Consider the following 56,632-nt stretch of genomic DNA (forward strand, 5'->3'; position numbering starts at 1 on the left):
GCGTAAAGGCTGTGCACGGACATGCCCAGGCGCTGGGCGACCTCGGCGACAGGTTTGCCTTTTTCGGTCACTTGCTTGACCGCTTCGATCTTGAATTCTTCGGGGTAACGCTGACGACTCATGGCACCTCCTATTTGGGCCTCATTATGAGGCTCGGAGGTGTCTAGGAAGCCAGGGGCGATTCAGAGCACTACAAACTGACGTGCGGATACGCAGCGAACCAGTGGCCTTGGTCGCTGCGTGGTTGCATGGAGGAGAGGACTTAGTTCAAAGGATAGACAGCGGATAACTCACAATCACCCGGTGTTCATCGAACTCATTGCTGCTGAAGTTCCGGCGCAAGGTGGAACTGCGCCACCTGACGGTCAGGTCTCGCAAGTTGCCGCTCTGGAGGGTATAGGCCAGTTCGCTTTCGCGGCCCCATTCCTTGCCATCGCGCACGTTGCCAATGTGCACATTGTCGCCGCTGATGTAGCGGGTCATGAACTGTAGCCCCGGTAGGCCATCGACTACGAAGTTGTGGTCGTAGCGCACCTGCCAGGAGCGTTCGTGGGCGTTGTCGTAGCTGGAGTTATAGCTGTCGTTGGCCAGGCTGGTGCCGGCCGTGCCGTTGACCCGCATCCAGCCGGTATCGCCGCTCACTCGCTGCAGGCCGAGGTACAGGGTATGGCCACCGGTACGCGCCGAGAGCAGCAGCGAGGTGGTGCGGTTGTCCATCTTGCCTGACAGTGAGCGGCCGCTGTCCTCGCCGACGAAATAGCCGAGGTTGGCACCCAGCGTCCAGTTGCCGATGGCCTGGCTGTGGATCAGATTGTAGTACTGCTGGCGGTAGATGTCTTGCAGGTCCGTATGCCAGGCTGCGAGCTGGGTGGCCTTATCGTTGAACAGGTACTCGGCGCCCAGGATATCCAGGCGGTCCGATGTGGCGCTGGGTCGGCCGGACATGAACAGGTCGTCCATGCTGGCGTCGTTGCGCGGGCTATTGCCGCGAAAGCGTGCGCCGTAAAGCGTGAGGTTGTCGATTTCACGCGAGGTGAGCTGGGCGCCCTGGAAGGTCTGGGGCAGCGAGCGGCCGTCGTCTGAGCGCAGCACCGGCAGCATCGGCGACCACTCGCCAATCTTCAGCTCGGTGGCCGAAACGCGTGCCTTCAGTGCAACGCCGAGGCGGCCGAAGTCATCCGCCGGGCGGCCGTCATCGTGCACCGGCAGCAACTGGGTACCGGCAGTGCCGCGACCGCCGTCGAGCTTTACCGAATACAGCCCCAGCACATCCACGCCAAAGCCGACCACGCCCTGGGTAAAGCCGGAGCGGGCGTCGAGGATGAAGCTTTGCGTCCATTCTTCGGCCATGCCTTGGGTGTGGGCCGGGTCGACGAAATTACGGTTGATGTAGAAGTTGCGCAGGGTCAGGCCGACGTTGGCATCTTCGCTAAAGCCTTCGGCCAGGGCGCTGCCGGCACTGAGCAACAGGCAGGCGCCAGCCGCCATCATGCGGCAAGGGGGGCAAAGGATATTCATTGTTGTTGTTCCTTTATTGCAGGCGAATGAAACCACGCAGCCCCTGTGGCTGCGTGGTGGAGCAGGAGAAGGTCAGGTCAGACGAACAAAGCGACGATGGCCGGCACGCTGAGCACGGCCGTGTAGTAGCCCATGAACTGCACGCCGATGTTGAAGCCGATAAAGCGGTACAGGAAGCCACCCAGCAGACCGACCGTGAGTATCACCAGCAGTCCCAGCAAGCCGCCTTCCCACAGGCCGATCACCAAAATCAGGCCGACGAAGGTGGCGATCACCGCCTCGTGGCTGATGCGCCGCGAAACAAACGAGGCGGCGCGGTGGGCGAAATTCATCGAGAATGGGTAAGCGATAAGAATGGCGATCACCACTGCGAGCATGCCGAAAGCAAGGAACTCGCCGGCGCTGAGCAGGTTGTGCAGATTGTTCACCTGGCCGCTGGCGGCATCCACGGTAAAGCGTGGCGGGGCGTTGAACAGCGGCGCGGCCGGGCCGGCAGCCACGGGGCTGAGCGGCAGGCCGAAGGCGATCAGCGGGATCAATGCCTCGGCAATGTAGGTGGACTCGGTGACCCCGTTGCGCACGCTGATCACCGAGGTAAGGCGATGATAGGCGTGCTTGATGCGCGAACCGACTACTTCACCGAGGATCACCGTCATTGCCACCGGGCTGAATACGAAGGTGGCGCTCGACACGGTAGCGGTGGCCAGGGTCCAGCCGGCCTGGCGGCGGTCCAGCACCTTCAGCGGGTTGGGGAACCAGCCGCCCCAGCTCTTGACGTCTGGCGACAGGGCAAAGGTGCGCGGCACACTGCGCTTTATCCGAGCCCGCTCTGCCGGGGCGAGCATGGCGAACAGGGCGGCGATCAGCGGGCCGATAGCGATGCCCAGGAAGTAGCTGACACTGAGCTTGACGCCGTGTTGGGTGGTCAGGGTCTGCAAAGCAATGATCACCAGCACGAACGGCAGCAGCGCCAGCACCGAGGCCCAGCGGCCGGCCGAGAAGTAGGCAATGATGGTGGCGGCTGCGAGGAATACCCAAGGCGCGGCCTGCTTGATCGCATCGCCGAACGGCGCCAGCAGTACGGCGAACAGAACCGCCAGCGGTAGGGCCACCAGGGCGGCGATGACCGCGCCGGAGATCATCTTGCGCAGGGCAATATGCGGCACGCCAAGGTTGCGCAGGAAGTTGGCCTCGCGCATCAGTGGCGTGGCCATGGTGTCGCCGGGGATGCCGAGCAACGCTGTGGGCACCGCATGGGTCATGTGCTTGGCCACCGCGCCGGCAAGGAAGAAGGTGAACACCCCGGCAGCGGGCACACCCAGCAGCACCACCAGCAAGGTCAGCGGTGCCAGCGTGGTGGTTTCGTCGCTGCCGGAAATCAGGCCGATGGCCGAGAACACCACAGCGCCGATTACCCCCATCAGTACGGCGATCAGTACCTGGTCGAACAAGGCGTCCATCAGGCGGTCCCTCGCTTCAGGGTTGCAGTGCTTGAGCAGGCCACGGCTGGGCTGGCAGGTTCGGCTTCGGCGAACAAGCGCTCCAGGCCCAGTTCGCGCAGCTCGTTGCGCACTTCTTGCGGCAGATCGCTGAGCTGGCCGATACCGCCGTATTCATCTCGCAGTTCTTCAATCACCTGCTGGCGCCAGGCCGGGTCGGCGACGTGTTCGACCACATGGCGCTTGGGTTTGAACAAGCAGGCACTGACCCCGCCACCCAACAGCGAGCCGAGAATGCCCAGCAGCATGGCGTAGGCACGGGCCATCTGGCTGGACTGGACCCAGCCGGTCAGCAGGTGCTCGGCGAGAAAGAACGTGCCCAGGCTGCAGGCGGCGCCGATGGCGATGGCGGCGATCAGGTGGCGGCTGTCCACGGTGTCGCCCCACACTTCATAGAGGTTGTCGTAAGCCTGGTTCACCTCCGGTGCGCGGGGGTGCAGGCGGCATTCAAGGGTCATTGGCATTCTCCTGCCTTTGCGGGCACGTTGTTATTATTCGGGTGCTACAAGTACTACAGGTGTTGTTCGCCGGCGCTCCTTGCCGCCATTGCAAGGCCGGCGCGGGAGCGGTTGGCGATGCCCAGTTCGGCACTGATACGCACGCCAACCCGGGCCACCGCCTGCAGGTCGACACCTGTGCTGTAGCCCAGGCCGTGTAATAGGTACAGCAGCTCTTCGGTGGCCACGTTGCCGCTAGCACCGGGCGAGTAGGGGCAGCCGCCAAGGCCGGCAACCGAGCTGTCGAAGGTGCGTACACCTTGCGCTAGTGCGGCGTGGACATTGGCGATGGCCATGCCCCAGGTATCGTGAAAGTGGCCGGCCAGCGCGGTCACCGGCACTTGCCGGGCGCAGTGTTCGATCAGTTGCGCGGTCGCGTCCGGTCTGCCGGCGCCGATGGTGTCACCCAGACTGATTTCGTAGCAGCCCAGTTCATACAAGCGGCGTGCGACCGCCGCCACGACCTCTGGCGCCACCGCGCCACTGAATGGGCAACCGAGCACGCAGGATACATAACCGCGCACGCGGACAGAGGCTTGTTTGGCGGCTTGCAATACCGGGGCGAAGCGCTCGAAGCTTTCATCGATGGAGCAATTGATGTTATTGCGCGAAAACGCCTCGGAGGCGGCCGCGAACACCGCCACCTCGCGGCAGCCGGCCCGCTGCGCGGCCTGGAAGCCTTGCAGGTTGGGGACCAGGGCTGTGTAGTTGACCTCGTCGTCGGCGGGCAACTGGCGCAACACCTCGTCGCTGCCGGCCATTTGTGGCACCCAGCGCGGCGACACGAAGGCACCGGCCTCGATATGCTGCAGGCCGCTGGCCGCCAGCGCGTCGATCAGCGCCACGCGCGTGGCCACCGACAACCGCTGGCGCTCGTTCTGCAGGCCGTCGCGCGGGCCGACTTCAAACACTTTTACCGCTTGCGCCGGAGCCATGGTCATTGGCCGCGCTTTTGTTTCAGCAGCGCAACGGCACGGTCGGCACGGACATCGTGATTTTCTACCAGTTGCCGGACAACCCAATCCACTTCATCACCGCGGGCACCCGCCAACACCGCGATATTGCGCGCGTGCAGGGCCATGTGCCCGCGCTGGATACCTTCTGTGGCCAGGGCGCGCATGGCCCCAAGGTTCTGCGCCAAGCCTACGGCCACGGCAATCTCCGCCAGCTGCTGGGCGGTGCTGACTTGCAGGATGCGCAGCGACAGTTGTGCCAATGGGTGAGTCTTGGTCGCACCACCGACCAGACCGACCGGCATCGGCATTTCCAGGGTGCCGACCAGGTGGCCGTTGCTGTCCTTTTCCCAAGTGGTCAGCGAACCGTAGCGGCCGCTGCGGCAGGCAAACGCGTGGGCGCCGGCTTCCACAGCACGCCAGTCGTTGCCCGTAGCGACGATCAGCGGGTCGATGCCGTTCATGATGCCCTTGTTGTGGGTGGCCGCGCGATACGGGTCGATGGCCGCGAGGGCGTAGGCGTCGAGGATGCCTTCGATTACCGCCTCGCCACTGAAATCGTCGGTCTTCAGCTGCTGCGGGGTGATTCGCACCTGGGCCCGGGCCAGGCGCAGGTCGGCCAGGTTGGACAGAATACGCAGGCGTACCTGGCCACCGGTAATAGCCTCCATCAACGGCGCCACGGCTTCGGCCATGGTGTTGACGGTGTTGGCGCCCATGGCGTCGCACACATCGACGATCAGGTGCGCGACCAGCATCGGGCCGCGTGGCGATTCGGCGAAGGTGTGCACTTCGAGGTCGCGGCAGCCGCCGCCCAGGCTGTTGAGCAACTGGTCCTTGCGGTTGGCCAGCTCGATGATTTCGCCCTTGCGGCGTAGCAGGCTCAGGCGCGCATTGAGCGGGTCGTGGACGCCGACAATCTGTACCTGGGCACGCATCAGCGGGGCGCTGCTGGAGGTAACGAAGCCGCCATTGGCGCGGGCCAGCTTGGCCATGTACGAGGCTGCAGCGACAATCGAGGGCTCTTCGACCACCAGCGGCACCAGCACATCACAGCCGTTGACTTGGAAATTGCTGGCCACGGCATAGGGCAGCTCGAAGGTGCCGATGACATTTTCGATCATGCCGTTGGCGATGTCTATCGGCAGGGCACCGGCGTTGGCCAGCAGGTTGACGTCGTCGGGGTTCAGACCGAGCAACTGGCCAATGTGGTCCAGACGTGCGGCGGGGGATAGGTTACGGAAGGCGGGCAGGCGGGAATCGAGGCTCATGAAGGCTCCGTTGGTGTCATTGTTATTGGGCGGCGCCTTGAGCGCGGCGCTGGCGTGGTGCTTAATGTGCAACCACTGTGCCCTTTGTTGAAGGTACAGTTTTGCCCAACAGTACCCAGTCTGTACCCAATGCAGCCAAGGAACCCGCCGATGACCCGTGTCACCCTTGCCCAACAGGTTGCCGATGCGGTCGAGCAGCAGATCCGCAGCGGCGTGCTCAAGGTTGGCGACCGCCTGCCATCGCTACGTGAATACGTGCGCTTGCACGGGCATTCGAAGAACACGGTGATCACCGCCTACGAGATCCTTGCATCCAAGGGGCTGGTGGAGGCGCGCCACGGCCAGGGCTTTTTCGTTGAGGCACAGGCACAGGCTGCCGAAGTGGATGAAACGCGGCCCTATACCCGGGCCATGGACACCATCTGGATGATGCGTCAGCAGTTTGTTCGCGAGCCCGGGTTGGCGCCGCTGGGCGAGGGCTTTGCGCCAGTGGCCTGGCTGCAGGACATGCGCCTCGACAAATTTACCCGGCAGGCGATGCGCAGCGGCGCCGGCAACCTGTTCCGCTATGGCAACCGGCTGGGTAACCCGGGGCTGCGCCAGAGCCTGGTGCGCAAGCTGGCCAGCTACGCCATCAATGCCACGCCCCGGCAGATTGTGACTACCCACGGCTCCAACCATGCGCTGGACCTGATCATCCGCCGCTTCGTGGTGCCGGGAGATGCAGTGTTGGTGGAAAACCCGGGTTACTACCCGCTGTTCGGTAAGTTGCAGTTACATGGCGCACGGTTGCTTAGCGTGCCGCGCCTGGCGGACGGCCCGGACATGGACGTATTGGAAGCTATGCTGCGTGTCGAACGGCCCAAGCTGTTCTTCATCCAGTCGGTGTGTCACAACCCCACCGGCTCGGATATCTCCCCGGCCAAGGCCCACCGTCTGCTGCAACTGGCCGAGCGGAACAACCTGCTGCTGGTCGAGGACGATGCGCTGGCCGACTTCAAGCCCAGCTCGGCGCTGAAGGTGGCGGCGCTCGACCAGCTGCGCCGCTCGCTATACATCGGCAGCTTCTCCAAGTCGGTGTCGGCGGCCTTGCGCGTGGGCTATATCGCCGGCAGCAAGGAGGCCATCGACGAGCTGGCTGACCTGCAGATGATGCTGCACACCAGTTGCTCTGAACTGTGCGAGCGCACGGCGGATGTGATCCTCAGCGAAGGGCACTTCCTGCGCCACCTGATGCGCCTGCAGGACCGGGTGCGGGAGGCCACCGCAGGCGGGTTGCGGGTGCTGGATGAGCTCGGCGCCGAGGTGTTCTGCCGGCCGGAACAGAGCTTGTACTTGTGGGCGCGTTTTCCGGGTATCGATGATACCGCCGTGTTGACCCGTGAAGTGCAGGGCAGGGGCGTGATGCTGGCGCCGGGGGCGATTTTCCAGACCAACCAGAAAGCCGTGACCGCGTGGACCCGGTTGAATGTGGCCTATCTTCAGGAGGCGGTATTCATTCAGTGTTTGCGAGAGACGATAAGCGTCCGGGTAGGAGATTAGCGTCGCAGGAGCTTTGTCCGTGCTGGGGAAGTCCTACCGTGGCCAATCCGCTTGTTTACCGTCAAGAATGAGTTCAGTGTCAAGGCTATCCCTAATTCAGGGATACACTTCGAATGAATGCCGCTGCTCAGCATCTGGCTGGCGACCGCGTGCCGGCAGGTTTTGGTCCGCGCTGGTGCACGCCTGCTTTTTCCAGGTGCGTGATCCACCATCCGTGTCGCAGCTCGTCCGATGCGCGCTACGGCTCGTTTGTGGCGGTGTTGTGGAAGACGAACCGCACGTGCTGTTCGCGCACGGTCCGATTGTCTCGATCGATAACCTCGATCAGTTCCGCCGGCAGATTCATGGTGAACTGCACTTGCGCCTATAGAGCACGCAGAGCTGGGGCAAGCAGCTTGACCTTGCGTGTCGAGCGCCGGGTCTTGGTCGCCTTGTACTGGCCAGCCACCGTGGCCGCGGGATCTCGACGGTATCAGCGGACAGGTTTACATCCTCCCAGGCCAACAGACAAAGCGTGCCGCACAGGTAATGCTCGGTTAAGCAGGGTGTGACGTGTGATCGCGGTGCGAAGCCGAGCCGCTCCGGTTAGGATGTCGTCCTCTGTTTACCGAGACACGGACCTACCCTATGAATACGCCTGTTTTCCGCCTCGCCACGCCTTCGGATGTGGACCGCTGCTATCACATCGAAACCACTGCCTACGAAGGTGACGAAGCGGCCACGCGGGAGAAGATTGCCACGCGCATCGCCCAGTACCCGGAGGGCTTTCTGGTGTTAGAGCAGGATGGCCAGGTGGTGGGTTTCATCAACAGTGGCTGTGCTTACGAAGTGGTGATGTCCGATGAGGCGTTCAAGGAGCTGGTTGGGCACGATGCCCTGGCGCCAAACGTGGTGATCATGTCGGTGGTGGTCGATCCGGCGTTTCAGGGGCGCGGTTACGCCGGGCAACTGATGACGCGCTTCATCGAGCAGATGCGCGAACGCGGCAAGAAGACCATTCACCTGATGTGCAAGGACCAGCATGTAGGGTTGTACGAAAAGATGGGATACCAGTACGTGAAACCTTCCAGTTCCGATCACGGTGGCATGGCCTGGCATGAAATGGTCATGAGCCTCTGAGCGGCTGCCAGGACTGATTCTTCTGAAGCCAGGGAGCGGCATATGAAATACGTGGTGATCGAAAGCCATCGCAGTGAATACCCTCGACCCATCCGCTTCGCCCGAGGGACGTTGTTGCAGATCGGGCAACGTTACGAGGGTGAGGAAGACTGGCAGGACTGGTACCTGTGCAGTTGTGAGGGGCACGAGCCAGGCTGGGTGCCGGGGCAGTTGATCGAGTGCCTGGGTGTCGGCCAGGGGCGGGCACTGGAGTCGTATTCGGCCCATGAGCTGGACGTCGATCCTGGGCACGAGGTGGTGGGGCTGCGGCGCTTGAACGGCTGGCTCTGGTGTCGGCGACAGCGCAACGGTGAACTGGGGTGGTTGCCGCAGGAGAAGTTGCGACGGCTGGACTGAAAGGCCCATCTGATATGCTTTTTTTACGGCAACCTGAATCTGTAACCGTATCAGCCAAGGCCTGACAATGCCCCTCAAGCCCAGCCGTACGAAGCGGTATGCGCCGGGCAAGCGCAGCTGCACCGCATCCCTGGCGGGCAGCTCTGCCGTTCAGTCCCCACTTTGTCGAGGTTCCAATGGGCAAGCTTGCGTTGTTCCTGGGTGGTTTCCTGATGCTGACGATCCTGATCGGCTTGCTGGGTACCATCCCACCGGGCTAATTATCCCGTCCAACTTCCCCGAGCCCGTCTACCTGTGAGACGGGCTCGATGCGTTTTACCTCCTGCCACGCCGCTCATCGACTGTCTGTCGGCTTCTTCTTGATATTTATTCTCACTTGATAACCGCTCGTGTAATCTCCCGCGGCCGTTTTCGGCCCCCGAGCGCGGGGCGTCTGGAGTTTTTGGGCTTGACGGCAGCCCACCTGCCTCGGAGTCGTACATGGAAAGCAAGAAGGGCACTGCAGCGATGCTGGAGTGGCGGGAGAGGTTCGTCGGCACCGGTATCGCCAGCGAACGGGATTACGAGCAGGCACTGGTCTGTGCCGAGCAACTCGAGCGTGCCGGGGCGATCAACGTTGGCGAGTGGATCGAATTGGTCAGGCTAGCGAATGCTGCACTATTGCGTGTGCGATAAGTCGTTAACTGGGCTCGGAATTCTGTCCACAAAAAACGTGGGTAGGTCTGTGGATAAAACGCTACAAGCCAGTAACGAAGCGGCCTTTGTTAAATTGAGCAGAATTTGTACAGTGCTGTCTGGGGGTCAGGGACGCGCGCGTCGTAGCGCCTGCAGCAGTTCACGTACCCGAGCCGGTTGTTCGCCAGGCGGGTAGAGCGCATGCATCTGCGGATCCTGGCCGCTGCTGGAGGTCAGGTGATACGCCGGGCATACCCGCAGCAAGCGCCCGGCCTGCACTTGCGGCTCGCCCAGCCAGTCGGCGAGACGGGCGATGCCGGCACCGGCCAGCGCGCTCTGGTACACCGCAGTGCCTGCAGACAGGCGCAGGCGCGGACGTGGTCGCAGGCTGGTGATCTGGCCGTCGCGGTAGAAATGCCAAGCCTTGAGTATGCGGGGAGCGGTGTGCAGGATCAGTGCATGGCCGCCCAACTCCTCGGGTTCCAGTGGCAAGCCGTGTTGCTGCAGGTACGCCGGGCTAGCGTACAGGTGGCGGCGGTAGTTCCACAGTGGATAGCCGATCAGTTCGCTCGACTGGGGAAAGGCACCGCGCACCACGAAATCGAACTTGCCTTGCACCGGGTCGAGGGCCTGATCGCCGAACTGCACGTCCAGGGTGACCTGGGGGTGACGTTGGGAGAATTCGGCGAGCACCGCCGGCAGTACCTTCTGGGCCAGCAGCTCGGGCACTGCGAAGCGGATCCAGCCCTGTGCCGAACCGCTCAGCGCCGCCAGCTCATCGGCCGCATCACGTTGCACCTCCAGCAAGCGCTGTGCGTGGGGCAGCAAGTGCTCACCGGCTTCGGTCAAGGTCACGGCGTTGGCACTGCGATTGAGCAGGCGGGTGCCAGCGTTGTCCTCGAGCGCCTGCACTGCGCGGGTTACGGCGCTGGGTGAGCGCCCCAGGGCGCGGGCGGCGGCAACGAAGCTGCGCTTGTGGGCGACGCTGACGAAAGCCTGTATTTCGCGCAGCATATCCAATGCCATGGCGGGTTCCTCATTGCGGTTTGTGCAATATGGCATTTCAACACAGGTGCGGCCGTTTGATTAGGCTTTGGGCACGCTTTCCCTGCCTGGAACTTCTCAAATGACGGATATCGTCCTGTTGTCCCTGTTCGCGTTCGCTGCCGGATTGATCGATGCTGCGGTCGGCGGTGGCGGGCTGATTCAGATTCCTGCGCTGTTCAATGTGCTGCCCGGTGCTCAACCGGCGGCGCTGTTGGGCACCAACAAGTTCGCGTCGGTGTGCGGCACGGCCTTCGCCGCGCGCTCGTTCATTCGCAAGGTCAGACTCGACTGGGGGCTGATCGTGCCGGCGATGGCCAGTGCCTTTGTCATGTCGTTCGCAGGGGCCGCGACCGTGTCGTTGGTGCCTCCCAGCGTGATGCGCCCGGCGGTGCTGGTGCTGATCGTGTTGATGGCGATCTACACCTTCTGCAAGAAAGATTTCGGGGCCTTGCACACGCCGACGCGAATCGGCCGCAAGGAGCAGTGCCTGGCGGTACTGATCGGCGGTGCCATTGGTTTCTATGACGGTCTGTTCGGCCCTGGAACGGGCAGCTTCCTGATCTTCCTGTTCATCCGCTTTTTCGCCCTGGATTTTCTCCACGCCTCGGCGTCGGCCAAGCTGGTGAACATCGCCACCAATCTGGCCGCACTGGTGTTCTTCATTCCCTCGGGTAACGTGCTGTGGGCCATTGCATTGCCGATGGCGGTGTTCAACATCCTGGGGGCTCTGACGGGCACCTGGTTGGCGGTACGCAAAGGGGCAGGGTTCGTGCGGGGCCTGTTCCTGGTACTGCTGTGCGTGCTGATCGCCAAGCTTTCCTGGGACCTGATCGGCTGACTCAGACCACCTGGCGCTGGGCCTGCTCGACACGATTGCGGCCATGGGCCTTGGCGCGATACAGCGCCTGGTCGGCATCGGCGAGCAAGGCATCAAGGTCGGCTGTCGGCTGGCTGTCGTTGCAGCCACTGACACCGATGCTCACGGTGATCCGCAGCTGCGTCTCACCCTGCACCATCTGCAGGTCCTGCACGGCGCGGCGCAGACGCTCGGCAGTGAACGCAGCCTGTTCGGGCGCGAGCCCCGGAACGACGATGACGAATTCCTCGCCACCCAGGCGAGCGAACAGTTCGCCGTCGTGCAATTGTTCCTGCAACGCACTGGCACATTGGCGCAGGACGTGGTCGCCGACCGCGTGGCCATGGCGGTCATTGATCGCCTTGAAGTAATCGATATCGAGCATCATCAAGGTCAGCGGCAGCGCCTGGGCATGCTGCTGCCGGCCTTCCAGCAGGGCGTTGGCCTGGCGGGTGAAGGCGCTGCGGGTCAGGGCGCCGGTCAGGTGATCGATGGTCGCCTGGTGCGCCAGGCGCGACAGCAGGGCGCGGTTGGCATTGCTGACACAGGCCACTACCAGCGGCCCGAGCACCAGCATGGCGATGCCCAGGCGAGCCGACATCAGTGCCGTGACGCCCGGCTCACTCTGCGGCACGCTGAAATGCATCAGGTTCTGGGCCACGGCAACGATGAGGGTGCTGCCTGCTGTCAGCGTCAGCAGCGAGAGCAGAAAAGGGGAATAGCTCAGGGCGCACCACAGCAGCGCAGAAATGGGGAAGGCGATTGCGCCAGGGCCGCCGAAAACGATACTGAGCACCAGCGAAGCCAGCAGCACCAGCAAGGGTGCCAGTCGCACAGGCTGTCCTCCGCTGCGCAGTAGTGCCGGTAGCGACGGCGCGGTGAGCATGATTGGCAACACGAGTACGCTGGTGGAGAACTGTTCGCTGAACCAGGCCAGCCAGGTGGTGCGCAATGACTGATCGAACCAGGGGGCGGCCATGACGCATGCGAGGCTTGCAGCCACCACGGCCCCTGCGGCACAGGCAGCGAATACGCGGAGCACGCCATGGGGTGTACGCAGTCGCCGATGGGGGCGGGGCAAGTGCGCCAGCAGACGCCAGAGGGTGACGATCGCACCGACGTTGCACAGGTTGAACCACAGGGCGGGGCGCCACTCGCTGCCACAGATCAGGTCGGCACTGACCATCGCCAGGTACATCAGGGCGATGCCCAGGATGCTGCCCTGGCGGGGGTGGCGCAGCAGCATCCCGGCCAACACGGCATTGACCGGCCAGAACAGCGACAGGGACTCGATCGGTCGGGCCAGGATACCGCCCAGCGTCAGGGCGAAGGTCAGACCGAACAGGATCAAGGGAGGCAGCAGGCGCGACTGGGCTGAAAACACCATGGGCTCGACCGACAAGCGCAAACGTAATCCAGGACGACTGCAGCTAACACCTGGGACAGATAGATCGCAGTGTGGTTCAGGAAGCGAATTGATGTCAATTGGATATTAATTTGCGCCGATCCTCCCGGATATTTCACGTTTGCTACAGGTAAACATCCTGGTCACTGCAATCCGAAGAACCAGGGCACCATCACCACAGTCACCACCATCACCAGCAGGGTGAAGGGCACACCGACCTTGACGAAATCGGCGAAGCGGTACTGGCCAGGGCCGAGCACCAGGGTGTTGACCGGTGAGGACACCGGCGTCATGAATGCTGCCGAGGCGGCCAGGGCCACGGTCATGGCGAAGGGATACGGCGACATGCCCAGTTGCTGCGCCGTGCTGATCGCAACCGGGGCCATGAGTACTGCCGTTGCCGTGTTGGAGATGAACAGCCCGATCACGGCGGTGAGGGCGAACAGGCAGGCAAGGATGGCCTGCGGGCCGGCACCGCCGAGCAGGCCGACCAGCCCGGTCACGGCCAGGTCGATACCGCCGGTCTTCTGCAGCGCCAGGGCGAAGGGCAGCATGCCGACGATCAGTACCAGGCTTTGCCAATGGATCGCGCGGTAGGCGCTGTTCATGTCGATACAGCGCCCGGCGCCCATCAACAGGCAGCCGATCAGCGCAGCGAGGACATTGGGTACCAGGCCGCTGACCATCAGCCCGACCATCACCGCCAGGCTCAGCAGGGCTTGGGGAGCACGGGTGCGGGCAGGGGCGACCTGATCGATTTCGGCTGGCAGGCTCAGCACCAGAAAGTCGCGCGGCTGGCTTTGCAACTGGCGCACGGCTTTCCAGGGGCCGATGACCAGCAGGGTGTCGCCCAGGCGCAGTTTCTCCTCCACCAGTTGTGCTTCGACGGCGCTCTGCTCGCGGCGCAGGCCGACCACATTGAGGCCGTAGCGGCTGCGAAAGGCCAGCTCCAGGATAGTCTTGCCGATCAGTTGCGAGCCGGGCGGCAGCGAGACCTCAGCCATGCCCACTTCCTGCGATTGATCGATGAAGTAGGCGGCCTTGAAGTGCAGGGGTTCCAGTTGCATGGTCTGGCACAGGCTGCGCAGGTCGTCGCGATTGGCGAACAGGTCGAGCAGCAGCACATCGCCCTGTTGCAGCAGGGTGCCGGAGTCGGCGGCGATCACCCGGGTGGTGAATTTGTGCTGGCGCTCGATGCCGACCACATTGGCGCCATGGCGGGTACGCAACTCGAGCTCGCCTAGGGTATGGCCGATCAGTGGCGAATGTGGGCGGATGCGCAGCCGCCGCTCGCGACCGCTGAGTTTGTAGTCCAGTACCAGGTCGAGCAGGGTGCGGCGGCTTTCGCTACGACCGTCCTTGCGCACTTCGCCGTTGAGCCAGTGGCGGGTCAGCAGCATGTAGCCCACCCCCAGGACCAGTATCACCAGGCCGAACGGGGTGAAGCTGAAGAAATTGAAGCCTTCCAGCCCGTGGCGCACCAGCTCGCTGTGCACCACCACGTTCGGTGGCGTCGCCACCAGGCTGAGCATGCCGCTGATCAGGCCGGCGAAGCTCAGCGGCATCATCAGGCGGCTCGGTGAGCACTTGAGGCGCGCGGCGATGCTGAGCACCACCGGGATGAAGATCGCCACCACCCCAGTCGAACTCATGACCGAGCCAAGCCCGGCGACCGCGACCATCAACAGCACCAGCAAGCGGGCCTCGCTGTTGCCAGCGCGCTCGCTCATCCAGTCGCCGATGCGGTAGGCGATACCGGTGCGCACCAGGCCTTCGCCGATCACGAACAATGCGGCGATGAGCACCACGTTGGGATCGCTGAAGCCGGCCAAGGCCTGTTCGACGGTGAGGATGCCGGACAGCGGCAGAAACAGGATCACCAGCAGCGCAACCACATCCATGCGGGGGCGATTGAGGATGAACAGGGTGACGACGATGGCGAGCAGGCCGAGGACCAGGAGCAGGTCTGAAGACATGGGGCAGGGTGATCCTTCACGGGTTGGGGCTGGGGAGAACAGTAGCAGGCCAGGCGGGCGACGTCGTTGATGTACTGCAGGATTCGGGCGAGGGGCGCAAAGCGTGCTCGGTTGTGGTCACAAACAACAGAGCGAACCCAAGCCTCAATCCAAGGAGCTCCAATGCCCGCGCACATCGAAGACTATGCCCTGCTTGGCAACTGCCGCAGCGCAGCCCTGGTCAGCCGCGATGGTTCGATCGACTGGTTGTGCCTGCCCCGTTTCGACGCCCCTGCGGTGTTCGCCGCGTTGCTCGGCAATGAAGAGAATGGTCGCTGGCGCCTGGCGCCCAGCGACTCGGTGGAGCAGTGCAGTCGGCAGTACCTGGGCGATACCCTGGTCCTGGAAACCACCTGGACCACTGCCAGTGGTCGTGCCCGGGTACTCGACTGCATGCCCCTGGGTGAACCAAACGCCGTGCTGCGTATCGTCGAAGGCCTCTCGGGAGAAACCCGATTCGAACTCGATCTGGTGCTGCGCTTCGACTATGGCCGCAGTGTCCCCTGGGTGGAGCGGCTCGATCCACTGACCCTCAGTGCCGTTGCCGGCCCCGACCGCCTGATCCTGCGCAGCACGGTCGGGCTGCATGCGATGGACCATCACAGCGTCTGCCGTTTTCATGTGGGCGCAGGCGAGCGCCATGTGTTCGCCTTGCGTCATCAACCCTCGCACCTGCCCGACACACCGGATTTCGACGCCGATCAGGCGCTGGCCGACACCCTGGCGCACTGGCAGGACTTCGCTGCACGCTGCCCTGACTTAGGGTCGCACAGTGCCCAGGTGCGTCGCTCGCTGTTGACCCTCAAGGCGCTCACCTATGCGCCCACCGGCGGGATCGTCGCTGCGGCCACCACTTCGTTGCCCGAGCGCATCGGGGGTGAACGCAATTGGGACTATCGCTATTGCTGGTTGCGGGACGCCACCATGACCCTGCTGGCGTTCATGAACCTGGGGTATTTCGATGAGGCGCAGGCCTGGCGCGAATGGTTGCTGCGCTCGGTGGCCGGCAACCCGGAGCAGATGCAGATCATGTATGGCCTGGCAGGCGAGCGCGACCTGGGCGAGTTCACCTTGCCCTGGCTGGCCGGCTATGAACGCTCGAGCCCGGTGCGCATCGGCAACGCCGCCTCCGGGCAGCGCCAGCTGGATATCTATGGTGAGGTGGCCGATGCCATGGCCCAGGCGATCAAGGGCGGGCTGCCTCGTCACCCTCGCAGTGCCGCAATCGCCCGGCTGATCATGCCGTATGTGGAGCGCATCTGGCGCGAGCCCGACGAAGGTATCTGGGAGGTGCGTGGCGGTCGTCAGCAGTTCGTGCATTCGAAGGTGATGGCCTGGGTTGCGTTTGACCGCACGGCGAGGCTGGCTGAAACCACCGAGGAGGATCGCGAGCGGGGGCGGCACTATCGTCAGGTGGCCGAGCAGATTCACCGAGAGGTGTGCGAGCAAGGGCTGGATGCTGGTGGGCAGTACTTCGTGCAGGCCTATGGTTCAGACGAGCTCGACGCCAGTCTTCTGCACATTGCCCTGACCGGTTTTCTGCCGGCGGAGGATCCGCGTTTCTTGCGGACACTGGAACAGATCGAACGTCGCCTGCTGAAAAATGGTTTGTTGCTGCGTTACGACAGCGACAGTTGCAGCGATGGCCTGACGCCGGGGGAGGGGACTTTCCTGGTGTGTTCGTTCTGGCTGGCTGATGTGTATGTGCTGTTGGGGCGCCAGGAACAGGCGCAGGCGTTGTATGACCGCCTGACCGGGCTGTGCAATGACGTGGGCTTGCTGGCCGAGCAGTACGATCCGCTCGGCCAGCGGATGCTGGGGAATTTTCCGCAGGCGTTCAGCCACATCGGCATCATCAATACCGCGTTGAACCTGCACCGAGCTCAGTGCCCGGCGTGGGACCGTGCCCGTTGTGGTTGAAGGCGCTGGCCGGTTTTGCCGGTGCCAGAAACAAGACACCCCGCCGAGGCGGGGTGTCTTGATGCAGCGCAGAACGAATCAGCCTACCAGGTGCAGGCCAGCCTGCTGAACCAGTTCCAGCAACGGCTGCGGGTAGACACCCAGCACGAAGGCCAGGATCGCAACGGCCAGCAGCATCACGCCACCGGTACGCTGTTCCCACTTCAGCGGAGCATCGTGACGACGCAGGTTCGGTTCTACCAGGTACAGGGTCACCATGACCCGCAGGTAGTAGTACACGCCGATGGCGCTACCGATCACCAGTGCACCGACCAGCCACCACAGGTGCGACTCGACGCCAGTGGCGATGATGTAGAACTTGCCGATGAAGCCTGCGGTCAGCGGGATACCGGCCAGCGACAGCATCATCACGGTCAGTACCGCGGTCAGGTACGGACGGCGCCAGAACAGGCCGCGGTACTCGTACAGCGCGTCGGCGTCACGGCCGGCGTACGGCGAGGACATCAGGGTGATCACGCCGAAGGCGCCCAGGCTGGTGATCACGTAGGTGACCAGGTACACGCCCATGGCCTCCAGTGCCAGGCCCTTGCTCGCCACCAGGGCGATGACCAGGTAACCGAAGTGGGCGATGGACGAGTAACCCAGCAGACGCTTGAGGTTGCTCTGGGTCAGCGCCAGCAGGTTACCGACCAGGATCGAGGCGACGGCGATCACCGCCAGTACGGTGCTCAGCACGCCACTGCTGGCGGCAGGGGAGAGCATGAACAGGCGCACGACCACGGCGAACACCGCAACCTTGCTGGCGGTAGCCAGGAAGGCGGCGACCGGTGCCGGAGCACCTTCGTACACGTCCGGAGTCCACAAGTGGAAAGGCACGAGCGACAGCTTGAAGGCCAGGCCCACCAGCATCATGCCCAGGCCCAGCTGTGCCAGCAGGCTTGGCATGCTGGTGGCGGCCAGGGCCTTGCCCAACTGGTCGAAGGTCAGGGCGCCGGCATCGGCGTAGAGCAGGGCCATGCCGAACAGCAGGAAGGCCGAACCTGCAGCCGAAAGCACCATGTACTTGATGCCGGCTTCCAGCGAACGCTTGTTGAAGAACGCATAGGCTACCAGGCCGTAGACCGGCACCGACAGCAGCTCCAGGCCGATGAACAGGCCCGCCAGGTGGTTGGCGCTGACCAGCACCAGGCCACCGAGCGCCGACATCAGCAGCAGCAGGTAGAGTTCTTCACGGTTGCCTGGGAAGCCCTTGGAGCCTTCGCCCAGGTAGGCGTGGGCAAGGGTGACGCAGGCCAGGGTGGCCACCAGGATGATCGCCATGTACAGGCAGGCGAACTTGTCGATGGTCACCAGCGAGGTGACCGCCAGCGGTGCGACTTTCAGTGCCGGCAGGATCGACAGCAGGGCCAGGTTCAGGCCCACGGTGGACAGCAGGAAGGTCTGCGAGTGGTTGCGCTTCCAGGCGATCGCCAGCATCACCACCACCGTGGTGATGGTGGTGATCAGCATCGGCGCCAATGCGATGAAGTGTTGAGTGGTGAATTCCATAGCGCTCTTACCGGGCCGAAGCGAGTTGAGTGAAAGCGGAACCGAGCCACTGCTGCACACCGCTCATGGTGGCGGCAGAGGTGTCGAGGAACGGCTGCGGGTAGACGCCCAGCACGATCAGCAGCACCGCCAGGCCCAGCACCATGATCAGTTCGCGTCCGTCCATGCCGGCCAGCACGGTGTCGGCCTTGGCCGGACCGAAGTAGGCGCGGTGGATCATGATCAGCGAGTAGACCGAACCGAACACGAGGCCGGTGGTGGCGATCACGGTGATCCAAGGCACGTGGGCGAAGCTGCCGATCAGAATCAGAAACTCGCCGACGAAGTTGCCGGTGCCCGGAAGGCCCAGCGACGCGGCGGCGAAGAACAGGCTGATGGCTGGCAGATACGCGATGCGGTGCCACAGGCCACCCATCTGGCGCATGTCACGGGTGTGCAGACGCTCGTACAGCTGGCCGGACAGGATGAACAGCGCCGCAGCCGACAGGCCGTGGGCCAGCATCTGGATCACCGCGCCCTGCAGGGCTTGCTGGCTGCCGGAATAGATACCGATCAGCACGAAGCCCATGTGCGAGACGCTGGAGAAGGCGATCAGGCGCTTGATGTCGGTTTGTGCGAAGGCCAGGAAGGCACCGTAGAAGATACCGATCAGGCCCAGGGTCATGGCGATCGGCGCGAACTCGGCCGAGGCGTTCGGGAACAGCGGCAGGGCGAAGCGCAGCAGGCCGTAGGCCGCAGTCTTCAGCAGGATGCCGGCGAGGTCGACGGAACCTGCAGTCGGCGCCTGGGCGTGGGCGTCAGGCAGCCAGGAGTGGAACGGAACCACTGGCAGCTTGACCGCGAAGGCGATGAAGAAGCCCAGCATCAGCAGGTATTCGACACCTGGCGGCAGCTGTGCCTTGAGCAGGTCGCTGTAGTTGAAGGTGATCACCCCGGTGGCGTTGTAGTTGACCAGCACCAGGCCAAGGATCGCCACCAGCATGATCAGGCCGCTGGCCTGGGTGAAGATGAAGAACTTGGTCGCCGCGTAGATCCGGGTCTTCTTGCCATCTGCCGAGCTGTGACCCCAGAGCGCGATGAGGAAGTACATCGGCACCAGCATCATTTCCCAGAAGAAGAAGAACAGGAACAGGTCCAGCGCCAGGAACACACCGACCACGCCGCCGAGGATCCACATCAGGTTGAGGTGGAAGAAGCCGACGTGACGCTGGATCTCTTTCCACGAGCACAGCACCGAGAGCACACCGAGCAGGCCGGTGAGCAGGATCATCAGCAGCGACAGGCCGTCCAGGGCCAGGTGGATGCTGATGCCGAAGCGCTGGATCCACTGGACTTTGTATTCCACAGCCCAGGCAGGTTCGGCGCCCGGAGCGGGGGCGAGGGTGTAGTCACCGGTGCCCCACAGCCACAGGCCGATACCGAGCAGCAGGGACATGGTCAGCAGCGCGATCCAGCGTGGCAGGGTGGCGCCGAAGCGCTCACCCAGCCAGCACAGAAAGCCGCCGATGAAGGGGATCAGGATCAGCCAAGGCAGAATCATGACGGGTTCGTTTCCTTTCGCAGAGTCGCAAGGTTCGCGAGGTTCGCAATATTCATGGTCATACCGCGGCCACTACCACGGCGCCGAGCACGAGCACGGCACCTACGGCGATAGAGGCGGTGTACCAGCGCAGCTGACCGGTCTCGGTCTTGCTCATGGCGACGTGGCCGCCGCGAGCCATGCGAGGAATCAGGCCGATACCGCGGTCAACCGGGTCCTTGCGCAGGATGTGGCTGATCAGCAGGTAAGGTTTGACGAACAGCTTGTCGTAGATCCAGTCGAAGCCCCAGGCGGCGAACCACCAGGCCGACAGGACGCGACCGATGCTGCTGTTGGCGATCGCGGTGACCAGGCGACGCTTGCCCAGGAACAGCACTGCAGCGAGCAGGATACCGGCGATGGCGATGGCGCCCGAGGCGATCTCCAGCGAATGCTTGGCTTCGCCACCGGCGTGGCCGGCGCTTTCAGGCAGCACGCCTGCCAGCGGAGGGTGGATCCAGGCGCCGACGAAGGTCGACAGCACGATCAGCACGCCCAGCGGCAGCCAGTGGCTGATGCCGTGGCCAGCGTGGGCCTCGGTCTTCGCTTCGCCGTGGAAGGCGATGAAGATCAGGCGGAAGGTGTACAGCGAGGTCATGAACGCACCGACCAGGCCTGCGTAGAGCAGGTTGGTGTTGCCGCTGGCGAAGGCTTCCCAGAGGATCTCGTCCTTGGAGTAGAAGCCGACGGTCAGGATCGGCAGGGCGGCCAGGGCAGCACCACCGACCACGAAGCTGGCGTAGGCCAGTGGCAGTTTCTTCCAAAGGCCGCCCATCTTGAAGATGTTCTGCTCATGGTGGCAGGCAACGATCACCGCACCGGAGGCAAGGAACAGCAGGGCTTTGAAGAAGGCGTGGGTCATCAGGTGGAAGATCGCCGCATCCCATGCGCCAACGCCCAGGGCGAGGAACATGTAGCCGATCTGGCTCATGGTGGAGTAGGCGAGGATACGCTTGATGTCGGTCTGTACGAGTGCGGCGAAACCGGCCAGTACCAGGGTGATGCCACCCACTACGCCAACCAGGTGCAGGATGTCCGGCGCCAGGGTGAACAGGCCGTGGGTACGGGCGATCAGGTAGACGCCTGCGGTGACCATGGTCGCGGCGTGGATCAGTGCCGAAACCGGGGTCGGGCCAGCCATCGCGTCGGCCAGCCAGGTCTGCAGCGGCAGCTGGGCCGATTTACCGACCGCACCACCGAGCAGCATCAGGGTGGCCAGCACCATCCAGGTGTCGCCCGCCTGGAATTTCTGCGGTGCCAGCACCAGCAGTTCCTGGACGTTCAGCGTGCCCAGCTGGGCGAACAGGATGAACAGGCCGATGGCCATGAACACGTCACCGATACGGGTGACGATGAAGGCCTTCAGTGCCGCGTTACCGTTGTTGCGGTTGCTGTAGTAGAAACCGATCAACAGGTAAGAGCACAGGCCCACACCTTCCCAGCCGAAGTAGATGAACAGCAGGTTATCGCCCAGGATCAGGAACAGCATGCTGGCGATGAACAGGTTGGTGTACGAGAAGAAGCGCGAGTAACCGGCTTCGCCACGCATGTACCAGGAAGCGAACAGGTGGATCAGGAAGCCTACGCCGGTGACCACGCCGAGCATGGTGACCGACAGGCCGTCCAGGTACAGGGTGAAGTTCGGCGCGAAGCCGTCCACCGACATCCACTGCCACAGCAGTTGGCTGTACGCACCGCCCTCAGGCGGGGCGACGTTGAACTGCCAGATCACGTAGGCGGCGGTCGCGGCCGAGAGGCCGACCGAACCGACACCGATCAGGGCGGACAGGTTCTCCGAGAACCGCCCGCGCGAGAACGACAGCAGCAGGAAGCCGATCAGGGGAAAGACGAAAGTCAGGAAGAGAAGGTTCATCCGCGCATCTCACTGGCAGCATCGATGTCGAGAGTGTGGAAGCGGCGATACAGCTGCAGCAGGATTGCCAGGCCAATGCTGGCCTCGGCGGCTGCCAGGCTGATCACCAGAATGAACATCACCTGACCGTCGGGTTGGACCCAACGGGCACCGGCGACGATGAACGCCAGGGCTGCGGCGTTCATCATGACTTCCAGGCTCATGAGTACGAAGAGGATGTTGCGGCGGACCATCAGGCCGACCAGACCTAAGCAGAACAGGATGCCGGCGACCGCCAGACCATGCTCGAGAGGGATAGCACCCATGATTTACTCCTTCGCCTCGTTGCGGCCCAGGTGGAAGGCGGTGACGGCCGCAGCCAGCAGCAGCATCGAGGCCAGTTCGACCACCAGCAGGTAGGGGCCGAACAGGCTGATGCCGACGGCCTTGGCGTCAACCGTGGTACCGCTGATGGCAGCGCCGCTCGGATTGGCGAACAGCACGTACAGCAGTTCCAGCAGCAGCAGGGCGGCGAGGATCACCGGCCCTGCCCAGATGCCCGGCTTGAGCCAGCCACGTTCCTGGGCGACCGAGGCCGGCCCCAGGTTGAGCATCATCACCACGAAGACGAACAGCACCATGATGGCGCCAGCGTAGGCGATCACTTCCAGGGCGCCGGCGAACGGCGCACCCAGGGAGAAGAAGATCATCGCCACGGAGATCAGCGAAATGATCAGGTAGAGCAGGGCGTGCACGGGGTTTGTGCCGGTCACCACCCGAAGGGTGGAGACCACGGCGATCCCGGATGCGAAGTAGAAAGCGAATTCCATCTTTCTGTCCTTATGGGAGCAAGCTCTTCACGTTGATCGGCTCGGCTTCGTTCTGCGCAGAGCCTTTCGGCTTGCCAGCGATGGCCATACCCGCAACACGGTAGAAGTTGTAGTCAGGGTTCTTGCCGGGGCCGGAGATCAGCAGATCTTCTTTCTCGTACACCAGGTCCTGACGCTTGAACTCGGCCATTTCGAAATCCGGAGTCAGCTGGATCGCGGTGGTCGGGCACGCCTCTTCACACAGGCCACAGAAGATGCAGCGCGAGAAGTTGATGCGGAAGAACTCCGGGTACCAACGGCCGTCCTCGGTCTCGGCTTTCTGCAGCGAGATGCAGCCGACCGGGCAGGCCACCGCGCAGAGGTTGCACGCTACGCAGCGCTCCTCGCCGTCGGGGTCGCGGGTGAGGACGATGCGGCCGCGATAGCGTGGCGGCAGGTACACGGGCTCTTCGGGGTATTGCAGGGTGTCGCGCTTGCGGAACCCGTGGGAGAACACCATCACCAGGCTGCGCAGCTGAGTGCCGGTGCCCTTAACGATGTCGCCGATATACTTGAACATGGGTCAAATCCTCACTGGGCCGCGACGGCTGGCGTGTTGTAGAGCACGATCGCAGCGGTCACCAGCAAATTGATCAGGGTCAGCGGCAGGCAGAACTTCCAGCTGAAGTCCATCACCTGGTCATAGCGCGGGCGCGGGATCGAGGCGCGCAGCAGAATGAACAGCATGATGAAGAACGCGGTCTTCAGCGCGAACCACAGGAACGGTACTTGCGGCAGCAGGCCGAACGGGCCGTGCCAGCCACCGAAGAACAGGGTTACCAGCAGTGCCGAAACCAGGATGATGCCGATGTACTCACCGACGAAGAACATGCCCCATTTCATGCCGGCATATTCGATGTGGTAGCCGTCGGCCAGTTCCTGTTCCGCTTCCGGCTGGTCGAACGGGTGACGGTGAGTCACGGCGACGCCAGCGATGAAGAAGGTGCAGAAGCCGAAGAACTGCGGAATGATGAACCACAGGTTCTGGGCCTGGTATTCAACGATGTCGCGCATGTTGAACGAGCCCACCTGTACCACCACGCCCATCAGCGCCAGGCCCAGGAACACCTCGTACGACACGGTCTGCGCCGAGGCCCGCAGGCTGCCGAGCAGGGCGTACTTGTTATTCGACGACCAGCCGGCGAACAGCACGGCGTAGACCGACAGACCGGCCATGGCGAAGAAGAACAGCAGGCCGATGTTCAGGTCGGCGACGCCCCATACCGGGGTGATCGGGATGACCACGAAGGCGATCAGCAGGGCGCTCATCGCCACCACCGGTGCCAGGGTGAAGATCATGCGGTCGACGAAGGGTGGGTTCCAGTCTTCCTTGAAGAACATCTTCAGCATGTCGGCAGCGATCTGGAACATGCCGAACGGGCCGACGCGGTTCGGACCATAACGGTCCTGCCACCAGCCCAGCAGACGACGTTCGACGAAGCTCAGCAGCGCGCCGCAGACCACCACCGCCAGCAGAACCACGATGGCCCGCACGACGGTGAGAATCACATCGATCACTTCGGGGGTGAACCAGCTCATTGTGCTGCCTCCTGCAGGCCTTCGACGGATGCACCGAAGATGGCAGGCGGAATGCCGGCCAGGCCTTTGGGCAACGCAACCAGGCCAGCGCCCAGTTCTTCATTGATGCGCAGCGGCAGGCGCAGCGAAACGCCCGCGACGTTCAGGCTCAGCAGTGCGCCGTCGTTTACGCCCAGGCGGTCGGCTTCGGACTTGGCAAGGCCCACGTAGGCCGCCGGGATACGCTCCTGCACCGGTGCCGCGCGCGAAGAGTTCTCCTCGCTGCCGAACAGGTGGAAGAAGGGTACGGCAGTCCAGGTGCCGCGCGCCGGGTTGAAGGCGCCAGGGATAGTGTTGAACCAGTTCAGGCGATCGCCTTGCGATTCGATCAGGCGCACGCCAGGGTCACCGGCACGCAGGTGGCCACCGACTTCATCCTGGAACTTGTTCCAGGCTTGCGGCGAGTTCCAGCCCGGCGACCAGGCGAATGGCACTTGCTGGCGCGGTTCGGCCGAGCCCGAGTAGCCTTCCATCGAGAAGGCGAACGCGGTGTCCTTGTCCTGCGGGGTGCGCGGCTCATGGACGCTGATGTTGGCGCGCATGGCGGTGCGGCCCGAGTAGCGCAGCGGCTCACGGGCAAGCTTCATGCCCTTGATGCGGAACGCGGCGCTCGGTGCGGCGTTGACGATGCCGGCCAGTTGCGGTGCGGCGTTGGCGCAGGCGCTGGTGACGTGGTCCAGTTGGGTCCAGTCGACCGGCTTGTTCAGCAGGGTGGCACGCAGGGCGTGCATCCAGCGCCAGCCTTCGTGGATCTGGATGCTGCTGTCCAGGTACTGCGGGTCGAACACCTGGAAGAAGCGCTGGGCGCGGCCTTCCTGGCTGACCAGGGTGCCGTCGCCTTCGGCGAAGGACGCCGCAGGCAGGACCAGGTCGGCGCGGTCGCTGGTGGCGGTCTTGGAGTGGTCGGCGACAATCACCACTTTTGCGGCGGCGAGCGCAGCATCGACCTTCGCGGCCGGTACGCGGGCGTACAGGTCGTTCTCCAGCACGACGATGGCGTCGGCCTTGCCGGTGATGACGGCGTCCAGCGCAGCATCGACGGAGTCACCGCCCATCATGGCCATGCCAAGGCTGTTGGCCTCAGGTACCACCAGGCTCAGTGAGCCGTTCTTCTCGCGCAGCTTGAGGGCCTTGGCGATGTTGGCGGCGGCTTCGATCAGTGCGGCGTCAGCCAGCGAAGTACCGGCAACCACCAGTGGGCGCTTGGCGGCCACCAGGGCGTCGGCGATGCGCTGGGCCATTGCCTTCGCTTCGGCGTCCAGGCCTTCGACGGCGGGGGCGCTCGGATCGATGGCGTGGGCCACGGCGAAGCCCAGGCGGGCGAGGTCGGCAGGGGCTGCGCGCACACATTCCTCGGCGACGTCGTCGAGCTTGGTCTCGGCCAGCGAGGCAATGAACAGCGGGTACAGCGCGTGCTGACCGATGTTCTTCACGGCTGCATCGAGCCAAGGCTGCACTTTCATGCCTTCGGCCATGGCCTCGGCCTTGCCCTTGGTGGCCTGGCGCACAGCCAGGGCGACGCGGGCGGCGGTTTGCGTGAGGTCTTCGCCGAGTACGAACACGGCGTCGTGGTCTTCGATGTCGCGCAGGGTCGGGACTGGCAGCGGGCTGTTGTTCAGCACGTCCAGCACCAGGCGCACGCGGCTCAGCTCACCGGCTTCCATACCCGAGTAGAAGTAGTCGGCGCCGACCAGCTCGCGCAGGCCGTAGTTGCTCTCGAGGCTGGCGCGTGGCGAGCCGATGCCGACGATGGTACGGCCGCGCAGCAGGTCAGCGGCCTTGTCCAGCGCGGCGTCGAGGCCCAGCTTGCTGCCATCGGCCAGCATCGGCTGGCGTGGGCGGTCGCTGCGGTTGACGTAGCCATAGCCGAAGCGGCCACGGTCGCACAGGAAGTACTGGTTCACCGAGCCGTTGAAGCGGTTCTCGATGCGGCGCAGTTCGCCGTAGCGCTCACCGGGGCTGATGTTGCAGCCGCTGGAGCAGCCGTGGCAGATGCTCGGGGCGAACTGCATGTCCCACTTGCGGTTGTAGCGCTCGGAGTGGGTCTTGTCGGTGAATACGCCGGTTGGGCAGACCTCGGTGAGGTTGCCGGAGAACTCGCTCTCCAGCACGCCATCTTCAACGCGACCGAAGTACACGTTGTCGTGGGCGCCGTAGACACCCAGGTCGGTGCCGCCTGCGTAGTCCTTGTAGTAGCGCACGCAGCGGTAGCAGGCGATGCAGCGGTTCATCTCGTGGGCGATGAACGGGCCGAGGTCCTGGTTCTGGTGGGTACGCTTGGTGAAACGGTAGCGGCGCTCGTTGTGGCCGGTCATTACCGTCATGTCCTGCAGATGGCAGTGACCACCTTCCTCGCACACCGGGCAGTCGTGCGGGTGGTTGGTCATCAGCCATTCGACGACGCTGGCACGGAACGCCTTCGACTCGTCATCGTCGATGGAGATCCAGGTGCCGTCGGAGGCAGGGGTCATGCAGGACATGACGATGCGACCACGGGTGTCGTTCTCGTCGGTGTACTGCTTGACCGCACATTGCCGGCAGGCGCCGACGCTACCGAGCGCCGGGTGCCAGCAGAAATAAGGGATGTCGAGGCCGAGCGACAGACAGGCCTGTAACAGGTTGTCTGCACCGTTGACTTCGAGCGCTTTGCCGTCTACGTGGATAGTGGCCATGGTTCAAAGTTCTTCGTTGGCCCGCGTGAGCAGGCGTGGCTAATGGAAATCGGTGAGCTTGCGGCCGGCCGCGAATGGTTCGGGCCGGCCTGCAAGCTGGCGGGTGGCACGGACCACCCGCGATTCATCTTGTTATGCGCCGACCACAATCGGCTTGGCCAGATTCGGGCGCAGGGTGTCGGCAGCACTCGCGGGCGCGACACCGGCCTCGAACTCGGACCGGAAGTATTTGATGGCACTGCCCAGCGGCTCCACGGCACCTGGTGCGTGAGCACAGAAGGTGCGGCCTGGGCCGAGGAAGTTGACCAGACCCAGCAGGGTCTCGATGTCTTCGGCGCGGCCTTGGCCTTTCTCCAGGGCGCGTAGCATCTTCACGCTCCATGGCAGGCCGTCGCGGCATGGGGTGCACCAGCCGCACGATTCGCGGGCGAAGAACTCTTCCATGTTGCGCAGCAGCGAGACCATGTTGATGCTGTCGTCGACCGCCATCGCCAGGCCAGTACCCATACGGGTGCCGACCTTGGCGATACCACCGGCGTACATCTGTGCGTCCAGGTGTTCCGGCAGCAGGAAACCGGTACCGGCACCACCTGGCTGCCAGCACTTGAGCTTGAAGCCGTCGCGCATGCCGCCGGCGTAGTCTTCGAACAGCTCGCGGGCGGTCACGCCGAAAGGCAGTTCCCACAGGCCCGGGTTTTTCACCTTGCCGGAGAAGCCCATCAGTTTGGTGCCGTGGTCTTCGCTGCCTTCGCGGGCCAGCGACTTGTACCAGTCGTTGCCGTTGGCGACGATGGCCGGGACGTTGCACAGGGTTTCGACGTTGTTCACGCAGGTCGGCTTGCCCCACACGCCGACGGCGGCAGGGAAGGGCGGCTTGGAGCGCGGGTTGGCGCGACGGCCTTCGAGCGAGTTGATCAGTGCGGTTTCTTCACCGCAGATGTAGCGCCCGGCACCAGTGTGCACGAACAGTTCGAAGTCGAAACCGGAACCGAGGATGTTCTTGCCCAGCAGGCCTGCGGCCTTGGCTTCCTCGATGGCACGGTTGAGGTTCTTCGCTGCCGTGGTGTACTCGCCGCGCAGGAAGATGTAGCCACGGTAGGCCTTCAGCGCGCGGGCGCTGATCAGCATGCCCTCGACCAGCAGATGGGGCTGTTGCTCCATCAGCATGCGGTCTTTCCAGGTGTTGGGCTCCATTTCGTCCGCGTTGCACAGCAGGTAGCGGATGTTCATGGATTCGTCTTTGGGCATCAGGCCCCACTTCACGCCAGTGGGGAAGCCTGCGCCGCCGCGGCCCTTGAGGCCGGAGTCCTTGACGCTTTGCACGATGTCGTCGGCGGACATGTCGGCCAGGGCCTTGCGGGCCGCGGCATAGCCGTTCTTGGACTCGTACTCGGTCAGCCACACTGGCTCGCCGTCGTCACGCAGGCGCCAGGTCAGCGGGTGGGTTTCAGCCGAGCGCGCGATGCGGTTGGCCGGGCCGAAGGAAGTGATGGTCATACGTAACCCTCCAGCAGTTTGGAGACGCCGGCAGGCTGCACGTCGCCAAAGGTGTCGTCGTCGATCATCAGCGCCGGGGCCTTGTCGCAGTTGCCCAGGCAGCACACCGGCAGCAGGGTGAAGCGGCCATCGGCGGTGGTCTGGCCCAGGCCGATGCCCAGCTCGCTCTGGATCTGACTGACAACCGATTCATGGCCGCCGATATAGCAGACCATGCTGTCGCACACGCGAATGATGTGGCGACCGACCGGCTGGCGGAAGATCTGGCTGTAGAAGGTGGCCACGCCCTCGACGTCGCTGGCAGGGATGCCCAGCACTTCGCCGATTGCGTAGATGGCGCCGTCCGGCACCCAGCCGCGTTCCTTCTGTACGATTTTCAAGGCTTCGATGGACGCCGCGCGCGGGTCTTCGTAGTGGTGCATCTCGTGCTCGATGGCCGAGCGCTCGGTTTCGCTCAGGGCGAAACGGTCGGTTTGGATAAGCGTGCTGTTCATGCTTAGCGGTCCACGTCAGCCATAACGAAGTCGATACTGCCCAGGTACGCGATCAGGTCCGCGACCATGCTGCCTTTGATCACCGAAGGGATCTGCTGCAGGTGCGGATAGCTGGGCGTGCGGATCCGGGTGCGGTAGCTCATGGTGCCGCCATCGCTCGTCAGGTAGTAACTGTTGATGCCCTTGGTCGCCTCGATCATCTGGAACGACTCGTTGGCCGGCATGACCGGGCCCCACGAGACTTGCAGGAAGTGGGTGATCAGGGTCTCGATGTGCTGCAGGGTGCGCTCTTTCGGTGGCGGCGTGGTCAGCGGGTGATCCGCCTTGTACGGGCCTTCCGGCATGTTGCGCAGGCACTGGTCGATGATGCGGATACTCTGGCGCATCTCCTCGACACGAACCATGCAGCGATCGTAGGCATCGCCGTTGTGGGCCAGCGGTACTTCGAACTCGAAGTTCTCGTAGCCGGAGTAGGGGCGGGCTTTGCGCAGGTCAAAGTCGCAACCGGTGGCGCGCAGGCCGGCACCGGTGGTACCCCACTCCAGCGCTTCCTTGGTGTTGTATGCGGCAACGCCGATGGTACGGCCCTTGAGGATGCTGTTCTGCAGGGCGGCCTTGGTGTATTCGTCCAGGCGCTTGGGCAGCCATTCGACGAAATCCTTGACCAGCTTGTCCCAGCCGCGCGGCAGGTCGTGGGCGACGCCGCCGATGCGGTACCAGGCCGGGTGCAGACGGAAACCGGTGATCGCCTCGATCACGGTGTAGGCGCGCTGGCGGTCGGTGAAGGTGAAGAACACCGGGGTCATGGCGCCGACGTCCTGGATGTAGGTACCCAGGAACAGCAGGTGGCTGGTGATCCGGAAGAATTCGGCGAGCATGATGCGAATCACGTCGACTTTCTGCGGCACCTGGATACCGGCCAGCTTCTCGACCGCGAGTACGTACGGCAGGTTGTTCATTACCCCGCCGAGGTAGTCGATACGGTCGGTGTAGGGAATGAAGCTGTGCCAGGACTGACGCTCGGCCATCTTCTCGGCACCACGGTGGTGGTAGCCGATGTCCGGGACGCAGTCGACGATTTCTTCGCCGTCTAGTTGCAGGACGATACGGAAGGCACCGTGGGCAGAAGGGTGGTTGGGGCCGAGGTTGAGGAACATGTAGTCCTCGTTGGCGCCCTGGCGCTTCATGCCCCAGGCCTCGGGGTTGAAGCGCGCCGACTCTTCTTCAAGCTGTTGCTTGGCGAGGTTCAGCGAGTAGGGATCGAACTCGGTGGCGCGGGCTGGGAAGTCCTTGCGCAGCGGGTGACCTTCCCAGGTCGGCGGCATCAGGATGCGCGACAGGTGCGGGTGACCGGCGAAGTCGATGCCGAACATGTCCCAGACTTCACGCTCGTACCAGTTGGCGTTCGGCCAGATGCTGGTCACGGACGGCAAGTTCAGGTCGCCTTCGCTCAGCGACACCTTGATCATCACGTCGCTGTTACGCTCGACCGACAACAGGTGGTAGAACACGCTGAAGTCGGCGGCAGGCAGGCCGCGGCGCTGGGTGCGCAGGCGCTCGTCGACGCCGTGCAGGTCGTACAGCATGCTGTACGGCTTGGCGACGTTGCGCAGGAAAGAAAGTACATCTTTGAGCTGGGCACGGTTGACCCACAGTACCGGCATGCCGGTGCGGGTCTCTTGGGCGACGAAGGCGTCAGCGCCAAAACGGTTGTGCAGTTCGACGACCACATCCTGGTCGTCAGCCTTGTAAGGCGGAATATAAATAGCGGTGTCCGCTGTCATGGTCTCGGTCGCTTTGAGTCAACGTAGAGAATGAAGCCAGGCCGCCGGCTCCCGGGGAGCGGGCGGCAGGTCGCTGGATCAGACTTCGTCGGGGCTGCGCAGGTTGGTTACCGCGATACGCTGTTCGCGACGCAGGTCCTTCTGGGCGGGCATCTCGGCACGGTAAATGCCTTGATCGCCGACAACCCAGGAGAGTGGGCGTCGCTCCTGGCCGATCGATTCCTGCAGCAGCATCAAGCCTTGCAGGAAGGCTTCGGGGCGCGGCGGGCAGCCAGGCACGTACACGTCCACGGGGAGGAACTTGTCGACCCCCTGAACGACCGAGTAGATGTCGTACATGCCACCGGAGTTGGCGCACGAACCCATGGAGATGACCCACTTGGGTTCGAGCATCTGCTCGTAGAGGCGCTGGATGATCGGCGCCATCTTGATGAAGCAGGTACCGGCGACGACCATGAAGTCAGCCTGGCGCGGCGACGCCCGGATGACTTCGGCGCCGAAGCGGGCGATGTCGTGGGGTGCCGTGAAGGCCGTGGTCATTTCCACGTAGCAGCAGGACAGGCCGAAGTTGTACGGCCAGAGGGAGTTCTTGCGACCCCAGTTGACCGCGCCACGCAGCACATCTTCGAGTTTCCCCATGTAGATGTTCTTGTGGACCTGGTCCTCCAGCAGTTGGTCGGTGACGGTTTCCCGATCACCTACCGGGTACTGCTCGTTGGGCGCATCCGGATCGATTCTGGTGAGATTGTATTGCATTGCCAAAGCCTCATTGTTTCAGCTTCGCTTGCCGCTTGCGGCGACCTTCGGGAGCCCAATCAAGAGCACCGACGCGCCAAAGGTAGACAAGACCTGCCAACAGAATTGCTATGAAAACGAGAGCTTCGACGAATCCGGTCCAGCCGCTTTCGCGGACGGACACAGACCATGCAAAGAGAAAGAGGGCTTCGATATCGAAGATCACGAACAGCATCGCGACCAGATAGAATTTGGCGGACAGGCGCAGGCGGGCGCTGCCGACGGGCAGCATGCCGGATTCGAAGGGTTCGTTCTTGGCGCGGCCCCAAGCCTTGCTGCCGAGCAGGCTGGACAGGCCGAGCATGAAGGCACACAGGCCGACGACACCCAGGAGGAAGATGGCAAAGCCCCAGTTGTGGGCGATGAGTCCTGCCGAATCGGACATGCTTGAAATCCTTATACAGAGACCCAGCTCTGCAGTCTGAAATAAGTAGAGCGGCGACGCGGTGTCGCTGACGCAGTGACCAAATGTCGCAGCTGAATCAATCGCGCTGATTTTATGGGTAAACCCACGGCAAGTAAAATTTCCAGCGCAAATTTATTCGTAGGATTAAGAACAAAAATCTTTCGTAAATGGCTGAAAGCCTTGAGTTTCGGGCATTCCAACCAGATTTGTTAATTATGTTTCTTGGTTGGCGTAACGAGTCGTCAATTTAATAATGATAATTAATATCATTTGGCTGCGCCGCTGTTTCTTTCCTCATCTGTTACCTGCCTAATTCAATTCACAATCTTGTCACTTGCAAATGAGAAAAACTCTCGTTCTAGCAGTTGCAGCGTTCTCGTGCACCGCTCTGGGTCAATGTTTCGGCGAAAGACGGGGCTACGGGGCGGGCTGCAATGGCAAGGAGGCGCAAGCGAGCAAGCAGGGTGCGGGCTGTGCTTCTTAATATAGAAGAGGGCATCCAGGCGTTGGCTTGGACGAGGCATGTGGCAGTCCTTGCTTGCTGTGCTGCCTCAAGCATAGCCCTGATCTCGGGGTTTGCCTCGTCGTCAGGACATCAGGCGCCTGCAGGGGGAGGCAGTGGTGGGGCGGCAGGCAAAAGAAAGCCCGGGGCTTTCTCAAGCCCCGGGCCTCTGTCAGCAATCCACTATCAGTGGAACTGCTCTTCCTCGGTCGAACCGGTCAGTGCGGTCACCGACGAAGCGCCACCCTGGATCACGGTGGTCATGTCGTCGAAGTAGCCAGTGCCCACTTCCTGCTGGTGCGCCACGAAGGTGTAGCCCTTGCTGGCGTCGGCGAATTCCTGCTCCTGCAGTTTCACGTAGGCGGTCATGTCGTTGCGGGCGTAGTCGTGCGCCAGGTTGAACATGCCGTGCCACATGTTGTGGATGCCGGCCAGGGTAATGAACTGGTGCTTGTAGCCCATCGCCGACAGTTCGCGCTGGAACTTGGCGATGGTGGCATCGTCCAGGTTCTTCTTCCAGTTGAAGGATGGCGAGCAGTTGTACGACAGCAGTTGGTCCGGGTACTCCTTCTTGATCGCTTCGGCAAAGCGACGGGCTTCGTCCAGGTCCGGCTTGGCGGTTTCGCACCAGATCAAGTCGGCGTACGGGGCGTAGGCCAGGCCGCGGGCGATGGCCTGGTCGAGGCCGGCACGTACCTTGTAGAAGCCTTCACGGGTGCGCTCGCCGATCACGAACGGCTGGTCGTAAGGGTCGCAGTCGCTGGTCAGCAGGTCAGCAGCGTTGGCGTCGGTGCGGGCGAGGATGATGGTCGGTACGCCCGCAACGTCAGCGGCCAGACGCGCGGCCACCAGCTTCTGTACGGCTTCCTGGGTTGGCACCAGTACCTTGCCACCCATGTGACCGCATTTTTTCACCGAGGCCAGCTGGTCTTCGAAGTGCACGCCGGCGGCGCCTGCCTCGATCATGTTCTTCATCAGCTCGTAGGCGTTCAGCACGCCGCCGAAACCGGCTTCGGCGTCAGCCACGATCGGTGCGAAGTAGTCGATGTAGCCATCGTCGCCTGGGTTCTTGCCGGCTTTCCACTGGATCTGGTCGGCGCGGCGGAAGGCGTTGTTGATGCGCTTGACCACGGTCGGTACGGAGTCGACCGGGTACAGCGACTGGTCAGGGTACATGGACTCGGCCGAGTTGTTGTCGGCGGCTACCTGCCAGCCGGACAGGTAAATGGCCTGAATGCCGGCTTTTACCTGCTGCACGGCCTGGCCGCCGGTGAGGGCGCCCATGCAGTTGACGAAATCTTTTTCGGGCCGGAAGGACGGGTGGGCACCTTGGGTGACCAGCTTCCACAGTTTTTCTGCGCCTTGACGAGCAAAGGTGTGCTCTGGCTGCAGGGAGCCACGCAGGCGAACGACATCGGCGGCGGTGTAGGTACGGGTCACGCCTTTCCAGCGCGGGTTCTCGGCCCAGTCTTTCTCGAGGGCTGCAATTTGCTGTTCGCGTGTCAGTGCCATGGAAATAAACCTCGTCGCATCGATCTTGAGTGTAGTTGTGCGGATGCTCAGGGCGCGGAATCAGAGGCCTGGCGGCTGTCCTGTCCGGGGGAGTGCGGCGGCGAACGGGGAAGGCTCGAAGGGGAAGGGGGTGCAGTTCAGGCGAAGGTGTCCCCAGCAGGTCGGCTCGTGGATGCCTTGCTGCGGTGCGACGTCGATTGCCGGTTCTGCGGTGATGCGCTTCCGTCCCTCGGGACAACTTCTTCGTTGCAGTCGCAATCCCGTCGAACCGCCTTGTGGGCCGTATAGACACAGGACGCCTCCAGGGGTATCGGGAGGGCGTCCCGAAGGCCCTTGCCAGGGCCCCTGATTAGCGGGAGCGAGGCCATCATGCCCTTGGCGAAAAGAGCCTGTCAAATGTTTTGTAGTGCTTTTTTTGGCTTACTACATCTTTGGTCTAATGCGACTCTGCAGTCAGTTTCAAGGCCCTTGGTCGAGGCCTTGAACTGCCTGGGATCAGTCGAGAAGGTCGACTTTGACGCGTAGCGTCATGTTTTCACCGCGCTGGGTGCTGTAGGTGAGGGCCGAAGGGCTGTTTTCGGCCTGGCTCTGCTGGTTGTACCCCGCCAGGGTGATCCACTCGCCGAGCTTGCCCGAGATGGTCGTGTCGGTGCTCTGCACTTTCACTACATCCTGGCGTTCCTGGCTCATTCGATCATTATTGGTGCTGATTTGCAGACGAACCGTTTCACCGCTGACGCTCGGCGTGACGTAGAAACCCTGGGTCACATTGCGGTATTGGGTGTCGCTCTGGATGCGTCCGTAACCATCGGTCGAGGTGCTGGTGATGGGGATGCTCTGGCCGATCTGGATCAGTGCCGGCTGGCCTTCGCTGGCCTGGATCTGCTGCAGGCCGCCTTCGCGGTTGCTGGTGCCGTACTGGATGACCCGGGCGTTGCCGCGGTTGTCCTGGTAGTTGCTGTCGTTGTTGTCAACGCTGATCAGCAGGCGTTTGGGCGCAGTGTCCAACTGCTGTAGCAAGGCGCGCAGGTCGTCGATGCGTTCCGGGCTGGCATTGACGATCAATTTGTTCTCGAAGGCGCTGACGGTTCCGTCCTTTCCAAGAAAGGACTGGGCGGTCGGCAGCAGCTCGGCGCTGCTGCGGTGCTGCAGCGGCACGACTTCGGTGGCCGCCTGTGCGGTGAGGCTGGCCGCCAGCAGCAGGGCGGTGACAAGGGGGCGTAGCGGCATGTAGGTGGTCTCCGCAGGTTGAATAGACATGATGGCAAATTTGCCAGCATTGTGCCGTGTCTGGATCACAGGGATTTGAAATTTGCAGTGCGGCTGCGGAGCTTTCGCGGGCTACCGTCAACAGCTGAACCATCGCCTGAGCGCTGGGGTCGCAGCAAAAAGACCATTGCAGACCCTCAGCATGAAGCACTACCTACCTTTGTTGTTGCTTGTTCTTGGACAGAGTGCCATCGCCGAACCGCGCATCCAGCAGTTGCAGCGCTGCGGCGATTTGCTGTCCGAGGCCTCGCAGCACTGGTGCCTGCGCGCGCAAGGTCTGGAGCACCAGGCTCCACAGGTGTGGCTGGGCGACCGGGCCTTGCCTGCCAATGCCGTGCAGCGCGAGGGCGACAGGCTCGACTTCACGCTCGACCAGCCCGGTCCGAGCGCTGCTTTGTGGCTGCAGGTCAGCGGGCAGAAAAGCAATCCAGTCTGGCTCACTCGCCAGCGCAGCCATGTGGTCGCCGCAGGCTCGCACGAGGTGGCCAGGAACATGGACGGCCTGACCACCTACCTCGACCTGGTCAGCCTGTTGATCGAGGAAAAGCACAACGGGCGCGAGGAGGCGCAACGTATCGCCAACAAATATGGTGCGCAGGTGGTGGGGGCGATCCCGCCGTTGAACGTCTACCAACTGCGCCTTCCGGTACGTGATCTTGTACAGCGCGATGCGATGATCCTGCGCATGGGCAGCGAGATAAGCGTGGACGCGGTCATCGTCGAAGAGTCGGCGCCGGAGCGAGGTGAGGAAGGCGAGGGCGGCAAGGCTACGGTCATCGACCAGGCCGATGAGTGGGCGGCCAATCGTTTCACGGATGCCCTGTACTACTACCAGCGCCGGGTCCCGGCCTCGAACGTGCCTGTACAGCCGATACGTGTGGGTGTGATCGAGCGCGAGCTGGATTTCGACGCTGCGCCCTTTCAGGTTTATCGCGGCGCCTGCGGGCCAAGACAGACCTGCCTTTACGGCCGCGACGGCGCACGTGCGCAGAGCCACGGCAGCCACGTCGCCGGTATCCTGGCCGGGCGCGGGGAGGGGGTGGCAGGTGGCTTTCTCAGCGGCCTGGGCAAGGCCAGCCCTGGGTTCGAGGTGATCGTCGAGCGCAACTCGGATGCAGGTATCACCGCCAATATCGCCGCGTCGGTCAACCTGGTCGAGGACGGCGTACGGGTGCTCAACTGGAGTTGGGGTATCCACCGCGTGGGCGCCAAAAACGTGGAGGGCGACGAGGTCGATTCGCTGGTGCGCTCGGGGTTGGCCATGAGTGGCTACGAGGAGTTGCTCGAGGAATTCTTCCTGTGGCTGCGCAGCGAGCACCCGGATGTGGTGGTGGTCAATTCGGCGGGCAATGGCTCGTCATGGTCTGGCACTGATGAATACCGTTTGCCATCGTCGTTCGTGACCGAGCAGTTGCTGGTGGTGGGCGGGCATCAACGCAGCGAGCGCGACACCGCGGTCGAGGATCCGCAGCATGTGGTCAAGCGCCGCAGCTCCAATGTCGACATGCGTGTGGATGTCAGTGCAGCGGCCTGTCTGCAACCTGCCGATGCTGGCAAGCCGCACTGCGGTACGTCCTACGCGGCGCCGTTGGTGGCTTCGACGGTGGCAGCGATGTTGTCGATCAATCCGCAGCTTACGCCCGAGCAGGTGCGTATGTTGCTGCGCCGCAGCTCCCTGACCATGGGCTCTGAACAGGACTTCGAGGCGATGGATGCCGAGGACCTGACTGCGCCGATCCTGCCGTCGGAGCGCAATGGCCGCCTCAATGACCCGGACCTGGGTCGCTCGGCGCGGCTGGACATGCAACGCGCGCTGGATCTCGCGGTGCAGAGCCGGGAGCGGGTGCGCTGAGCAGAGCGGCGGTGGCCGCTGTCAGACAAATTCCGTAACATCGCGCCCTTCGTTTTTGCTTCTGCGTGGGTGATGGGTTGCTCCCATTGCGCGCGCGCCGTCGCCATGACTGGACACCCCACAGGATCTACATGAAACCCGCCCGACTTCGTGCCGACGTACTCGCTGGCCTGACCACCTCCTTCGCCCTGGTGCCCGAGTGCATCGCCTTCGCCCTGGTGGCGCACCTCAATCCGCTGATGGGGCTCTACGGTGCCTTCATCATCTGCACGCTGACCGCGTTGTTCGGCGGTCGCCCGGGGATGATCTCCGGCGCCGCCGGGTCGATGGCGGTGGTGATCGTCGCCCTGGTCGTGCAGCACGGTGCCCAGTATCTGCTGGCCACGGTGCTGCTTGGCGGGATCGTGATGATCCTGTTCGGCGTGCTGCGTCTTGGGAAGCTGGTGCGGCTGGTGCCTTACCCGGTGATGCTTGGCTTCGTCAATGGCCTGGCCATCGTCATCGCCATGGCCCAGCTCGAGCATTTCAAGGACGGCGAGCACTGGCTCGGCGGGAAGCCGCTGCTGCTGATGGTCGTTCTGGTAGCCCTGACGATGCTGGTGGTCTACGTACTGCCGAAGCTGACCCGCGCGGTGCCGCCTGCGCTGGTGGCTATTCTCGGTGTGGGCCTGCTGGTCTACCTGCTCGAGCTGCCGACCCGCACCCTCGGCGACATGGCGCACATCGCCGGTGGCCTGCCGCAACTGGCCTGGCCGGAGGTGCCCTGGAACCTCGAGACGCTCAAGATCATCGCCCCCTATGCGCTGTTGATGGCCATGGTCGGTCTGCTGGAAACCCTGCTGACCCTCAATCTCACCGATGAGATCACCGAGAGCCGCGGTTTCCCTGATCGTGAATGTGTGGCCCTGGGCGCGGCCAACATGGTGTCGGGGCTGTGCGGTGGCATGGGCGGCTGCGCGATGATCGGCCAGACCGTGATCAACCTCAGTTCCAATGGCCGCGGTCGGCTGTCGGGCGTAGTGGCGGGGGTGATGATCCTGCTGTTCGTGTTGTTCCTGTCGCCGCTGATCGAGCGTATTCCGCTGGCCGCACTGGTCGGGGTGATGTTCGTCGTGGCGCAGCAGACCTTTGCCTGGGCGTCGCTGCGAGTGCTGCACAAGGTGCCGAAAAGCGATGTGTTGGCGATCATTGCAGTAACGGTGGTCACGGTACTGACGGACCTGGCCACTGCGGTGCTGTTCGGGATTGTCATCGCGGCCATCAACTTCGCCTGGCAGCATGCTCGTGAGCTGTATGCCGATAGCCACGAGGACGGCCAGGGCGGCAAGATTTACCAAGTGCACGGCACCTTGTTCTTCGCCTCGACCACACCGTTTCTCGAGCAGTTCGATCCGGCGCAGGATCCGCAGAGCGTGACGCTGGACTGCAAGCACCTGAGTTTCGTCGACTACTCGGCGATCGCCGCGTTGAAGACCCTGCGCGAGCGGTATTCCCGTGCGGGCAAGCACCTGCGCGTGGTGCATCTGTCGGAGCGGTGCAAGAAGCTGTTGCGGCGGGCAGGCGAGCAGCATTGAGGTTCTGAGTCGGCGAGACCGACGCCACCGCGGTGCAAGTCCGGGCCCCGCGATGAGGTCGCCTGGGCTATTCCCCCCGGTTCTTCTTCACGATGCCATCGGCGATACTTGCCGGCGCCTCCGCATAGCGCGTGAACTCCATTGAGAAGCTGGCCCGGCCTTGGGTCATCGAGCGCATCGAGGTGGCGTAGCCGAACATCTCGCCCAACGGCACCTCGGCGCGAATCACCTTGCCGGCGGGCGTCTCGTCACCATCCTGGATCATCCCGCGGCGACGGCTCAGGTCGCCCAGAATGTCGCCCTGGTACTCCTCGGGCGTTACCACCTCGACCTTCATCACCGGCTCCAGCAACACCGCGCCGCCTTTTTGAGACAGCTGCTTGGTCGCCATGGACGCGGCAATCTTGTAGGCCATTTCGTTGGAATCGACGTCGTGGTAGGAGCCGTCGAACACTGCGGCCTTGAGGTTGATCAGGGGATACCCGGCGAGCACGCCGTTCTTCATCTGCTCCTCGATGCCTTTCTGGATCGCCGGGATGTACTCGCGCGGCACCACGCCGCCGACGATCTCATTGATGAACTCCAGGCCTTCCTTGCCTTCGTCGCCCGGGGCGAAGCGTATCCAGCAGTGGCCATACTGGCCGCGTCCGCCAGACTGTCGGACGAAGCGGCCTTCGATCTCGCAGGTGTTGCGGATTTTCTCGCGGTAGGCGACCTGTGGTTTGCCGATATTGGCCTCGACGTTGAACTCCCGGCGCATGCGGTCGACGATGATGTCCAGGTGCAGCTCGCCCATGCCGGAGATGATGGTCTGCCCGGTCTCTTCGTCGGTGCGCACGCGGAACGAGGGGTCTTCCTGGGCGAGCTTGCCCAGGGCGATCCCCATCTTCTCCTGGTCGGCCTTGGTTTTCGGCTCGACTGCGACGGAGATCACCGGGTCCGGGAAGTCCATGCGCTCGAGGATGATCGGCTTGTCGATGTCGCACAGGGTGTCGCCGGTGGTCACGTCCTTCATGCCGATCAGCGCGGCGATGTCGCCTGCGCACACGTCCTTGATTTCCGCGCGCTGGTTGGCGTGCATCTGGACCATGCGGCCGATGCGTTCCTTCTTGCCCTTGACCGAGTTGAGCACCGCATTGCCGGAACTGAGTACGCCGGAGTAGACGCGGGCGAAGGTCAGGGTGCCGACGAAGGGGTCGGTGGCGATCTTGAAGGCGAGTGCGGAGAACGGTTCCTTGTCGTCGGCATGGCGCTCGAGGTGCTTTTCCTCGTCGTCCGGGTCGGTGCCCTTGATTGCAGGGATTTCGCTGGGCGCGGGGAGGTAGTCGATCACAGCGTCGAGCATCAGTGGCACGCCCTTGTTCTTGAACGAGGAGCCAAGGATGGTCGGTACGATCTCGTTGGCGATGGTGCGTTGGCGCAGGGCGGCTTTGATCTCGTCGATGCTCAGCTCTTCGCCTTCAAGAAACTTAAGGGTCAGTTCGTCATTGGCTTCGGCCGCGGCCTCGACCATGTGCGCGCGCCATTCGTCGGCCAGGGCCTGCAGTTCGGCGGGAATCGGTTCTTCGCGGTAGCTGGTGCCCTGGTCGGCGTCGTTCCAGTAGATGGCCTTCATCTTCACCAGGTCGATCTGGCCGATGAAGTTTTCTTCGCTGCCGATGGCCAACTGGATGGGCACCGGGTGGTGGCCCAGGCGCTGGTCGATCTGCTTCACCACACGCAGAAAGTCCGCACCCTGGCGGTCCATCTTGTTGATATAGGCCAGGCGTGGCACATGGTACTTGTTCGCCTGGCGCCACACCGTCTCGGACTGCGGCTCGACCCCGTCGGCGCCGCTGAAGACCACCACTGCGCCATCGAGCACGCGTAGCGAACGCTCCACCTCGATGGTGAAGTCGACGTGGCCGGGCGTATCGATGATGTTGAAGCGGTACTTGTCGGCGAATTGCTTGGTCGAGCCTTGCCAGAACGCCGTGGTCGCCGCCGAGGTGATGGTGATGCCGCGTTCCTGCTCCTGGGCCATCCAGTCCATGGTCGCGGCGCCGTCGTGGACCTCGCCCATCTTGTGGTTGACCCCGGTGTAGAACAGGATGCGTTCCGTTGTGGTGGTCTTGCCGGCATCGACGTGGGCGACGATGCCGATATTGCGGTACAGCTCGATGGGGGTTGTGCGGGCCATGGCAGGTCACCTGCAGGTGAGGATTCTCCCACGGTAGCAGACCGGGAGAATCCTGCTGCGCCGCCGGGCTGTCAGTCGGCCTGGGCTTGCAGCACCCAAGTACCTTCGACCTCGCGCGCCAGGCCGCTGGCCGGGAGCAGGGCCACAAGCCGCTCATGCAGGTTCGTTTCGGTGAAGGTGCGCAGGGTGTTCAGATCGAGCTGGCCGAGCAGGGGCAGGTCGTTCTTGGTGTATGACAGCCAGGCTTTCTTCAAGGCTTGCAATACATCGCTGCCTGCGGTGTTGGCGAAGCGCCGGTGCATCGGGCGGCCATCGAACTCGAAGGTGTGGCGGTGGCTGTAGCTGCTTTCGTCGCCGTTCAGCTCGACGCAGCGATGACAGCGGCACGCGCCGTCGCCAAAGGCGTTGCGCAGGTAGGTGTTGAAGTCCACGACGGGCTTGAGGGTCAGGCGTTTGTCGACCTCGAACAGGTCGGCGATCAGGGGTTCTTCGGCGCTCACGTGGTGTCCTCGTCTGGTATGGCGTGCATCGCCCGGCACCCTAACAGATCGAGGGGGGCAGATCACCTGTTGCAGGCCATCCCGTGAAGAGGCCAGTAGAGACAACAGGGATCACCTGCCGTACTCTACGCGCCCACACGACTATCCACCCGAGGTAACCCCGCTTGAGCACCAAGTACCCCTACATCGCCACTGTGACTGTCAGCGCCGAAGACCGTGGCGGGGACGCCGAGGCCTCGGAGAACCCAGGTATGCGCATCGGTCTCGAGGCGGTGAGCGAAACGCTGAAGAAGGTGCATTTCGTCGGTACGCTCGCGGCGCCTGAAAAGTCGGCCACGCACATCTGCGTCACGCTTGAGAACGGTCTGACCTATTACGGCCCGATCGTCAATGGCCACGCCGAGCTCGAAGGCGGTTGGATCGCCTTCGAGTCCGACATGCTCACCCCAGAAGAACTGGGGCTCTGAGTCTCAGTCCAGTGCGGTCAGGCACTGTTCGAGGATATCGAGCCCTTCCTCGAGCACCTCGGTTTCGATGGTCAGCGGTGCCAGCAGACGAATGATGTGACGGGCCTTGCCACTGGGCATCAGTAGCAACCCCTTGGCTCGCGCAGTCTCCATTACCTTGGCCAGCTGCGCTGGCGCTGGGCTGCCATCGGTGTTGACGAACTCGATCCCGCGCATCGCGCCGACGCCGGTCAGGCGCCCAAGGTAGGGGCACAGGCCGCTACTTTTCCAGTGTTCGAAGCGCCTCACGATGGCCTGCTCCTGACGCTCGCCCCAGGTGGCGAGGTTCTCGTCGGTCATCTGCGCCAGGCTGGCCAGGGCCGCGGCACAGGCGATGGGATTACCTGAATAGGTGCCGCCAAGCCCGCCCTTGGGCAGGGCATCCAGCAGTTCACGTCGGCCGACCACTGCACCCAGCGGCATGCCGCCGGCGATGCTCTTGGCCAGCAACAGAAGATCTGGCTCGATGCCCAGGCGTGGGAAGGCGAAGCGCTGGCCGGTGCGTCCGAAACCGGACTGGATCTCGTCGATGATGATGAGAATGCCATGCTGGTCGCAGAAGCGGCGCAGGGCCTGGGCGAAGGTGGGGTCCAGCGCGAGGAAGCCGCCTTCGCCTTGCACCGGTTCCAGGATGAAGGCTGCCACATCCTCGATTGCGATCTCGACGGCGAACAGCCGCTCCATGGCCTTGAGCGCCTGGTCGCAGGTCACGCCGGTGTCGGCGCTGGGGTAGGGTAGGTGGTAGACCGGCCCCGGCAGCTCACCCACGCGTTGCTTGTAGGGGGCGACCTTGCCGTTGAGGTTGAGGGTGGCCAGGGTGCGGCCATGGAATCCACCGTCGAAGGCGATGACGGCCCGCTTGCCGGTGGCGCCACGGGCCACCTTCAATGCGTTCTCCGCAGCTTCGGCGCCGCTGTTGGTGAGCATGCCTGCAAGCGGGTAGCTCACCGGCACGAACGCGCTCAACTGCTTCATGACCGCAACATAGGGTGCATGGGGGGCGGCGTTGAAGGCGTAATGGGTCAGGCGGGCGGCCTGGTGCTGAATGGCCTCGACCACTGCCGGGTTGCAGTGGCCCAGGTTGAGCACGCCGATACCGCCGACGAAGTCGATATAGCGCTTGTCGTCGGTATCCCATACTTCGGCGTTGCGGCCATGGGAAAGTGTGATCGGGTGAACGATGGCGATGGACTGGCTGATACTTTCCTGATTCATGGACGCGCGGAACCTTGTTCGAATTTCTTATTATCCAAGCGCGATGAATGTGTGTTCGGCAAACGAATTATTCGATTGGGATCATTCCTTGGATTCTCGAAGTTCGACTTTTAACCCTCTTCAGCTGCCCGTTCCAGGATCCACTCCACGAAGGCCTTTACCTTGGGCACCTCGGCCGCATGCTCGGCATGGGCCATGAAGTGCCGGCCATTGCTCGCCACCGGATGATTCCACGGCACCACCAGCTTGCCTTCGCTTAGTTCCTCGGCCACCAGGTAACGCGGAATCAGGGCAATCCCGCAGCCTGCGATGGCTGCGCGGATGCACAGGTAGAAGGTGTCGAAGCGTGGGCCGTGGTAGCTGTTCTGGCTGTGCAGCCCCAGCCCAAGGAACCACTCGTGCCAGGCTTCGGGCCTCGATGCGCATTGCAGCAGACGGTGCTCGGTCAGCGACTGGGCACTGTCGAAAGCATGTGCCTGCAACAGTTGTGGTGCGCACACCGGCACCACCTCCTCGCTGAACAGCTCAAGGCAAGTGGCGCCGGGCCAGGTGCCCTGGCCAAAGAAGAACGCGATATCGACCTTGGCCTGCACGAGGTCGAATGGCTCCAGTTCGTTACGGACGTCCAGGTGGATGCGCGGATGGCGTTCGCCGAAACCCTTGAGGTGGGGCACCAGCCAGCGCGCGCCGAAGGTGGGTTGGGTGGCGATGCGCAGGACTTCGGTCTCGTCGCCGTAGCTGAGGATGTAGCGGCTGGAGATGTCGATCTGGGTGAGGATCTTGTTCACTTCGGTGAGGTACAGCGCGCCTGCCGGGGTCAGGTGCAGGCGTCGGCGAATACGCTGGAACAGCGGGTGGGACAACATGTCCTCGAGCTGTGCGACCTGTTTGCTCACCGCGCTCTGGGTGAGGTGCAACTCCTGCGCCGCACGGGTAAAGCTCAGGTGGCGGGCGGCTGCCTCGAAGCATTGCAGGGCGGTGGTGGAGGGCATCAGGCGTTTGGACATGACAGGCGTTACCAGGCAGGAAAAATAAGAAATGCATTCCAAAACGGAATCATGTGTTTCTAAAAGGTCGTTTGTTGAGCCACGCCTATAGATTAATACTGACCTGGATCAACGATTACAACCCGATGGAGAGGCAAGAGAAAAAACACCCCTTATTCCCAACTTCCTGTCCTGTGCGCAGTGACAGCGAAAACTGCACAACAACAAGAAACAACTGCACAGACCTACAACAAAATCTGCTCAGACTCATCGCCGCCTTTTGCGGCGGCCGACCCATCAGAGGGTTCCCCATGGCATCGTCTCAACAAAAGAAACAGCGTTCGCTGCAGCACGGCCTGACTTCGCGCCAGGTGTCCATGATTTCCATCGCTGGCATCATTGGTGCCGGCTTGTTCATCGGCTCCTCCAACGCCATTGCCACGGCAGGTCCGGCGATCCTCATTTCCTATGCCATGACCGGCCTGCTGGTGCTGCTGGTGATGCGCATGCTTGGCGAAATGGCTATCGCCAACCCCAACAGCGGTTCGTTTTCCACCTACGCCACCGAGGCCATCGGACCTTGGGCCGGTTTCACCATCGGCTGGCTGTACTGGTGGTTCTGGGTATTGATCATCCCGGTCGAGGCGATCGCTGGCGCCGACATCCTCCATGCCTATTTTCCCGATGTGCCGTCCTGGCTATTCGCCTTCCTGATCATGGTGCTGCTGTCGGGGACCAACCTGGTCAGCGTGAAGAACTTCGGCGCCTTCGAGTACTGGTTCGCGTTGATCAAGGTGGTCGCGATTCTCGCCTTCATCATCATCTGCAGCCTGGCACTGTTCGGCGTCTGGCCGTTGGCCAAGGTCTCAGGTGTCAGTCAGTTGTGGGCCAACGGAGGTTTCATGCCCAATGGCTTCGGCACGGTGCTGGGGGGCGTGCTGATCACGATCTTCTCGTTCTTCGGTGCCGAGATCGTCACCATTGCCGCCGATGAAACCGCCAACCCCAAGGAAAAGATCCGTCGCGCCACAAACCTGGTGGTGTACCGCATCGCCATCTTCTACCTGGCTTCGATCTTCCTGGTGGTGTCGCTGGTGGCTTGGAACGATCCGGGGCTCAAGGCAGTGGGCTCGTTCCAGCGCGTGCTTGAGGTGCTCAATGTGCCGGGTGCCAAGCTGGTGGTCGATGTGGTGGTGTTGGTGGCGGTGACCAGTTGCATGAACTCCGGGCTCTACACGGCCTCGCGGATGCTCTATTCGTTGGGCGCTCGCGGCGAGGCGCCGAGCATGACCCGGCGGATTTCCGGGGCTGGTGTGCCGACCGTAGCGGTGATCCTGTCGACCTTGGCGGGTTTCGCCGGCTGCTTCGTCAACTATGTGTTCCCGGGCAAGGTGTTCGGTTTCCTGTTGTCGACCACGGGGGCCATCGCCCTGCTGGTGTACCTGGTGATTGCCGTTTCGCAACTGCGCATGCGTGCGCGGGCTGAGCGTGAGGGGACGGAGCTTGCATTGAAGATGTGGTTGTTCCCATGGTTCACCTGGCTGGTGATCGGGACTATCGTGCTGGTGCTGGGGTACATGCTGTTCAGCGATGCCTATCGCTACGAAACCCTGATGACGGCCGGGGTTACGGCGGTGATCCTGCTGATTTCCGTGACACGGCGGCGAGAGAGGTCTGGTCGGGTGCAAGTCGTTTGACGCTTGCGCTCATCCTGTGTTTGCCGCTGCAGGTGAGTGCACAAGGAAGGGGGGAGCGCTACCATCCTCCCACCATCCTTCCCATTCCAACAAGCACAGGAAGCGTATGAACGAGAAAGCACTCTCCCTCCAGCAACTGGCGGCGCCCGAAGGCTCCTGCTATGGCTGCGGTTGTTCCCACCCCAGTGGCCTGCATATCCAGAGCCACTGGGACAGCGACGGCGTGCACCTGCTCTGCCGGCACTCGCCTGACAGTAACTTCATCGGCTGGCCCGGATTGGTCTACGGTGGCCTGCTGGCGATGCTGGTGGACTGCCATTCCAACTGGACCGCAATGGCCTACCACTACCGGGCAGAAGGGCGCGAGCCGGGCAGCTTGCCGCGTATCGACTGTGTCACCGGCACCCTCAACCTGACTTACCTCAAGCCCACGCCCATGGGCGTTGAGCTTCTGCTCAAGGCCAGGGTCGAAGGCGAGGTCGGGCGCAAGAGCCGGGTCATTTGCGAGGTCTGGGCCGGGGATGTGCTGACCGTCAGCGCCGACTCTGTGTTCGTGCGTGTGGACACCGAAAAGCTCAAGCGGCAAGCGCACGAGCGTAGCTGAACGGTTGGGGCGGGTAGCCATCGGCTACCCGATGCAGCATGCGGTTTGTCGAAAACTCCTAGTGGTTGGTTCGGATAATTCCCAGGTGGTGTTCAAGGTCTGCGGAATAGTCTTGCAATGCTTTTCCAAGAGACTGGCATAGATGTTCTACGTTTCTCACCGATTGCTCCCCTCTCGTAGCGGCTGAAACCGCCCGCATCATGAACATCGACCGTGCCCTCTGAATCCTTTCGACCATCACCGCACGAACACGGAGGGAGCCCAGTGTTCGTGTGTCGTCAACTCACGAGGAGTTGTTCAATGCCTGCCCGATTCACTATCAAGTTCCTGCCTGCCGCCGGCCTGATTCTGGCCCTGAGTGGCTGCGCCAGTTCGGTCATGCCTGGCGAGCAGATCGAGCTGACCCGAAGCGCGGTCAACCGAGCGGTCTCTGCTGACGCCACGCAGTACGCACCGGCGGAGATGCGTGCTGCCCAGGACAAACTCAACGCCATGGAGCGCGCGCTGGGTGAGAAAAATGCCGCTCAGGTGAAGACACTTGCCGAGCAGGCCGAGGCCGATGCCCGTCTGGCCGAGCGCAAGGCTGCTGCACGCAAGACCAAAGCCCAGCTGGACACTGCCCGCCAAGGCATCGAGGTGCTCAAGCAGGAATTGCTCGAAGCCCCGCAAGCCACCGCTACCCCCCGCTGAGGAGAACCATCATGTCGAAATTCCATTTGCTGCCGGGTGTCTCGGTCCTCGCTCTGATGCTGGCCGGTTGTGGTACCACTCCGGAAAACCCTGGGTTGCTTGAAGCGCGTGAGGCGTATTCGGTGCTGCAGGCAAAGCCTGAGGCGAGTCGCGTTGCTGCACTGGAAACCCGTGAGGCCTATAGCGCCCTGGGACGAGCCGAGCAGGCTTCGCTCAAGAACCGCAAGAGCGCCGAGGTGACTCAGCTCGCCTATCTTGCCAACCGCAGGATCGAAACTGCCGAGCAGACCATCTTGTTGCGTCAGGCTGAAACCGGCCTGCAGGGCATCGAAGCCCAGCGCACCCAGGCGCGTCTGGATGTACGGACCGCCCAGCTCAAGGCGTTGCAGAACCTCAATGCCAAACCCAGTGACCGTGGCACGGTCATCACCTTCGGCGATGTGCTGTTCGATACAGGACGTGCCGAACTGCGTGGCGGCAGCCATCGTAACATCCAGCAACTCGCGCATTACCTGGAACAGAACCCAGAGCGCAAGGTACTGATCGAAGGCTTCACCGACTCGACTGGCAGCGATGCGCTCAACCAGCGATTGTCCGAGCAGCGTGCGGCGGCGGTGGCCAATGCCCTGCGTCGTCAGGGCGTGGCCGGTGATCGCATGGTCACTGCCGGCTACGGCAAGGAGTATCCGGTAGCAAGCAATGCCGATGCACAGTCGCGCCAGCTCAACCGGCGCGTCGAAGTGGTCATCTCCAACGGTGCCCAGCCCGTACTGCCACGCTATTGATCGTACGACAGGGGGCGCACCCGTGCGGGTGCGTCACCCTCGATACCGAAAAGGCCATGGTCAAACATTGACGTTGGTTCTAGAGTGATGGTCCCCTCGCATTCGGAATCGACCATGACCGATCTGTCCGCATTTCCCATCACGCAGAAGTGGCCGGCGCAGCACCCCGAGCGCTTGCAACTCTATTCTCTGGCCACACCCAATGGCGTCAAGGTCTCGATCATGCTCGAAGAGATCGGCCTGCCCTACGAGGTGCACAAGGTCAGCTTCGAGACCAACGATCAGTTGACCCCCGAGTTCATCTCGCTCAGCGCCAACAACAAGATTCCTGCGATTCTCGATCCTGCCGGTCCGGATGGACGGGCGTTGCCGCTTTTCGAGTCGGGGGCGATTCTCCAGTACCTGGCAGAAAAGACCGGTAAGTTGCTCAGTCAGGACCCCGTCCAGCGCTATCAGACCTTGCAGTGGTTGATGTTCCAGATGGGCGGCGTCGGGCCCATGTTTGGCCAGGTGGGGTTCTTCCATTTCTTCGCTGGCAAGGATTACGAGGACAAGCGTCCGCGTGATCGTTACGTCAACGAATCCAAGCGCTTGCTCGGTGTGCTCGATCGTCACCTGAAGGGCCGTGAGTGGATGGTCGATGAGTACAGTATCGCCGATATCGCCATCTTCCCCTGGGTGCGCAATCTCGTGGACCGCTACAACGCCCGTTATCTGGTGGGCTTTGACCAGTTCAAGGATGTGCAGCGAGTGTTGGCAAAATTCCTGGAACGTCCTGCGGTGCAGCGTGGGCTGAAAATTCCGGGATGACCTGATCGAGGCCGCCTGCGCGGCCTCTTTTTTGTCTCCGGCACGGGGCTGCGGGTCAGCGGCGTGGTGTCGGTCGAGTGGCTGTCGCGTGACCTTGGTCAATGTAGATCGTAGGTTGAAGGTGAAAATAGCGTCGGAGAATTCGATGATATGTTGCAAACGCATGTATCAATCGGCTTCGCCTGAGTACGGCCAACGCGTGCTGGCCGATCGCTTCTGGCCACGCAAACTGTGCAAGGCGGGACCGGGCAGTTCGCCGACGTGTCATGCCCATGAATTTGCTGGATAGCGATGCAATGACCCCAATGTCACGTGAACTCGTTCCGGCCACTGCTGACTGTCGGACCTTCGCCCGCGATCTGACGCGCCGTGCCATGCTCCCGTATTACCGAGAGTTCGACCTGTTGTGGATCGAAGAGGCTTTTGACGAAGCCTGGGGCTGGCGCGAGCAGTGGCTGGTGAAGGAGGGCGAGCAGGTGCTGGGCTTCTGCAGCCTCAGCCAGGACCGTCAGGCCTTGTTCATTCGCGAACTGCACCTGCTGCCCGAGCACCGCGGGCACGGCATCGGGGGGTGGGTACTGGAGCAGTTGGCCGAATGGGCAGCGCGACGTCGTTTGCCGCTGCTGCGCCTGATGGTGTTTCGCAGTAACCCGGCCAGGCGACTCTATGCACGTTCGGGCTTTGTCGAAATGGGGGAGGACGACTGCTTCGTTCGCATGCAGCGCAATGTCATGGTCGCGGGTGCGAGCTCTTGATTCCGCATCATACGGGTTTTGTAGGTACAGGTTTAGACAAGTGGCGTAATGGTAGCTTGTATTGGTTGGATCCAATGTGCATAGTGCCAACTGGATTCGTGGCTATTCGCCCGGGTGCCGGACGCGCCCAAGTGTATTTGATCGAGGGAGGAAGGGAGTCGAATGAAAGGATTCGGTCTGCGTTTGAGGGAAGAGCGCGAACGTTTGGGATTGACCCAGCGAGTGTTCGGCGACATAGGCGGGGTCGAGCCCAACGCCCAGGGCAAATACGAAAGCGGCGAACGCACGCCACGCATCGATTATCTGGCTGCGCTCGCAGCCAAGGGCGTCGATGCCCTTTACGTACTCAGCGGCTTGCGCACGCCAGCGCCATTGGAAAGCCTAAGTGGCGACGAGAGCCGACTGCTGGGGATCTTGCGACGACTGACTTCAGCCGATCGGGCGGCGATCTGGCACCTGGTCGGGCGTCTGGCTGCAGACCACGAAAGCCACGAAAATACTCGCCTGCGAAGGGGGGACCGGCAGCCATATGTCAATGACGCTTTGCGCTAGGTTCGCGATGAAATTTTTTGTTAAGGTGGCCGGATCCAATCGCCCCCATGACGAGGTGTCTGCTTGATTAGGGTAGTTGTGGTCGATGATCACGATCTGGTGCGTACCGGCATCACGCGCATGCTGGCCGATATCGATGGCCTGCAAGTGGTCGGCGAGGCGGATTCGGGCGAGGCCGCTCTGAAGCTTGCCCGTGAGCTGAAACCGGACGTGGTCCTCATGGACGTCAAGATGCCCGGAATCGGTGGTCTGGAAGCCACGCGCAAATTGCTTCGCAGCCACCCGGACACCAAAGTGGTGGCTGTCACCGTGTGCGAGGAAGACCCGTTCCCCACGCGCTTGCTGCAGGCAGGCGCGGCGGGATACCTGACCAAGGGCGCGGGGCTCGACGAAATGGTCCAGGCCATCCGCCTGGCCTTCGCGGGGCAGCGCTATATCAGCCCGCAGATCGCCCAGCAGCTGGCACTCAAATCGTTCCAGCCTCAGGGGTCACCGTTCGATACGCTGTCGGAGCGGGAAATCCAGATTGCCCTGATGATTGTCGGCTGCCAGAAAGTGCAGATCATCTCTGACAAGTTGTGTCTGTCCCCCAAGACCGTCAATACTTACCGTTATCGGATCTTCGAAAAACTCTCGGTCACCAGCGACGTCGAACTGACATTGCTGGCCGTTCGCCACGGTATGGTTGACGCAAGCCTGTAATCCCCCATGTCCCAACTCTTTGATGCCAGCGCGTTCCTGGCGACCTGTAGCGGTCGCCCGGGCGTGTACCGGATGTTCGATGCCGAGTCCCGGCTGCTCTACGTGGGCAAGGCCAAGAACCTCAAGAAGCGTCTGGCCAGCTATTTCCGCAAGACTGGCCTGGCGCCGAAGACGGCTGCCCTGGTGGGGCGCATCGCTCAGGTCGAAACCACCATCACCGCCAACGAGACCGAGGCGCTGCTGCTCGAGCAGACGCTGATCAAGGAGTGGCGTCCGCCCTACAACATTTTGTTGCGCGACGACAAATCCTACCCATACGTCTTCCTTTCCGACGGCGATTTCCCACGCTTGGGCATCCATCGTGGTGCGAAAAAAGCCAAGGGGCGCTACTTCGGCCCTTATCCAAGCGCCGGGGCTATACGTGAAAGCCTGAGCCTGCTGCAGAAAGCGTTCTCGGTACGTCAGTGCGAGGACAGTTACTACGCCAACCGCACCCGTCCGTGCCTGCAATATCAGATCAAGCGCTGCAAGGGGCCGTGCGTCGGCCTGGTCGCACCCGAGGAGTATGCCGAAGACGTACGCCATTCTGTGATGTTCCTCGAGGGGCGTAGCCAGCAACTGGGCAACGAGCTCAACGCCGAGATGGAACAGGCTGCCATGGCGCTGAATTTCGAGAAGGCCGCCGAGCTGCGCGACCAGATCGCCTTGTTGCGTCGGGTTCAGGACCAGCAGTACATGGAAGGGGGATCTGGCGACGTCGATGTGGTCGCTGCCTTCGTCAACCCGGGCGGGGCCTGTGTGCACCTGATCAGCGTACGCGGCGGGCGGGTGCTGGGGAGCAAGAACTTCTTCCCGCAGGTGGGTATCGAGGAGGAGGTGGCCGAAGTCATGGCGGCCTTCCTCTCCCAGTACTATCTGGGCAACGCCGAGCGAGAGCTGCCGGGGGAGCTGATCGTCAATGTGGTCCACGAGGACTTCCAGGCCATCACTGAAGCGGTACAGACCTTGCGCGGTCGCGACCTCGCCATCAGCCATAGAGTCCGAGGGACTCGGGCGCGCTGGCAGCAACTGGCAGTGACCAACGCCGAGCAGGCGCTCAGTGCGCGTCTGGCCAACCGCCAGCACATGGCCGCGCGTTTCGAAGCCTTGGCTCAGGTGCTCAACCTGCCGGAAGTACCGCAGCGCCTGGAGTGCTACGACATCAGCCACTCCAGCGGCGAGGCTACCGTGGCCTCATGCGTGGTGTTCGGCCCGGAAGGCCCGCTCAAGTCCGACTATCGTCGCTTCAACATCGAAGGCGTGACTGCCGGTGACGATTATGCAGCCATGCACCAGGCCCTGACCCGTCGTTTCGGGCGAATCAAGGACGGCGAGGGCAAGTTGCCCGATGTGCTGTTGGTCGACGGCGGCAAGGGGCAGTTGAACATGGCGCGTGAAGTCATGCAGGAGCTGGCGCTGAGTGACCTCACCTTGCTCGGGGTGGCCAAGGGAGTGACCCGCAAGGCCGGGTTCGAGACGTTGTATCTCAACGATGTCGCCCACGAATTCACCCTCAAGGGCGACTCACTGGCACTGCACCTGATTCAGCAGATTCGCGATGAAGCGCACCGTTTTGCCATCACTGGTCACCGCGCACGTCGCGGCAAGGCCCGCCGCACGTCAAGTCTGGAAGACGTCGCAGGGGTCGGACCGAAGCGCCGCCGCGACCTGCTGAAACATTTCGGCGGCTTGCAGGAGCTCAACCGCGCCAGTGTCGACGAGATTGCCAAGGCGCCTGGCATCAGTAAAAAGCTTGCCGAGTCGATTTATGCGAGCCTGCATAGCGAGTAGAATGCCGGGTTCAACTCGCAGCCAGTCGTACCGATGAATATTCCAAACCTGCTCACCGTTCTACGCGTCCTGCTCATCCCGATCTTCATTCTGCTGTTCTACGTGCCTTATCACTGGAGTTACGTAGCCGCCAGCAGCGTGTTCGCCATCGCCGCCGCGACTGACTGGCTCGATGGCTATCTGGCCCGTCGTCTTCAACAAAGCACGCCGTTCGGGGCGTTCCTGGATCCTGTCGCCGACAAACTGATGGTTGCCGTGGCGCTGGTACTGTTGGTGCAGGTGCACGCCAACTTCTGGCTGACGCTGCCCGCCGCAGTGATCATCGGACGTGAGATCGTGGTATCGGCATTGCGCGAGTGGATGGCCGAGCTGGGGGCGAGGGCGCATGTGGCGGTGTCGAACCTGGGCAAATGGAAGACCGCTGCACAGATGCTGGCGCTGATCATTCTGCTGGCCAATCCGCCGGTGCTGACGTTCTGGGTCGCACTGGGTTATGCGCTGTTGCTGGTGGCCGCAGGCCTGACCTTGGTGTCGATGGTGCATTACCTGCTGGCGGCCTGGCCGCACCTGCGCGAAGGCTCCGAGCAGAAGTAAAACTTTTTTTGAATCAAGGGGTTGACCTTCCCTGGCAGTTCGCTAGAATGGCACCCATCACGACGCGGGAATAGCTCAGTTGGTAGAGCACGACCTTGCCAAGGTCGGGGTCGCGAGTTCGAGTCTCGTTTCCCGCTCCATTCGAAAACGCCACTTCGTTGAAGTGGCGTTTTTTTTTACCTTCAAAAACATCGCAGCCACGGGGCCGCGGGCATTTGTAATGCCCGCGGCCTTTTTGCTCAGTGGCGCTCGCCCTGGTCAGGCGCGCTCAGCAACTGCTTCTCCAGGTTCCAGTCGAAGGGCTCGTCATTCTGCTCGGCTTCGTAGCGACGCTCTTCAAGGGTCTGGTACAGCTCGAGTTCCTCATCGGGCATGTAGTGCAGGCAGTCGCCGCCGAAGAACCACAACAGGTCGCGCGGAACCAGATGAGCGATCTGCGGGTAGCGCGTGATCACCTGGCAGATCAGGTCCTGGCCCAGGTACTGGCTTTCCAGTGGATTCTGCGGCAGCAGGGTCAGCAGTTCGTCGAAGCGTTCGAGGAACAGGGCGTGGCTTTCTTCCGGCACTTGCTCGGCGTCGCCCAGGGCCACCAGGATGGTGCGCAGGTGTTGGAGCAGTTGCAGGTGGTACTCCAGGTGGGGGTTGGCCATGGGGGCGATCCTCTGGTATTGAAACGGGGGCCGGAGTATACGCAGGTTTTGCCCCGCCGGGGCAGGCGCAGCCTCGCTCTGCCCTGACCGCCGGACCGTCAGGTGCCGGCGATCCGTGCGACTGACGGTACTTAGCGCACCTTGCCCTCCACGGGCAGCAGTTGTGCCTTGTCGAAAGCATCCACATCGATCACTGTCCGACGTGCAGCTTCGGCTGCATGGAGTCTCTCGCCTTCATCAGCCTGCAGCACGCCAGCCTGCACGGCGGCTTCGATGTCCGACTGGCCCGGTGCCGGATGCACCTTGCCCTCCTTGAGCCCCTGGTGCAGCGCCTTGTGCAGTGGCGCCACCTCGTCCAGCAGGTCGCAAGCTGTCTGCAGGGCGGCTACCGGATCACCTTCGCCGTCAGGGCGGAAGCAGCCCGCCAGCAGCTCCTCCAGAGCCGGATCACCCTTGCGTCGGCCAATCAGTTCAGCCACCTCTTTATCCAGTTCATCGCTTGGCCCGGTATGGCGGCGACCGAACGGGAATACCAGAACCCGCAACGCACAGCCGATGAAGCGATTGGGGAAGTTGTCGAGCAGCCGATCGAGGGCCTTTTCGGCCTGCCCCAGGCTTTCTTCCAGCGCCCAGCGCAGCAGAGGTTGCATGTGCTCGGGTGAGCCGAGGTCGTGATAGCGCTTGAGCGCTGCAGATGACAGGTACAGGTAGCTGAGGACATCCCCCAGGCGCGCGCTCAGGCGTTCGCGCCGCTTCAGTGCGCCACCGAGCAGCATCATCGACAGGTCGGCAAGCAAGGCGAATGCGGCCGCCTGACGGTTCAGTGCACGGAAGTAGCCCTGGCTGAGGGCGTCGCCCGGCGCCTTCTCGAAGCGTCCCAGCCCGATCCCGAGCACGAAGGTGCTGGCAGCATTGCTGGCGGCGAACATGATGTGCTTCATCAGCAGGTCGTCGAACTCGTTGAGCGCCTGCTCGCGATCCTCGCGCCCGGCGAGGGCCATTTCCTTGAGGACGAAGGGGTGGCAGCGGATCGCGCCCTGTCCGAAGATCATCAGGTTGCGCGACAGGATGTTGGCGCCCTCGACGGTGATGAAGATCGGCGCGCCCTGCCAGTTGCGACCCAGGTAGTTGTTCGGGCCCATGATGATGCCCTTGCCACCGTGTACGTCCATGGCGTGCTGGATGCATTCACGGCCGCGTTCGGTCAGGTGGTACTTGAGGATTGCCGAAAGCACCGAGGGTTTTTCGCCCAGGTCCACTGCCTTTGCGGTGAGCAGGCGGGCGCTGTCCATCAGCCAGGCGTTGCCACCTATCCGTGCCAGCGATTCCTGGATGCCCTCGAAGGCGGACAGCGGCACGTTGAACTGCTCGCGGATGCGGGCGTACTGGCCGGTGACCAGGCTGGTGTACTTGGCAGCGCCCGTGCCGACCGCGGGCAGCGAGATGGAGCGACCGACCGACAGGCAGTTCATCAGCATCATCCAGCCCTTGCCGAGCATGTCCTTGCCGCCGATGAGGAAGTCCAGGGGCACGAACACGTCCTTGCCGCTGTTCGGGCCGTTCATGAAGGCGGCACCCAGCGGCAGATGGCGCTTGCCGATCTGCACGCCCGGGGTGTCGGTGGGGATGAGTGCCAGGCTGATACCCAGGGACTCCTGTTCGCCCAGCAAGTGATCGGGGTCGTAGGCCTTGAAGGCCAGGCCCAGCAGGGTGGCCACCGGGCCGAGGGTGATGTAGCGCTTCTCCCAGTTCAGGCGAAGGCCGATGACTTCCTCGCCGTTCCATTCACCTTTGCAGACGATGCCGGTGTCAGGCATGGCGCCTGCGTCGGAGCCGGCCAGTGGGCCGGTGAGGGCGAAGCAGGGGATTTCGTCGCCACGGGCCAGACGCGGCAGGTAGTGGTTACGCTGTTCATCGGTGCCATAGTGCAGCAGCAGTTCGGCGGGGCCGAGCGAATTGGGCACCATCACGGTCGAGGCCAGGTCGCCGCTGCGGGTGGCAAGTTTCATCGCCACTTGCGAGTGGGCATAGGCGGAAAAGCCCTTGCCACCGTATTCCTTGGGAATGATCAGGGCGAAGAAGCCGTGCTGTTTGATGTGTTCCCAGGCTGCGGGCGGCAGGTCGAGGTCCTGGCCGATCTGCCAGTCGCTGACCAGGGCGCAGAGTTCCTCGGTGGGGCCATCGATGAACGCCTGTTCTTCGGCGGTGAGCGTGGGGGCAGGGTAGTCGAGCAGGGTGTTCCAGTCAGGCTGGCCGCTGAACAGTTGGCCGTCCCACCACACGGTACCCGCGTCGATCGCCTCGCGCTCGGTCTGCGACATGGGCGGCAGCGTGCGCTGGAACCATTTGAACACGGGGCCGGTGAACACCTGGCGCCGCCACTGCGGCAGTACCAGCAGGGCAGCCTTGGCGGCCAGCACCAGCCAGATCACGGTCAGCAGCCAGCCGGGTGCGTCGGCGAAGATGCCCATCAGCAACACATAGGCGGCGATCACCCCGAGGATCTGCAGCGGTGCCAGACGTCGATGGGTGAGATATGCGGCGCCGATTACCAGCACCACCAACCACAACAGCAGCATAGTTCTTCCTCCTTGGAAGCTTGGGCTCGCGCCATCCCGGATAGCTTAGACGCGATGCGCCGGATGGCTCGCTATGAACAGTGACAGGGTGTGGCCACAGGAGTTTCAGCGCATTGTCTGCTGGTACAGGTGCCGTCACTGTGGAGTAGACTGTTCGCCCTCTGCACTCACTAAGGACGTTGTCATGCTGAAGATCTGGGGTCGCAAGAATTCGAGCAATGTGCGCAAGGCGCTGTGGATTGCCCACGAGTTGGGGCTAGAGTTCGAATCGATCGACGCCGGTGGGGCGTTCGGCTTGGTCAACGAGCCTGAGTATCGTGACCGCAACCCCAATGGCCTGGTGCCGTTGCTCGAAGATGGCGACTTCGTCCTTTGGGAGTCCAACACCATCGTGCGCTACCTGAGCGCCGAATATGGTGCCGAGCAGGGCTGGTATCTGGACGATCCGCGTCAGCGCGCCCTAGCGGACAAATGGATGGACTGGACCACCTCGTCCTTCGCC

Annotated in this window: 51 protein-coding genes and 1 tRNA gene (1 of these 52 cut by a window edge); 22 read left to right on the plus strand and 30 right to left on the minus strand. The window is 62.8% G+C overall.

The genetic code is table 11. The annotated features are described in order from the left end of the window. The 6 genes from ACPZMI_RS20020 to ACPZMI_RS20045 all read right to left on the minus strand — a co-directional run. Positions 1-122 (minus strand): transposase (locus ACPZMI_RS20020; protein WP_426352931.1); only part of this gene is annotated, 122 nt, incomplete at its 3' end. 145 nt (positions 123-267) lie between these two features. Next, positions 268-1,491: an OprD family porin gene (locus ACPZMI_RS20025; RefSeq protein ID WP_411384462.1), complete on the minus strand. Its 1,224-nt coding sequence runs from the start codon at positions 1,489-1,491 to the stop codon at positions 268-270. Between the two features lie 104 nt (positions 1,492-1,595). After that, a complete protein-coding gene (locus ACPZMI_RS20030) occupies positions 1,596-2,978 on the minus strand; it encodes a tripartite tricarboxylate transporter permease (RefSeq protein WP_186669814.1) in 1,383 nt (460 codons plus the stop codon). Beyond that, entirely contained in the window at positions 2,978-3,475 is a 498-nt protein-coding gene (locus ACPZMI_RS20035; RefSeq protein ID WP_186669812.1) for a hypothetical protein, read from the minus strand. Before ACPZMI_RS20035 ends, ACPZMI_RS20030 begins: the two co-directional genes overlap by 1 nt. Before the next feature lie 53 nt (positions 3,476-3,528). Then, entirely contained in the window at positions 3,529-4,449 is a 921-nt protein-coding gene (locus tag ACPZMI_RS20040; protein ID WP_202885243.1) for a hydroxymethylglutaryl-CoA lyase, read from the minus strand. Positions 4,450-4,451: 2 nt separating this feature from the next. Further along, positions 4,452-5,738 carry a hydroxymethylglutaryl-CoA reductase, degradative gene (locus ACPZMI_RS20045; RefSeq protein ID WP_186669808.1) on the minus strand — a complete coding sequence of 429 codons (1,287 nt, stop codon included), beginning with the start codon at positions 5,736-5,738 and terminating at the stop codon, positions 4,452-4,454. A 150-nt stretch (positions 5,739-5,888) separates the two neighbouring features. Here ACPZMI_RS20045 and ACPZMI_RS20050 point away from each other — a divergent pair, with 150 nt between their 5' ends. The 4 genes from ACPZMI_RS20050 (at position 5,889) to ACPZMI_RS20065 (ending at position 9,470) form a co-directional block, all read left to right on the plus strand. Beyond that, positions 5,889-7,280 (plus strand): aminotransferase-like domain-containing protein, encoded by a 1,392-nt coding sequence (locus tag ACPZMI_RS20050; RefSeq protein ID WP_411384203.1) that lies wholly within the window; start codon positions 5,889-5,891, stop codon positions 7,278-7,280. A gap of 627 nt (positions 7,281-7,907) precedes the next feature. Further along, on the plus strand, positions 7,908-8,399 hold the full coding sequence (locus tag ACPZMI_RS20055; RefSeq protein WP_426352907.1) for a GNAT family N-acetyltransferase: 492 nt from the start codon (positions 7,908-7,910) through the stop codon (positions 8,397-8,399). A gap of 42 nt (positions 8,400-8,441) precedes the next feature. Further along, positions 8,442-8,795 (plus strand): SH3 domain-containing protein, encoded by a 354-nt coding sequence (locus ACPZMI_RS20060; protein WP_186669802.1) that lies wholly within the window; start codon positions 8,442-8,444, stop codon positions 8,793-8,795. Between the two features lie 480 nt (positions 8,796-9,275). Next, positions 9,276-9,470, plus strand: a complete 195-nt coding sequence (locus tag ACPZMI_RS20065; RefSeq protein WP_186669800.1) for a hypothetical protein — start codon at positions 9,276-9,278, stop codon at positions 9,468-9,470. Positions 9,471-9,596: 126 nt separating this feature from the next. Here the strand turns inward: ACPZMI_RS20065 and ACPZMI_RS20070 are convergent, their stop codons facing one another. Further along, on the minus strand, positions 9,597-10,496 hold the full coding sequence (locus ACPZMI_RS20070; RefSeq protein WP_186669798.1) for a LysR family transcriptional regulator: 900 nt from the start codon (positions 10,494-10,496) through the stop codon (positions 9,597-9,599). A 100-nt stretch (positions 10,497-10,596) separates the two neighbouring features. On the opposite strand from ACPZMI_RS20070, the gene ACPZMI_RS20075 reads away from it, so the two are divergent. After that, complete coding sequence (locus tag ACPZMI_RS20075; protein ID WP_186669796.1) at positions 10,597-11,355, plus strand: sulfite exporter TauE/SafE family protein; 759 nt, start codon at positions 10,597-10,599, stop codon at positions 11,353-11,355. 1 nt (position 11,356) lies between these two features. Here ACPZMI_RS20075 and ACPZMI_RS20080 read toward each other — a convergent pair whose 3' ends face one another. Both ACPZMI_RS20080 and ACPZMI_RS20085 read right to left on the minus strand, forming a co-directional pair. Then, entirely contained in the window at positions 11,357-12,775 is a 1,419-nt protein-coding gene (locus tag ACPZMI_RS20080; protein ID WP_186708672.1) for a GGDEF domain-containing protein, read from the minus strand. 146 nt (positions 12,776-12,921) lie between these two features. Continuing rightward, on the minus strand, positions 12,922-14,754 hold the full coding sequence (locus tag ACPZMI_RS20085; RefSeq protein WP_411384205.1) for an SLC13 family permease: 1,833 nt from the start codon (positions 14,752-14,754) through the stop codon (positions 12,922-12,924). 162 nt (positions 14,755-14,916) lie between these two features. Between ACPZMI_RS20085 and ACPZMI_RS20090 the strand changes: the two genes are divergently transcribed. Beyond that, entirely contained in the window at positions 14,917-16,713 is a 1,797-nt protein-coding gene (locus ACPZMI_RS20090) for a glycoside hydrolase family 15 protein (RefSeq protein ID WP_426352908.1), read from the plus strand. A 78-nt stretch (positions 16,714-16,791) separates the two neighbouring features. On the opposite strand, the gene nuoN is transcribed toward ACPZMI_RS20090, so the two are convergent. The 15 genes from nuoN to ACPZMI_RS20165 all read right to left on the minus strand — a co-directional run bounded on the left by nuoN (position 16,792) and on the right by ACPZMI_RS20165 (position 35,061). Beyond that, positions 16,792-18,261, minus strand: a complete 1,470-nt coding sequence (gene nuoN, locus ACPZMI_RS20095) for an NADH-quinone oxidoreductase subunit NuoN (RefSeq protein WP_054892697.1) — start codon at positions 18,259-18,261, stop codon at positions 16,792-16,794. Between the two features lie 7 nt (positions 18,262-18,268). Beyond that, the gene (gene nuoM, locus ACPZMI_RS20100) at positions 18,269-19,801 is read right to left on the minus strand and encodes an NADH-quinone oxidoreductase subunit M (protein ID WP_054892698.1); all 1,533 of its coding nucleotides are present in this window, start codon (positions 19,799-19,801) and stop codon (positions 18,269-18,271) included. Positions 19,802-19,859: 58 nt separating this feature from the next. Continuing rightward, positions 19,860-21,713, minus strand: a complete 1,854-nt coding sequence (gene nuoL / locus ACPZMI_RS20105; RefSeq protein WP_054892699.1) for an NADH-quinone oxidoreductase subunit L — start codon at positions 21,711-21,713, stop codon at positions 19,860-19,862. Further along, the gene (gene nuoK, locus ACPZMI_RS20110) at positions 21,710-22,018 is read right to left on the minus strand and encodes an NADH-quinone oxidoreductase subunit NuoK (RefSeq protein WP_023631349.1); all 309 of its coding nucleotides are present in this window, start codon (positions 22,016-22,018) and stop codon (positions 21,710-21,712) included. The genes nuoL and nuoK overlap by 4 nt, the downstream gene beginning before the upstream one ends. 3 nt (positions 22,019-22,021) lie before the next feature. Next, positions 22,022-22,522 carry an NADH-quinone oxidoreductase subunit J gene (gene nuoJ, locus ACPZMI_RS20115; RefSeq protein ID WP_054892700.1) on the minus strand — a complete coding sequence of 167 codons (501 nt, stop codon included), beginning with the start codon at positions 22,520-22,522 and terminating at the stop codon, positions 22,022-22,024. Positions 22,523-22,532: 10 nt separating this feature from the next. Continuing rightward, a complete protein-coding gene (gene nuoI, locus ACPZMI_RS20120) occupies positions 22,533-23,081 on the minus strand; it encodes an NADH-quinone oxidoreductase subunit NuoI (RefSeq protein ID WP_011534620.1) in 549 nt (182 codons plus the stop codon). Positions 23,082-23,092: 11 nt separating this feature from the next. Beyond that, a complete protein-coding gene (gene nuoH, locus ACPZMI_RS20125; RefSeq protein WP_186669786.1) occupies positions 23,093-24,100 on the minus strand; it encodes an NADH-quinone oxidoreductase subunit NuoH in 1,008 nt (335 codons plus the stop codon). Then, a complete protein-coding gene (nuoG, locus tag ACPZMI_RS20130) occupies positions 24,097-26,811 on the minus strand; it encodes an NADH-quinone oxidoreductase subunit NuoG (protein ID WP_426352909.1) in 2,715 nt (904 codons plus the stop codon). The genes nuoH and nuoG overlap by 4 nt, the downstream gene beginning before the upstream one ends. 132 nt (positions 26,812-26,943) lie before the next feature. Further along, positions 26,944-28,308 carry an NADH-quinone oxidoreductase subunit NuoF gene (nuoF, locus tag ACPZMI_RS20135; RefSeq protein WP_186669782.1) on the minus strand — a complete coding sequence of 455 codons (1,365 nt, stop codon included), beginning with the start codon at positions 28,306-28,308 and terminating at the stop codon, positions 26,944-26,946. Then, on the minus strand, positions 28,305-28,802 hold the full coding sequence (nuoE, locus tag ACPZMI_RS20140; protein ID WP_012313767.1) for an NADH-quinone oxidoreductase subunit NuoE: 498 nt from the start codon (positions 28,800-28,802) through the stop codon (positions 28,305-28,307). The genes nuoF and nuoE overlap by 4 nt, the downstream gene beginning before the upstream one ends. Before the next feature lie 2 nt (positions 28,803-28,804). Continuing rightward, positions 28,805-30,586, minus strand: a complete 1,782-nt coding sequence (nuoC, locus tag ACPZMI_RS20145) for an NADH-quinone oxidoreductase subunit C/D (protein ID WP_186669780.1) — start codon at positions 30,584-30,586, stop codon at positions 28,805-28,807. A gap of 78 nt (positions 30,587-30,664) precedes the next feature. Beyond that, entirely contained in the window at positions 30,665-31,342 is a 678-nt protein-coding gene (locus ACPZMI_RS20150) for a NuoB/complex I 20 kDa subunit family protein (protein ID WP_186669778.1), read from the minus strand. Positions 31,343-31,352: 10 nt separating this feature from the next. After that, positions 31,353-31,766 carry an NADH-quinone oxidoreductase subunit A gene (locus ACPZMI_RS20155; RefSeq protein ID WP_003251427.1) on the minus strand — a complete coding sequence of 138 codons (414 nt, stop codon included), beginning with the start codon at positions 31,764-31,766 and terminating at the stop codon, positions 31,353-31,355. Positions 31,767-32,475: 709 nt separating this feature from the next. Further along, positions 32,476-33,801: an isocitrate lyase gene (gene aceA, locus ACPZMI_RS20160; RefSeq protein WP_054892704.1), complete on the minus strand. Its 1,326-nt coding sequence runs from the start codon at positions 33,799-33,801 to the stop codon at positions 32,476-32,478. A gap of 495 nt (positions 33,802-34,296) precedes the next feature. Further along, positions 34,297-35,061 carry a secretin N-terminal domain-containing protein gene (locus ACPZMI_RS20165; protein ID WP_186669776.1) on the minus strand — a complete coding sequence of 255 codons (765 nt, stop codon included), beginning with the start codon at positions 35,059-35,061 and terminating at the stop codon, positions 34,297-34,299. Positions 35,062-35,212: 151 nt separating this feature from the next. On the opposite strand from ACPZMI_RS20165, the gene ACPZMI_RS20170 reads away from it, so the two are divergent. Together ACPZMI_RS20170 and ACPZMI_RS20175 are read left to right on the plus strand one after the other, a co-directional pair. Beyond that, positions 35,213-36,922, plus strand: coding sequence for a S8/S53 family peptidase (locus ACPZMI_RS20170; protein WP_426352910.1), 1,710 nt, complete (start codon positions 35,213-35,215; stop codon positions 36,920-36,922). Positions 36,923-37,053: 131 nt separating this feature from the next. After that, complete coding sequence (locus ACPZMI_RS20175; protein WP_426352911.1) at positions 37,054-38,496, plus strand: SulP family inorganic anion transporter; 1,443 nt, start codon at positions 37,054-37,056, stop codon at positions 38,494-38,496. 67 nt (positions 38,497-38,563) lie between these two features. Here the strand turns inward: ACPZMI_RS20175 and fusA are convergent, their stop codons facing one another. Continuing rightward, the gene (gene fusA / locus ACPZMI_RS20180; RefSeq protein ID WP_054892708.1) at positions 38,564-40,675 is read right to left on the minus strand and encodes an elongation factor G; all 2,112 of its coding nucleotides are present in this window, start codon (positions 40,673-40,675) and stop codon (positions 38,564-38,566) included. A 71-nt stretch (positions 40,676-40,746) separates the two neighbouring features. Further along, a complete protein-coding gene (locus tag ACPZMI_RS20185) occupies positions 40,747-41,175 on the minus strand; it encodes a hypothetical protein (RefSeq protein ID WP_186669768.1) in 429 nt (142 codons plus the stop codon). Between the two features lie 164 nt (positions 41,176-41,339). Between ACPZMI_RS20185 and ACPZMI_RS20190 the strand changes: the two genes are divergently transcribed. Beyond that, on the plus strand, positions 41,340-41,642 hold the full coding sequence (locus ACPZMI_RS20190; protein ID WP_186669766.1) for a hypothetical protein: 303 nt from the start codon (positions 41,340-41,342) through the stop codon (positions 41,640-41,642). A gap of 3 nt (positions 41,643-41,645) precedes the next feature. On the opposite strand, the gene ACPZMI_RS20195 is transcribed toward ACPZMI_RS20190, so the two are convergent. Further along, complete coding sequence (locus ACPZMI_RS20195; RefSeq protein ID WP_426352912.1) at positions 41,646-42,896, minus strand: 2-aminoadipate transaminase; 1,251 nt, start codon at positions 42,894-42,896, stop codon at positions 41,646-41,648. Between the two features lie 110 nt (positions 42,897-43,006). Continuing rightward, on the minus strand, positions 43,007-43,903 hold the full coding sequence (gene gcvA, locus ACPZMI_RS20200) for a transcriptional regulator GcvA (RefSeq protein ID WP_054892712.1): 897 nt from the start codon (positions 43,901-43,903) through the stop codon (positions 43,007-43,009). 290 nt (positions 43,904-44,193) lie between these two features. On the opposite strand from gcvA, the gene ACPZMI_RS20205 reads away from it, so the two are divergent. The 12 genes from ACPZMI_RS20205 to ACPZMI_RS20260 all read left to right on the plus strand — a co-directional run bounded on the left by ACPZMI_RS20205 (position 44,194) and on the right by ACPZMI_RS20260 (position 53,041). Beyond that, positions 44,194-45,579, plus strand: coding sequence for an amino acid permease (locus ACPZMI_RS20205; RefSeq protein ID WP_426352913.1), 1,386 nt, complete (start codon positions 44,194-44,196; stop codon positions 45,577-45,579). A gap of 106 nt (positions 45,580-45,685) precedes the next feature. Beyond that, positions 45,686-46,183, plus strand: a complete 498-nt coding sequence (locus ACPZMI_RS20210) for a PaaI family thioesterase (RefSeq protein ID WP_426352914.1) — start codon at positions 45,686-45,688, stop codon at positions 46,181-46,183. A 300-nt stretch (positions 46,184-46,483) separates the two neighbouring features. Further along, positions 46,484-46,873 carry a DUF4398 domain-containing protein gene (locus ACPZMI_RS20215; protein ID WP_426352915.1) on the plus strand — a complete coding sequence of 130 codons (390 nt, stop codon included), beginning with the start codon at positions 46,484-46,486 and terminating at the stop codon, positions 46,871-46,873. Between the two features lie 11 nt (positions 46,874-46,884). After that, a complete protein-coding gene (locus ACPZMI_RS20220; RefSeq protein ID WP_288375345.1) occupies positions 46,885-47,658 on the plus strand; it encodes an OmpA family protein in 774 nt (257 codons plus the stop codon). Between the two features lie 114 nt (positions 47,659-47,772). Continuing rightward, positions 47,773-48,468, plus strand: a complete 696-nt coding sequence (locus tag ACPZMI_RS20225; protein ID WP_426352916.1) for a glutathione S-transferase N-terminal domain-containing protein — start codon at positions 47,773-47,775, stop codon at positions 48,466-48,468. Positions 48,469-48,613: 145 nt separating this feature from the next. Continuing rightward, positions 48,614-48,757: a DUF488 family protein, N3 subclade gene (locus tag ACPZMI_RS20230; protein WP_426352932.1), complete on the plus strand. Its 144-nt coding sequence runs from the start codon at positions 48,614-48,616 to the stop codon at positions 48,755-48,757. 16 nt (positions 48,758-48,773) lie between these two features. Continuing rightward, positions 48,774-49,223: a GNAT family N-acetyltransferase gene (locus ACPZMI_RS20235; protein WP_426352933.1), complete on the plus strand. Its 450-nt coding sequence runs from the start codon at positions 48,774-48,776 to the stop codon at positions 49,221-49,223. 162 nt (positions 49,224-49,385) lie between these two features. Further along, complete coding sequence (locus ACPZMI_RS20240; protein WP_186669752.1) at positions 49,386-49,775, plus strand: helix-turn-helix domain-containing protein; 390 nt, start codon at positions 49,386-49,388, stop codon at positions 49,773-49,775. A 63-nt stretch (positions 49,776-49,838) separates the two neighbouring features. Continuing rightward, positions 49,839-50,477, plus strand: a complete 639-nt coding sequence (gene gacA / locus ACPZMI_RS20245) for a response regulator transcription factor GacA (protein ID WP_186711131.1) — start codon at positions 49,839-49,841, stop codon at positions 50,475-50,477. A gap of 6 nt (positions 50,478-50,483) precedes the next feature. After that, the gene (uvrC, locus tag ACPZMI_RS20250) at positions 50,484-52,307 is read left to right on the plus strand and encodes an excinuclease ABC subunit UvrC (protein WP_426352917.1); all 1,824 of its coding nucleotides are present in this window, start codon (positions 50,484-50,486) and stop codon (positions 52,305-52,307) included. A 33-nt stretch (positions 52,308-52,340) separates the two neighbouring features. Next, positions 52,341-52,901 carry a CDP-diacylglycerol--glycerol-3-phosphate 3-phosphatidyltransferase gene (pgsA, locus tag ACPZMI_RS20255; protein ID WP_186669746.1) on the plus strand — a complete coding sequence of 187 codons (561 nt, stop codon included), beginning with the start codon at positions 52,341-52,343 and terminating at the stop codon, positions 52,899-52,901. 64 nt (positions 52,902-52,965) lie between these two features. Next, a tRNA-Gly gene (locus tag ACPZMI_RS20260) sits at positions 52,966-53,041 on the plus strand. Between the two features lie 99 nt (positions 53,042-53,140). Here the strand turns inward: ACPZMI_RS20260 and ACPZMI_RS20265 are convergent. Both ACPZMI_RS20265 and ACPZMI_RS20270 read right to left on the minus strand, forming a co-directional pair. Then, positions 53,141-53,551 (minus strand): PA2817 family protein, encoded by a 411-nt coding sequence (locus ACPZMI_RS20265; protein ID WP_186666824.1) that lies wholly within the window; start codon positions 53,549-53,551, stop codon positions 53,141-53,143. Between the two features lie 131 nt (positions 53,552-53,682). Then, on the minus strand, positions 53,683-56,130 hold the full coding sequence (locus ACPZMI_RS20270; RefSeq protein WP_426352918.1) for an acyl-CoA dehydrogenase: 2,448 nt from the start codon (positions 56,128-56,130) through the stop codon (positions 53,683-53,685). A 184-nt stretch (positions 56,131-56,314) separates the two neighbouring features. On the opposite strand from ACPZMI_RS20270, the gene ACPZMI_RS20275 reads away from it, so the two are divergent. Further along, positions 56,315-56,632: the 5' portion of a glutathione S-transferase gene (locus ACPZMI_RS20275; protein WP_426352919.1), read on the plus strand. 306 nt of this gene lie beyond the right edge of the window; the window shows 318 of its 624 coding nt (coding positions 1-318); its start codon is at positions 56,315-56,317; its stop codon lies off the right edge, out of view.

Source organism: Pseudomonas wayambapalatensis, from assembly GCF_049942315.1.
Taxonomy (GTDB): Bacteria; Pseudomonadota; Gammaproteobacteria; order Pseudomonadales; family Pseudomonadaceae; genus Aquipseudomonas; species Aquipseudomonas wayambapalatensis.

Coding starts and splice junctions, on each gene's coding strand:
- ACPZMI_RS20025 (WP_411384462.1), bottom strand. CDS start 1,491: ATGATGGCGGCTGGCGCCTGCCTGTTGCTCAGTGCCGGCAGCGCCCTG.
- ACPZMI_RS20030 (WP_186669814.1), bottom strand. CDS start 2,978: ATGGACGCCTTGTTCGACCAGGTACTGATCGCCGTACTGATGGGGGTA.
- ACPZMI_RS20035 (WP_186669812.1), bottom strand. CDS start 3,475: ATGACCCTTGAATGCCGCCTGCACCCCCGCGCACCGGAGGTGAACCAG.
- ACPZMI_RS20040 (WP_202885243.1), bottom strand. CDS start 4,449: ATGGCTCCGGCGCAAGCGGTAAAAGTGTTTGAAGTCGGCCCGCGCGAC.
- ACPZMI_RS20045 (WP_186669808.1), bottom strand. CDS start 5,738: ATGAGCCTCGATTCCCGCCTGCCCGCCTTCCGTAACCTATCCCCCGCC.
- ACPZMI_RS20050 (WP_411384203.1), top strand. CDS start 5,889: ATGACCCGTGTCACCCTTGCCCAACAGGTTGCCGATGCGGTCGAGCAG.
- ACPZMI_RS20055 (WP_426352907.1), top strand. CDS start 7,908: ATGAATACGCCTGTTTTCCGCCTCGCCACGCCTTCGGATGTGGACCGC.
- ACPZMI_RS20060 (WP_186669802.1), top strand. CDS start 8,442: ATGAAATACGTGGTGATCGAAAGCCATCGCAGTGAATACCCTCGACCC.
- ACPZMI_RS20065 (WP_186669800.1), top strand. CDS start 9,276: ATGGAAAGCAAGAAGGGCACTGCAGCGATGCTGGAGTGGCGGGAGAGG.
- ACPZMI_RS20070 (WP_186669798.1), bottom strand. CDS start 10,496: ATGGCATTGGATATGCTGCGCGAAATACAGGCTTTCGTCAGCGTCGCC.
- ACPZMI_RS20075 (WP_186669796.1), top strand. CDS start 10,597: ATGACGGATATCGTCCTGTTGTCCCTGTTCGCGTTCGCTGCCGGATTG.
- ACPZMI_RS20085 (WP_411384205.1), bottom strand. CDS start 14,754: ATGTCTTCAGACCTGCTCCTGGTCCTCGGCCTGCTCGCCATCGTCGTC.
- ACPZMI_RS20090 (WP_426352908.1), top strand. CDS start 14,917: ATGCCCGCGCACATCGAAGACTATGCCCTGCTTGGCAACTGCCGCAGC.
- nuoN (WP_054892697.1), bottom strand. CDS start 18,261: ATGGAATTCACCACTCAACACTTCATCGCATTGGCGCCGATGCTGATC.
- nuoM (WP_054892698.1), bottom strand. CDS start 19,801: ATGATTCTGCCTTGGCTGATCCTGATCCCCTTCATCGGCGGCTTTCTG.
- nuoL (WP_054892699.1), bottom strand. CDS start 21,713: ATGAACCTTCTCTTCCTGACTTTCGTCTTTCCCCTGATCGGCTTCCTG.
- nuoK (WP_023631349.1), bottom strand. CDS start 22,018: ATGGGTGCTATCCCTCTCGAGCATGGTCTGGCGGTCGCCGGCATCCTG.
- nuoJ (WP_054892700.1), bottom strand. CDS start 22,522: ATGGAATTCGCTTTCTACTTCGCATCCGGGATCGCCGTGGTCTCCACC.
- nuoI (WP_011534620.1), bottom strand. CDS start 23,081: ATGTTCAAGTATATCGGCGACATCGTTAAGGGCACCGGCACTCAGCTG.
- nuoH (WP_186669786.1), bottom strand. CDS start 24,100: ATGAGCTGGTTCACCCCCGAAGTGATCGATGTGATTCTCACCGTCGTG.
- nuoG (WP_426352909.1), bottom strand. CDS start 26,811: ATGGCCACTATCCACGTAGACGGCAAAGCGCTCGAAGTCAACGGTGCA.
- nuoF (WP_186669782.1), bottom strand. CDS start 28,308: ATGACCATCACTTCCTTCGGCCCGGCCAACCGCATCGCGCGCTCGGCT.
- nuoE (WP_012313767.1), bottom strand. CDS start 28,802: ATGAACAGCACGCTTATCCAAACCGACCGTTTCGCCCTGAGCGAAACC.
- nuoC (WP_186669780.1), bottom strand. CDS start 30,586: ATGACAGCGGACACCGCTATTTATATTCCGCCTTACAAGGCTGACGAC.
- ACPZMI_RS20150 (WP_186669778.1), bottom strand. CDS start 31,342: ATGCAATACAATCTCACCAGAATCGATCCGGATGCGCCCAACGAGCAG.
- ACPZMI_RS20155 (WP_003251427.1), bottom strand. CDS start 31,766: ATGTCCGATTCGGCAGGACTCATCGCCCACAACTGGGGCTTTGCCATC.
- aceA (WP_054892704.1), bottom strand. CDS start 33,801: ATGGCACTGACACGCGAACAGCAAATTGCAGCCCTCGAGAAAGACTGG.
- ACPZMI_RS20165 (WP_186669776.1), bottom strand. CDS start 35,061: ATGTCTATTCAACCTGCGGAGACCACCTACATGCCGCTACGCCCCCTT.
- ACPZMI_RS20170 (WP_426352910.1), top strand. CDS start 35,213: ATGAAGCACTACCTACCTTTGTTGTTGCTTGTTCTTGGACAGAGTGCC.
- ACPZMI_RS20175 (WP_426352911.1), top strand. CDS start 37,054: ATGAAACCCGCCCGACTTCGTGCCGACGTACTCGCTGGCCTGACCACC.
- fusA (WP_054892708.1), bottom strand. CDS start 40,675: ATGGCCCGCACAACCCCCATCGAGCTGTACCGCAATATCGGCATCGTC.
- ACPZMI_RS20195 (WP_426352912.1), bottom strand. CDS start 42,896: ATGAATCAGGAAAGTATCAGCCAGTCCATCGCCATCGTTCACCCGATC.
- gcvA (WP_054892712.1), bottom strand. CDS start 43,903: ATGTCCAAACGCCTGATGCCCTCCACCACCGCCCTGCAATGCTTCGAG.
- ACPZMI_RS20205 (WP_426352913.1), top strand. CDS start 44,194: ATGGCATCGTCTCAACAAAAGAAACAGCGTTCGCTGCAGCACGGCCTG.
- ACPZMI_RS20210 (WP_426352914.1), top strand. CDS start 45,686: ATGAACGAGAAAGCACTCTCCCTCCAGCAACTGGCGGCGCCCGAAGGC.
- ACPZMI_RS20215 (WP_426352915.1), top strand. CDS start 46,484: ATGCCTGCCCGATTCACTATCAAGTTCCTGCCTGCCGCCGGCCTGATT.
- ACPZMI_RS20220 (WP_288375345.1), top strand. CDS start 46,885: ATGTCGAAATTCCATTTGCTGCCGGGTGTCTCGGTCCTCGCTCTGATG.
- ACPZMI_RS20225 (WP_426352916.1), top strand. CDS start 47,773: ATGACCGATCTGTCCGCATTTCCCATCACGCAGAAGTGGCCGGCGCAG.
- ACPZMI_RS20230 (WP_426352932.1), top strand. CDS start 48,614: ATGATATGTTGCAAACGCATGTATCAATCGGCTTCGCCTGAGTACGGC.
- ACPZMI_RS20235 (WP_426352933.1), top strand. CDS start 48,774: ATGTCACGTGAACTCGTTCCGGCCACTGCTGACTGTCGGACCTTCGCC.
- ACPZMI_RS20240 (WP_186669752.1), top strand. CDS start 49,386: ATGAAAGGATTCGGTCTGCGTTTGAGGGAAGAGCGCGAACGTTTGGGA.
- uvrC (WP_426352917.1), top strand. CDS start 50,484: ATGTCCCAACTCTTTGATGCCAGCGCGTTCCTGGCGACCTGTAGCGGT.
- pgsA (WP_186669746.1), top strand. CDS start 52,341: ATGAATATTCCAAACCTGCTCACCGTTCTACGCGTCCTGCTCATCCCG.
- ACPZMI_RS20265 (WP_186666824.1), bottom strand. CDS start 53,551: ATGGCCAACCCCCACCTGGAGTACCACCTGCAACTGCTCCAACACCTG.
- ACPZMI_RS20270 (WP_426352918.1), bottom strand. CDS start 56,130: ATGCTGCTGTTGTGGTTGGTGGTGCTGGTAATCGGCGCCGCATATCTC.